We start from the raw sequence: 54,669 nt of genomic DNA, 5'->3' as shown, positions 1-54,669 counted from the left end.
CTCGGCGAGCTGCTCGCGGTACTGGCCCCGGACGTCGTCCGCCGCGCCGACGCGGCCGCGTTGCCGGTCGGCGCGCCGCTCGAAGTCCGCGGCGCCCGCGCGGTGGCGGAGGAGACGCAGGTGTTCGGCAAGCGGGCGTACTTCGCGGAACCGGCGCTGATCGACGGCTTCGTCGGCGTGGTCGTGGCCCCACGCGGCCGGCTGACGCTCGCGTTGCTGGTGACGATCGAGGGAGAGCGGGTGGCCGGCTACGACGTGGTCGCCGACCCGGCGCGGCTGGCGGCGCTGCGGATCACCTTGGTCACCGCAGCACGACTTCGACCGGAACCGGCCCCGGCGGGATGACCGAACGGATCACCGGCGGCACGCGGACGTCGTCGGCTTCGAAGACCACCCGCAGCTGCTCGACGTCCGGGTCGGCCGGCAGCTCGGCCGCGCGGGCCGGCTCGGCCGGGCCGGGCCGGGCCGGGTCGACGTCGCCGGCGCGGGCGGCGGTCCACGCGGCCGCGCCGACCAGGAAGCGGTCGCGGGGGACGTCGAGGAGGTCGAACGCCACGTCGTCGTGGCGGGCCGGCGTTCCGTCGAGCCGGCCCGCATGCGGGCCCGGGTCGGTGAACCGGCTGTGGCTGACGTAGCACTCGCCGGCCACGCCGGCGGGATTCAGCCGGCCTGCGCGGCCAGTTCGCCGCGGAACGTGCCGCGGTAAGCGCTCGGTGACACGCCGAGTGCGGCCTGGAAGTGCTGGCGCAGGGACGCCGCCGTGCCGAAACCGGCTTCGGCCGCGACGCGGTCGACCGGCAGGTCCGACTCCTCCAGGAGCTGGCGGGCGCGCTCGACCCGTTGCTGCGTAAGCCATTGCAGCGCCGAGATGCCGACCTCCTCGCGGAAGCGGCGGGTGAACGTGCGGGTGCTCATGGCCTCGCGGGCGGCGAGCTCGCGCAGCGTCAGCGGCCGGTGCAGGTTCTCCAGCGCCCACGCGCGGGCGGCCTTGGTCGACGACGTCCGCGGCTCGGGCACCGGCCGCCGGACGAACTGGGCCTGGCCGCCTTCGCGGTGCGGGGACACGACCGTGCCGCGGGCGACCTCGTTGGCGACGGCCGCGCCGTGGTCGCGGCGGATCATGTGCAGCACCAGGTCGATCCCGGAGGCGACCCCGGCGGACGTCAGCACGTTGCCGTCTTCGGTGTAGAGCACGCACGGGTCGACCCGGACCTCGGGGAACCGCTCCTGGAGCTCCTCGGCGGAGCGCCAGTGCGTGGTGGCCGGGCGGCCGTCGAGCAGGCCGGCCGCGGCGAGCACGAACGCGCCCGTGCAGATCGACGCGATCCGCGCGCCCGCCGGGATCAGCTCCAGCGCGGCCTCGAGGGCCGGCGTCAGCACCCGCGCCATGGGCTCGTACTCGGCGCGGGACGCCGGGACGATCACCGTGTCGGCCTCGGCGATGACCTCCGGGCCGCGGTCGACCGGGATGGTGAAGTCGGAGTCGGTGCGGACCAGTCCCGGCTCGAGTGCGCAGGTCACGACCTCGTACAGCGGCTCGCCCGCCGCCGAGCGGGCCTGCCCGAACAGGCGGTGGACGATGCCGAGCTCCATCACGAGCATGCCGTGCCGGACCAGCACGGCGACGTGGTGACGCTCGGGGTGCGTGAATTCGGCCATGGCTCGATTCTTGCACAGGTTGGCCATCGGGCCACTCGATCGCGCCCGCGGGCGGCGTGATGATCGAGGTCATGAACGTCTTGTGGGTATTCGCGCATCCCGAGCCGCGCTCGCTGAGCGGGGCCCTCCGCGACGACGGGCTCCGGACGCTCAAACAGCTAGGTCACGACGTCCGGGAGTCGGACCTGTACGCGATGAAGTGGAACCCGGTCGTGGACGCGGACGACTTCGGCGCGGCAGCCGGGGACGAGCGGCTGGTCGTCGGGGCGACGTCCGCCCGCGCGTACGCCGGTGGTGAGCTGAGCGCGGACATCGTGGCCGAGCACGAAAAGCTGGCCTGGGCGGACGCCGTCGTCGTGCAGTTCCCGTTGTGGTGGTACGGCATGCCGGCGATCCTCAAGGGCTGGTTCGACCGGGTGTTCGTGAAGGGTTTCGGCTACGGCGTCCGCGCCGGGGACGGCCGCACGCTCCGCTACGGCGAAGGCAGGCTCGCGGGCAAACGCGCGATGGTGGTCCTGAGCGCGGGCGCCCGCGAACCCGCCCTCGGCCCGCGCGGGATCAACGGTCCGCTGAACGACATCCTCTTCCCGCTGCACCACGGGACGCTGTTCTACGCGGGGATGGCGGTCCTGCCCCCGGTCGCGGTGTACGGCGCGGACCGCGTGTCGCCGGCGGAGTTCGCCGAGTCCCAAGACCGGCTGCGCACGCGACTGTCCACCTTGGACACCGCGGAGCCACTGGGGTTCCGCACCCAGAACGGCGGCGACTACGACGACGACCTCGTCCTCCGCCCCGCCCACGCGCCCGGCGGCACCGGCCTCGCCATCCACCTCGGCTGACGTGCCGTGAGGGGCACCCTCAGGGCTTTGAAGTCCCTGAGGGTGCCCTTCACGGCGGTTAGGCGGGCAGGGTCAGACGCTGACCGAGGCCGCCGTCCACCGGGAGGTCCGCGCCCGTGGTGAACGTCGCGTCGAAGGCCAGGAACAGCACCGCCGTCGCCACCTCCTCCGCGGTCGCGTGGCGCTTCAACGGCGTCACCTCGTCGCCTGTGGCCTTGAACGCGGCCAGGACGGACGCGGGGACACCGGTCACACCCATCGTCGGCGTATCCGTGTAACCCGGGCTGACCACGTTCACCCGGATCCCGCGCGGGGCCAGCTCGGCCGCGTACGTCCGGGCGAACGACCGGACCGCCGCCTTCGCCGCCGAGTACGGGCCCATGCCGGCGATCCCCGCCTCCGCCGCGACCGACGTCGTGAACACGAACGAACCCCCGGGCCGCACCAGGCCCGCCAAGCGCTGCGCCGTGAAGTACGCGCCCTTGGTGTTGACGTCGAACGTGCGGTCGTAGACCTCGGGCGTCGCCGTTTCGTACGGCGTCAAGGTCGCGAAACCGACGTTGACGAACACCAGGTCCAGCTCGCCGAGCGTCTCCGCGGCGACCGTGCCCAGCGTGTCGATGTCGGCCAGGCTGGCCGCGTCCGAGGACAGCAGGTGAGCTTTGCCCGGCAGCTTTCCGCGCGACGACGAGACGTCGCGGCCGGTCAGCAGCACCTCCGCGCCGCCGTCGAGCAGCGCGCGGACCACCGCCAGGCCCATCCCGTGCGTGCCGCCGGTGACGACGGCCTTCTTTCCCAGGTACTTCACCGGATCTCCTCGATGACACTCGCGATCGCGTGCGCGCCGTGGCCCGCGTCGACCGCGCGGGTGAACAACTCCGCCAGCGTCGCGGGCACGACCGTGCTGATGCCCTGCGCCCGGCTCGTCTCGACCAGCAGCTCCAGCCCGGCCGCGTTGATGTCCAGGGCCGAGACGTCCGTCGTGTAGTCGCCGCTCGCCACCTGGGCGCTCATGCCGGTGAGGAACCCGCCGACCGCCGAGAGCCACGGCAACGCCATCGGCGTGAACCGCTCCGGCGTGATCCCCTCGGTGCCGACCAGCGCGAGCGCGTGCAGGTAGCCGCTCATCGTCGACCACATGATGCCCAGCAGCGCCAGGTCGTACAGCGCTGCGAGCCCGGCGTCCTCGCCGAGGAACACCGGCTCCCCCAGCACTTCCAGCACCTCGCGGTGTGCCTCGAACGCCGTGGCCGAGCCGCCGTAGAGGATCCGCGAGGCCGGCGTGCCGATGCCTTGCGGGACGGCCATGATCACGCCGTCCACGTAGTCGATTCCCCGCGAGGCCGCCCACTTCGCGACGTCGCGGGCCTGCTCCGGTGTGCCGGAGGTGAGGTTCACCAGCACCGCCGGCGTCAGCTCCTCCAGCACCGGCTGTTGAGTGTCGTGTGTGGACAGACAGCTGAGCACGACGTCGGCCGTGGCGACCTCCGCGGGCGTCGCCGCGAGCCGGGCGCCGCGGTCCAGCAGCGGGCCGGCCTTGAGCGGCGACCGGTTCCACACCACGACGTCGTGGCCCGCCCCCAAGAGCGCGCCGGCGAGGGCGGCGCCCATCCGCCCCAGGCCGAGCACGCCCACTTGTTTCTTGCTTTCTCCCATGCCCATCATGCTGCTGAAGCGCTTTACACTGGACAAGTACCGACTAATTGGTCGGGTACTCACCAAAACGTAAGGATCCTGCATGCTGACCCGAAGCTACCGGTGCGGGCTGGACGCCGCGATCGACGTCGTCGGCGGCCGCTGGAAGGCCCTGATCCTGTGGGCGCTGCACGCCGGGCCGCTGCGGTTCGGTGAGCTGCGGCGCAAGGTGACGGGGATCAGCGAGAAGATGCTGATCCAGGCGCTGCGGGAGCTGGAGGCGGACGAGCTCGTGCACCGCGAGGTGTTCCGCGAGGTCCCGCCGAAGGTCGAGTACTCGCTGACCGGCCTCGGTCAGCGGCTGAACACCGCGCTGCTGCCGCTGGGCGACTGGGGCGAGGAGAACATGGCCGGCATCGCTCGGCGCCGGGGCGTCACGCCGGCACCTTCGCATACTCCTTGAGCGTGATCGCGTTGCCCGCCTTGAGCGGCAGCTGCTCGATCACCTTGCGCCACGGCAGGTGCGGCAGCAGCCGCAGGTTGAGGTTACGCAGCCGGATCCACGCGCGGGTCGGCGGCACGAACCACTTCCCGTTGCCCTCACCCAGTTTCTGGCACACGGCGACGAACTCGCGCATCTCTTCGTGGTAGGCGGTGAACGCCGTCGCGTGGTCGCCGCCGGCCGCCGCGAGCTCGCCCGCCAGCACGTACGCGCCGACGACCGCCAGGCTCGTCCCCATGCCCGAGAGCGGCGCGGCGCAGTACGCGGCGTCGCCGACCAGCGCGACCCGGCCGGTCGAGTACGTGTCGAGCTTGATCTGGCTCGCCGAGTCGAAGTAGAAGTCCGGCGCCCGCCGCATCCCGTCGAGCAGGGCCGGCGCCTCCCAGCCCGCGTCCGCGAAGGTCTCCTCGACGATCCGGCGCTGACCTTCGACGTCGCGGTGGTCGTACGCGAGCGGCTCGGAACCGAACCAGAACAAGGCTTTCGCTTCCGCGTGGTCGCGGGCGCTGTAGACGCCGATCGTGCGGTTCGGCTCGTTGTAGAACCGGCCGACGTGGTCGAGACCGAGGTGGTTCGGCACGGTGAAGATCGAGACGTAGTAGCCGAGGTCATGGCGGTACCGGGACTCGTCGCCGAAGACGAGCGAGCGCACGTTCGAGTGCAGCCCGTCGGCGCCCACGACCAGGTCGAACTCGCGCGGCGCGCCGTGTTCGAAGGTGACCGTGACGCCGTCGCCGTGCTCGGTGACGCCGGTGATCGAGTCGCCGAAGACGTATTCGACGTCGCCGCTCGTGGCGTCGTACAGGATGCGCGAGAGGTCGCCGCGCAGGATCTCCAGCTCACCGCTCTGGAACGTCGGCGGCGTGACGACCAGCGGCCGGTTCCCTTCGTCCACATAGGTCACTTCACCCATGTTCGTCGCCGCCGCTTCGACCTGGCCGAGCAGGCCCATCCGGTCGAGGACGCGCAGTGAAGCGCCGCGGAAGTCGACGGCGTAGCCGCCTTCACGGAGCCGAGGGGCGCGCTCGACCACGGTCGGCGTGAAGCCGTAGCGGCGGAGCCAGAAGGCCAGGGCGGGGCCGGCGACGCTCGCGCCGGAGATGAGGACTCGTCTGTTCTGCATGCCGGCAACGGTAACCCGGATTTGGGCGATCGCGCAAGGCGATCGCCTAAGACGTTCGTGCTAGTCTCGGGACATGGGCAACAAGGACGCACTGCTGGCGGGCGCGAAGCGCTGTCTCAACGAGAAGGGCTACGCCCGCACGAGCGTGCGGGACCTGGCCTCGGCGGCGAACGTCAGCATGGCCGCGATCGGCTACCACTTCGGCTCCCGCGAGGCGCTGCTCAACACCGCGCTGATCGAGGCGAACGCGGAGTGGGGCGACACGCTGGCGAAGACCCTGCAGGTCGAGACGCCGCCGGACGCGTCGCCGGCCGAGCGCTTCGAGCTGATCTGGCAGCGGGTGATCGAGTCGCTCCCCGCGCACCGGCGGATGTGGGCGATGACGTTCGAGGCCTACACGCAGCCGGATCTCGACCCGGCCGTCCGCGCGCAGCTGGCGAAGGCGCTCGAACTGGCCCGCTTCGGGCTGGCGAACCTCTTCCAGGGCCTCGACGACGGCAGCCCCGAGGCCCGGGCCGTCGGCACCGTGCACCAGGCCCTGCTTTCGGGCGTGGTGCTGCAGTGGCTCGCCGACCCGGACCACGCCCCCTCGGGCGCCGACCTGATCCACGGCCTGCGCCTGCTCACGAAGGACGTCCTGGCTTAGGCGGTGACCAGGTCCGCGCCGGTGAAGAAGGTCGACGCGGCCGTCATGGCCGCGTCGTCCAGCAGGACGTCGCCCGGGCGGCTGCCGTTGCCCAGCAGGACACCGCCCCAGTTCATGCCCAGGTACTCCGCGCACAGCTCGAGGGTGCCGATCAGCGGCTGGGCCTCGCGCGCCGTCTCGCTCAGGGCGCTCACGCCCCACAACGACTTCCCGCGCATCCGCGGTTTGAACTCGACCGGCAGGCGCATCCAGCCGGACCAGTAGTCGAGGTACAGCTTCACGCTCGCCGCGACCGAGTACCAGTACACCGGCGACACGATCACGATGTCCGTCGCGGCGAAGGTCGCGTCCATCAGCAGCTGCTCGTTCGCACCGGGCTCCGGGTGTTCGCCGGCGCCGTGACGGCGATCCTCGAACGGCGCCAGCGGCACCTCGGGCAGCCGGATCCAGCGCTGGTCCGCGTCCTGCGGCAGCTCCTTCGCGGCCCGCCGGGCCAGCATCTCCGTGTTGCCCCCGGCTCGCGCGGCGCCGACCAGGAACAGGAAGCTGCGGTCGCTCATGATCAGGTCCCTCCAGTTACTTGCATGTACATATAAAGAGTGTCCCTACAGGTATCCTGAAGTCAAGAGGAGGTCGCGAGATGACCGTCGACGAACAGGCCTGGAGCCGGGTTCTGGTGCTGCACGCCCGCATCGAGCAGGAGCTGGGCAAGGCGCTGCACCGCCGCCACGGGCTCGGCCTGTCCGAGTACCGCGCGCTCGGCAAGCTGGCCACGAGCCCGAAGGGCGAGCTGCGGATGCAGGAGCTCGCCGAGGCGATCGGGCTCAACCAGAGCTCGGTCAGCCGGATGTGCGCGCGCCTCGAAGACGCCGGACTGACCGTCCGAGACCTGTGCGAAGACGACCGCCGCGGCGTCTACTCGGTGATCACCGACGCCGGCCGCAAGCGCCACGCTGAGACCGAGCCGACCTACGGCGACGTCCTGCGCACCGCGCTCGACAAGGCCGCGAGCGACCCGGAGCTGGCCACGGCGGTCTCTGCCGTCCGCGGCGCTTGACCCTCATATTCCGCAGTGGTTATATACCGGCACAGGCAACCTACCAGGAGGACGCCGTGCCCGCGAAGCTGCAGACCGTCGACGACCGCCCCGCGCTCCGGCTGGAACGCCGCCTGGAGCACGCGCCGGAAAAGGTCTGGCACGCCATCACCGACCCGGCCGAGCTGGCGCACTGGTTCCCGGTCGCCGTCGACGTCGACCTGCGCGACGGCGGCGCGATCCGGTTCACCTTCCCGAGCGCGGACGACGTCACCACGGGCCAGGTCCGCACCGTCGACCCGCCGCGCGAGTTCACCTTCACCTGGAACGACGACACCCTGCGCTGGCTGATCTCCCCGGACGGCGACGGCAGCCTCCTGGAGTTCACGCACACCTTCGGCCGCGGCGACCCGGCGATCGCGAAGCTCGCCGCGGGCCGCACGGCCGCGGGCTGGGACGTCTGCCTCGACACCCTCGAAGCCCGCCTCGCCGGTGAGAAGCACGAGCCGCCGGCGGACTGGCACGCCCCGATGGCGTCCTATGTGGACGACTTCGGCCTCGGCGACGGCGAGGTCCTCGAAGACGGCACGATCCGCTTCCGCCGCGACCTCGTCTGGAAGCCCGTCGACGAGGTCCGCGCGCTGCTGCCCGGCGAGCCCGGCTGGCACGTCGTCCACGACCCGCTCGAAGGCACCCGCGTCGAGTTCACGGAGGCCCCCGAAACCGACGTCGCCGCGCAGCTGGCCCGGCGGCACGAGCAGCTCGACAAGCTGTTCGCCGCCACCCACGGCGTCGAGCTGCCGGACTGGCCGGCCGAGCGCGTCGAGGCCGTGCGCAAGCACTACGCGGAGCGTCCGACTCAGGGTTGACGCGCGGCACGGGCGGCCGCATTACCGTCGGTTCATGCGATTTCGGACGGTCTTGGACGTCCTGGCGGCGGTCCTGCTGGGGCTCGGCGCCGGCGGCAACCTCGCCGCCGGGGCGTGGGCGCTGCCGGCTTGGCTGCCCGCCTGGCTCGGCTGGACGATCCTCGTCTCCAGCGTGGTCCCGATCGTCACGCGCCGGTGGTGGCCGCGGGTCACCTACGGCGGCTCCCTGGTGCTGACGGCGGCGGCCGTCCCGATCGGCGGGCCGGTGCTCGGGATCGCCGTCGTGGGTGCGGCGTGCGCGCTCTACATCGTCGTGATCCGGCTGGACAACCGGATCGTCCGCATCGGATTCGTGGCCGGGCTGGCCGTGGTCGGCGGGCTCCCGTTCGCGCTGCCGACGCCGAGCGTGTCGCAGGCGGTGAACATCGGCGCGGGGGCGCTGATCGCCGGGTACGCGTTCGGCCTCACCGTGCGCGCCCGCCGGGAACACGCCGTCAGCGAACGGGAGCAGGCGGTTTCGGCGGAACGGCTGCGGATCGCGCGCGAGATGCACGACGTCGTCGCGCACAGCATGAGCCTGATCGCGGTGAAGGCGGCCGTCGGCAACCACGTCGCCCTCGACCAGCCCGGCGAAGCGCGGGAAGCCTTGCGCGTCATCGAAGAGACCAGCCGCGAGAGTCTCGCCGAGCTGCGGCGGATGCTCGGTGTGCTGCGCGACGGCACCGGCGTCCCGGCGCTGGCCCCCGCCCCGACGCTCGCCGACCTGCGCGCGCTCGCCGGCCGCGCCGAGCAGGCGGGCCCGGCCGTCGACCTGGTCGTCGAGGGCCTCGACGAGCTGCCGAACGGCGTCGGGCAGTCGGTGTACCGGATCGTGCAGGAGGCGCTGACCAACGTCGTCAAGCACGCGGGCGCGACGACGTGCCGGATCCGCGTCACCGGTGAGGACGGCGAGGTACGCATCGAAGTCCGCGACGACGGCCGCGGCGGCACCGCGGAACCCGGCCACGGCCTGATCGGGATGCGCGAGCGCGTGGCCGTCTACGGCGGCGAGTTCAGCGCCGGTCCCGGCGAGCGCGGCTTCCGCGTTTTCGCGCGCCTGCCCTACGAACCGGCCGTGGCCCGGTGACCCGCGTCCTCATCGCCGACGACCAGGCGTTGCTGCGCGGCAGTTTCCGCGTTCTCGTCGACAGCGCGCCCGGGCTGACGGTGGTCGGCGAGGCGTCCGACGGCGTCGAGGCGGTGGCCCTGGCCCGGTACGAAAAGCCGGACGTCGTGCTGATGGACGTCCGGATGCCGGAGATGGACGGCATCGAGGCGACCCGCCGCATCTGCGCGGAAACCGAGGTGCGGGTGCTGATGCTGACGACGTTCGACCTCGACGAGTACGTCTACGCGGCCCTGCGCGCGGGCGCCAGCGGCTTCCTGCTCAAGGACACGCGCCCGGCGGACCTGCTGGCGGCGATCGGGATCATCGCCGGCGGCGACGCGCTGCTGGCGCCGTCGGTGACCCGCCGGCTGGTGGCGGAGTTCGCGCGGCTGCCGTCGGGTCCGGTGACGCGGCTGGACGGCGTGACGGCCCGCGAGCAGGAGGTCCTGACGCTGATCGCGCGCGGCCTGTCGAACGACGAGATCGCCGCGCGGCTGCACCTGGGCATCGCGACGGTGAAGACCCACATCGGCCGGCTGCTGCACAAGCTCGCGGCGCGGGACCGGGCCCAGCTGGTGATCGCGGCCTACGAGTCGGGGCTCGTCCGCACCGCCTGACGGCTACGGTGGGTCGAGGGAGGTACACCTTGAGTCGCAGCATCCTGATTTCCGGGGCCAGTATCGCCGGGCCCACCCTCGCCCACTGGCTCGCGAAGGCGGGCTGGGCGGTGACCGTCGTCGAGCGCTTCGACCACGTGCGCGAGCAGGGCCAGAACATCGACGTCCGCGGGGTCGGGCGCCAGGTCATCCGCCGGATGGGCCTGGAGGACGCCGTCCGCGCCGCCCACACCGGGGAGACCGGCACGGACTTCGTCGACGAGCACGGCCGCGCGATCGCCGCCTTCGCGGGCGGCACCGACGACACCTCCGGCGGCACGGCCGAGCTGGAGATCCTGCGCGGCCAGTTCGCCAAGATCCTCTACACCCACTCCAAGGACGACGCCGAGTACGTCTTCGGCGACCAGATCACCGCCCTGCACGACGACGGCGCCGGCGTCGACGTCGAGTTCCAGCGGGGTTCGCGCCGCCGGTTCGACGCCGTCGTCCTCGCCGAAGGCCTCCGCTCGCGCAGCCGGGCGCTGGTCATGCCCGACGCGCGGATCCACGAACTGGGCCTCTACAACGCTTTCCTCGCGATCCCGCGCACCGGCGACGACACCGACCGGTGGCGCGTGCTGCCCTGCGGGCACGGGCGAATGCTGTCGCTGCGCCCGGACAACCTCGGCACCACCCAGGCGTCGCTGAGCTTCACCTCCGACGTCCGCGGCCTGGACCCGCTCGGCCACGACGACGTCGCCGCGGTCCTGCGGGCGACCTTCGCCGACGTCGGCTGGGCGGCCCCGCGGGTACTCGCCGAACTGGACAACGGCTCGCTGTACTTCGAGGACATCGGCCAGGCGAAGCTGGCCAAGTGGAGCCGCGGCCGGATCGCGCTGCTCGGCGACGCCGCCTACTGCGCGTCTCCGGTCAGCGGCATGGGCACCACCCTGGCGCTGGCCGGCGCGTACGTCCTGGCCGGGGAGCTCGCCGGCCACGACGATCCGCGCGACGCCTTCACCCGCTACGAACAGGTGCTGCGGCCGCTGGTGGCGAAGGCGCAGCAGCTCCCGCCGGGGGCGCCGCAGATCGCCCACCCGCGCAGCCGCCTGCAGCTCGCCGCGTTCCGGACCGCCGTGCGCGTGGCGTCGTCGCCGCTGCTCGGCCGGGTCTCGGGCGTGGCGGGCAAGTTCATGACGCCGCCGGCCGAGGCGATCACGCTGCCGGAGTACCCGATCCCGGCCACCGCGTAGGTCAGCCCACCGCCCGGGTGAACGGGGCGAACCTCATCGCGGGGTCGCCGGGGAGCGGCCGGCCGTCGAGGACCAGCCGGGGTGCCGGGTGATCGCCCGGCCCAGGCCGCGCCGCTCGGACCGGGGCGCGACCAGCACCGTCGAGATCGACGCCACACGATCGAACGACTCCAGGACGACGGCCGCGGCCAGGTCGGCGCAGGCAGGCAGGTCGGCGGGGCCCAGGAGCCGGATCAGCGGGAAGGTCATGGACGTTGCCTACGCCACACGCGAAGTGACCGGCAAGTAGCTAAGCTCCCGTGGCATGAGCAGTGCGACGGAGCCGCTCGGGACGCCGCCCGAGGATGAACCGGACATCCACACCACGGCCGGGAAGCTGGCCGACCTGTACCGCCGGTACGACGAGGCGGTGCACGCGGGCTCGGCCCGCGCGGTGGAGAAGCAGCACGCCAAGGGCAAGAAAACCGCCCGCGAGCGGATCGAGCTGCTACTGGACGAGAACTCGTTCGTGGAGCTCGACGAGCTGGCCCGGCACCGCTCGACCAACTTCGGCCAGGAGAAGAACCGGCCGTACGGCGACGGCGTCGTCACCGGTTACGGGACCGTCGACGGCCGTCCGGTGTGCGTGTTCAGCCAGGACGTGACGATCTTCGGCGGCAGTCTCGGCGAGGTGTACGGCGAGAAGATCGTCAAGGTGATGGACCTGGCGATCAAGACCGGCCGCCCGATCGTCGGCATCAACGAGGGCGGCGGCGCGCGCATCCAGGAGGGCGTCGTCTCGCTCGGCCTCTACGGCGAGATCTTCCGCCGCAACGTGCAGGCCTCCGGCGTCATCCCGCAGATCTCGCTGATCATGGGCGCGAACGCGGGCGGGCACGTCTACTCCCCCGCGCTGACCGACTTCGTCGTGATGGTCGACGAGACGTCGCAGATGTTCATCACCGGCCCGGACGTCGTCAAGACGGTCACCGGCGAGGACGTCACCTTCGAGGAGCTCGGCGGCGGCCGCACCCACAACACGAAGTCGGGCGTCGCGCACTACCTCGGTTCCGACGACGAGGACGCCATCGCCTACGTCAAGGAACTGCTCTCCTACCTGCCGCAGAACAACCTCTCGGACGCGCCCGTCTTCGAGCCGTCGGATGCGCCGGCAGGGTTCTTCGAAGACGTCACGGACGCCGATCGCGAGCTCGACACGCTCATCCCGGACTCGCCGAACACGCCGTACGACATGCACGAGGTGATCAACCGCGTCGTCGACGACGGCGAGTTCCTCGAGGTCCACGAGCTGTTCGCGCCGAACATCATCGTCGGCTTCGGCCGCGTCGACGGCCAGAGCATCGGCGTCGTGGCGAACCAGCCGACGCAGTTCGCCGGCTGCCTCGACATCGACGCGTCCGAGAAGGCCGCGCGGTTCGTCCGCACCTGCGACGCGTTCAACATCCCGGTGCTCACCTTCGTCGACGTCCCGGGTTTCCTGCCGGGCACCGAGCAGGAGTGGAACGGCATCATCCGCCGCGGCGCGAAGCTGATCTACGCCTACGCGGAGGCCACGGTCCCGCTGGTCACGATCATCACGCGCAAGGCGTTCGGCGGCGCGTACGACGTCATGGGCTCCAAGCACCTCGGCGCCGACATCAACCTCGCCTGGCCGACCGCGCAGGTCGCGGTGATGGGCGGGCAGGGCGCGGTGAACATCGTGCACCGCAAGACGCTGGCCAACGCGGCGAACGAGGGCAAGGACGTCGACGAGCTGCGCGCCGAGCTGCTCCAGGAGTACGAGGACACGCTGCTCAACCCGTACGCGGCGGCCGAGCGGGGTTACGTCGACTCGGTGATCGTGCCGGCGCACACGCGCGGGCACGTCGCGCGGGCGTTGTCGTTGCTGCGCAACAAACGCGAGTCGCTGCCGCCCAAGAAGCACGGGAACATCCCGCTGTGAGCGACTCGGTGAACGACTCCGTGAACGACGAGGTGCGGCCCCTGCTGCGCGTGGTCCGGGGCAACCCGAGCGACGCCGAGCTGGCGGCGCTGACGGCGGTCGTCGCCGCGGCGTCGGCCGCCCGGGGTCCCGGGAAGCCGACGCCGCGGACGTCGTGGTGGGGCGACCACGCGACTTCGCTGCGTCGGCCGCACCACCCCGGCGAAGGCGCTTGGCGCGCCTCGGGTCTGCCTAACTGACGTTGAGCGCGGTGTCGTCCACGATGAACGACGTCTGCAGCTGCGAGCCCTCGACGCCGCTGAAGGCGAGCGTCACGGACTGACCCGCGAACGCGGACAGCGAGAAGGTCCGCTGCTGGTACCCACTGGCCGCGTTGAGGTTGCTGTACGTCGCCAGCGTTGTGCTGCCCGCCTTGACGGTCAGCTTGTCGTACGCCGTCGTGCCCGTTTCGGCGGTATTGATGCTGAGCCAGAACGAGAACGTGTACGACGAGCAGCCGGTCGGCAGCGTGACGGTCTGGCTCAGGGTGTCCGTGTGGGCGGTGCCGTAGCCGTCGAGCCAGGCGTTCCACGAGCCGCTGCGCGCGGGCGCGTTGGAGGCGTGCTGGCCGATGACGCTCGCCGACGCCGTCCAGCCGGTGTTGCCCGACTCGAAGCCCGGGTTGACCAGCAGCTGGCCGGCGGTGCAGCCGGTCGGCGGCGGCGTGGTCGTGCCGCTGCCCGCCAGCCACGCCGTCGCGTTGAGGCCGAGCGCGTCGTTGTCGGCCGTGGTGTCGCTCCAGCCGTTGTAGAGCGTGTTGCCGGACTGGCCGGTGCCGTCGTCGATGGTCGAGCTGTCACCCCAGATCGCGACGCGGCCCGAGCCGAAGGTGCTCGTCACGAAGAAAGCGTTGCTGTTGCCCGGAGACGACGTGCTCAGGAACGTGAGACCTTTGACGTTCGGGTTGTCGGCGGGCTTGAGGGTGAACGTCGTGCCGTTGGCGATCAGGCTCTTCTTGACCGCGCCGAACGAGCCGTTCAGCACGGGGTTCGAGGAATCGGTGATGGCCACCGGGTGATCGCTGGCGACGTTCTTGAGGTCGACCGAAAAGCCGAACGGATCGGTGTTGTCGACGCCGTTGTTCGTCAGCAGGTCGTTGATGATCTTCGGCGAGTCCCAGCCGTCGTTGTTGCGGTCGCTGCCGGTGTGGTCGGAGATCAGGAACAGGCCGCCGCCGTTCTGCACGAACTTCATGATCGCCGTCTTTTCGGCGGTGCTCAGGACGACGTTCGGTTCCGGCAGCACGAATTCGTCGAAGTTCTTGAGGTCCAGCGCGTTCGACGTGCCGTAGGTGATCGTGTTGCCCGCGGGCAGCGTCTTCAGGCTGTACTGCCCGGTCTTCTGCAGTGCGACGCCCCACGCCGAGAGCGCGCCGGTCCAGTCGCTTTCCTTCTGTGGCGAGGAGTTCTGCCCGGCCGGGTCGGGCTGCGAGGTGCCGACGATCCAGTCGGCGTTGCCGGCGGTCTCGGCTTTGGTGTTGTCGAAGAGGATCCGGTGGGTGACGGCGGCGTGCGCGGGAACGGCGGTCAGCAGACCCGCGGCGAGCGTGGCGACAGCGAGCGGAATGAGGCGCTTCATGGTGCTCCTCGGCGATGGGGACCTGGACGGCATCGGTGACATCACGGTGACGAGCGGAGAAGAGGTCCTCCCGGCGGCAGGCGGACCGGCCGGTGAACTTCCGGCAACGTACCCCCGCCACGGCCCGACGAAAGTCGGGATCAGCGCACGTCGAGGAACACCGTCGGGACCTCGTTGTCCTGGACCACGCGCCCCAGCAACGTCGCCAGCAGATCGCGTTCGGCGGGCGGCAGACCGCTCGCGAGCTCCTCGACCCGGCGGCACGTCGACGCGTAGAAGTCCGCCGCCAGTTCGCGGCCTTCGCCGGTCAGGACCACCTGCACCGCGCGGCGGTCGTCCGGGACGGGCTCGCGGCGCACGAGCCCGCGCCGGACCGCGCGGTCGACGAGGCCGGTGAGGCTGGACTTCTCGAGGCCGAGCGTCGCGCCGAGGTCGCCCATGCCGTAGGGCTGCGCCATCAGCACGCACAACAACTGCCCCTGCTGCACGGTGAGCCCGTACTCGCGCGCCGACTCGGCGTAGACGGCGTTCACCAGGAACGACGACCGCACGAGTCCGGCCACCACACCGAGAGCCTCCATCTGGCCACCCTACTTCGCGACCGCCTCGCGCACGGCGGGCGCGATCTCCCCGGCCCAGCGCGCGACGTCGTCGTCGGCAGGCGGCCGACCACCCGGGCCGAAGAGCACGAAGCCTTTCGCGTCGTGGTCCAGCACCGCACCGGTCAGCTCCTCGACCCACTGCGCCGGCGAACCGCCGATCCAGCGGCCGTCGTCGTCACGGGTCTTCGTGAGCGGCTCGGCCGTGATGCGCCCGGGGAAGTTGTAAACGGTGACGACGTCCGCGGGCTCGCGGCCCGCTTCCTTCGCGGCCTGATCGATCACCGGCCGCGACGTCCGGTAGCGCTCGCTGAGCCAGTCCGCGGCGTGGCCGGGCATCCACCCGTCGGCGACCCGCCCGGTGACGGCGAGGGACTTCGGCCCGACCGAGCCGGTCCACACCGGCGGGATCGCTTCCTCCGCCGGCGTCAGGTTGGTGACCTGGTAGAACTCACCGTCGAAGGTCACCGGTGCCCCGCCACCGCCGAGCGCTTTGACGAGCCGGATCCCCTCTTCGAAGGCGCGCACGGCTTGTCCCGGGCTGAGCTTGGTCACGCCGAGCCGCGCGATGTCGTCCCAGAGCCCGCCGACGCCCATGCCGAGCACGAGCCGCCCACCGCTCAGCGCGGACAGCGAGGTGACGGCCCTGGCGAGCATCGGCGCGGGCCGCGTCGGCAGGTTGGTCACGCTGACCAGCCCGGAGATCCGTTCGGTGCGCCCGAGAACGACGCCGATCTCGGCGTAGGCGTCGAGGCGGTCGGCGTTGTAGGGGTGATCGGAGACGCTGAACAGGTCGAGCCCACCCCGATCCGCCAGGACGGCCTGCCGCAGGGTGCTTCGCGCCGACGTCACCGCCGTCGAGCCGCCGATGCCGAAGAGCACCATGATTCCTCCCAGTTGTTAGTTCGTGCTACGAACTGACTATACATAGTTCTTACCACGAACTTCCACTAAACGGATTGCCCCAGCCGCTAACGTGGGGCGCATGACCGACCCCCACCTGGACCTGGCGGCGCGCGCGGGTGTCGCCGACGAGCGCGCCCTGCTCTCGGCGTTCGCCGACAACTACCGGGCGATCTTCCGCGCGAAGGTCGCGGGCCTGTCCGAGGCGGACGCCCGCCGCAGCCCGGTGCCGACCGGAACGTCGATCGGCGGGTTGCTCAAGCACCTGCGCTGGATGGAGCAGGCGTGGTTCCAGCGCGTCCTGGCGGGCGAACCGAACCTCCCGGACCGCCCGGCGGGCGAGTTCTTCCCCACGAACGAAGACACGGTCGAGTCACTCCTCGCGGAGTACGACGCACAGTGCGAGATCTCACGACGCATAGCGGCCGCGCACGAGCTGTCCGACACGGGCGTGCACCACAACCTGGGCGAGGTGACGCTGCGCTGGATCTACGTGCACGTCATCGAGGAGACGGCCCGCCACGCCGGCCAGGCGGACATCATCCGCGAGCAGCTGGACGGCGTCACCGGCCCGGAGATCTAGCCCCGCTTACGGGCACGCAGCACAAGGGCTTCAGCGTTCCGACCGGCCCGCTTGAACTCCTCCACCGTGGCCGAGGTGTGGCTGTAGCCCGCCTTCGTCTTCAGCGCCAAGAGCGCCCGCAACGCCCGGCCGGCATCCTTGTCCACCCCGGCCAGGAGTTCCACCGCGTCATTGTGGCTCTCCCCCTGGGCGTGTTCGCCCAACCCGGCGCAGCAGAGCGCCGAGGATCTCCGGGGTGCATCTCTTCGTGCGCACGTCAGCTCTTTCCCTTGCGCACCTGCCCGGCCAGCCACGAGTGACGACCGGCGACGGTGAGCCCCTCGCGCAGCACGTCGGCGAGCACCGGCTCGTCGCGGCCGCGGGTGGCGACCTCGGTCACGGTGAATTCGAGGATCCGGGCGTCATTACCCGTCCAGCGGGAAACATCGGCAGCCAGACCGCCGACCTGAAGGGCCCAGCGATCTTCGTCGACGTCGTCCGGTCGGATCAGCACGAGGTCGATGTCGCTCTCGACGGTCATCGAACCACGCGCGGCCGAACCGAACAGCGCGCCGTACTTCGGTTGCGGCCGCCAGGAGTCCAGCGCGGCCTCGATGCGCTGGAGCAGTTTCCCGCGCAGCCCCGCCAACGCGATGACGTGCTCCGCGGCGAGGTGCTCGCGGTTGAACCGGTAGGCGAACGCGTTGCCGACGCGGTCCGCGCTCACGATTCCCTGCAGCACCAATCGTCGCAGGACTTTCCGGATCCCCTCCTCCGAATGCGCGCCCAGCACCCGGTGCAGCTGACCGGTCGTGAACGTGCCCTCGTAGCCGGCCAGGGCGGCGAGCACGTCGCCGTCCAACGTCGGGGTCACCGTGGCCAGTGGCCTGCTCAGCTCCATCGGCACCCTCTCCAGTACCCGTACTATAATACGTCTATCCGTACCATAGTACAGGCAGAAGCTTCTCGGACCGTGTACGCACGGTCACAGAAATCGGCGTGGACTGCCGGATAGTCTGCGCCGTATAGTCCACGTGGAATAACCGACCAGGAGTCACCCGGAGGGACCAACGATCATGGCTTCGGCCAAGCTGACCCCCCTCGGCCTCGCCGTGCTGGAACTGCTGCACGAGAAGCCCATGCACCCGTACGAGATGGCCCAGCTCATGCGTGAGCGGTACGTGAGCACCCGCGTCAACGTGAAGGCGGGCTCGCTCTACCACACCGTGGAGCGCCTCCAGCGGGACAACTACATCCAGGTCGTCGACACGCAGCGCGACGGCCGGCGGCCCGAACGGACCGTCTACGGCATGACGCCGACCGGGCTCGACGTGTTCAACCAGCGTGGCCGCGAACTGCTGGGCGATCTCGCCCAGGAGTTCCCCGCGTACCTCTCCGGGCTCGCCGTGATCGACGAACTGGGGCGCGAGACGTCGCTCATCGAGCTCGAGAACCGGCTGGTGCACCTGCGCGCCGCGGTCGCCGCGGACGACGCCGTCGTGCGGAGCCTCGTGGAGGACCAGACGCCGGAGATCTACTGGCTGGATTGGCGCTACAGCTGCGACCACCGCAAGTTCGAGCTCGAGTGGACCGAACGGCTCCGCGACGACCTGCGCTCCGGGCGGATCCCGTTCCAGGAGTGCGACGCACCCCACCTCACGCTCATCACCAGGGAAGACGACGATGAACGCAAGACAAGCTAACCCCTGGGCCGCGCTCAGCGCGCTGTGCCTCGGTTTCTTCATGATCCTGCTCGACACGACCATCGTGTCGATCGCGATCCCGACCATGCTGCGCGAGCTGAACGCCGGGCTGAACGCCGTCGTCTGGGTGATCAGCGTCTACCTGCTCACCTACGCCGTGCCGATGCTGTTCACCAGCCGCCTCGGCGACCGCTTCGGCCCGAAACGCGTGTTCCTCGCGGGCCTGGTCGTGTTCACCGGCGCGTCGCTGTGGTGCGGCCTGTCCGGCAACGTCGAGATGCTGATCGCCGCGCGCGCCGTGCAGGGTCTTGGCGCCGCGCTGATGACGCCGCAGACGCTGGCGTTCATCACGCACCTGTTCCCGCCGGCCAAGCGCGGCCCGGCGATGGGCATGTGGGGCGGCGTCGCCGGGCTGGCGACGATCGCGGGCCCGCTGCTCGGCGGCGTGCTGGTGGACCACCTCGGCTGGGAGTGGATCTTCTTCGTCAACGTGCCGATCGGCGTGATCGCCATCGTCCTGACGGTGCTGCTGGTGCCGGACTGGCAGCCGAAGCACTCGCACGCGTTCGACGTCGTCGGCATCGTGCTCTCGAGCCTGGCGCTGCTCCTGATCGTGTTCGGGGTCCAGAACGGCCAGCAGTACGACTGGGGCACGGTCTGGGGCGGGATCACCGTGTTCGAGATCATCGGCGCGGGTGTGCTGCTGCTGGTGGCTTTCGTGGTGTGGCAACGGTTCAACAAGCGCGAGCCGCTCCTGCCGCTGCAGGTGTTCTCGAACCGGAACTTCTCGGCCGGGACGCTCACCGCGACGACCGTCGGCTTCGCGATGACCGGCATGTTCCTGCCGCTGGTCATCTACATCCAGTCGGTGCTCGGGCTGACCCCGACCATGGCCGGCCTGCTGACCGCGCCGATGTCGCTGCTGTCGGGGATCGCGGCGCCGTTCGTCGGGCGCGCGTCGGACAAGGTCAACGGCAAGTACCTGGTGATGTTCGGGCTCGCCGCGCTCGCGGCCGGGCTGGGGATCATCGCGCTGCAGGCGTCGCCGGACAGCAGCCCGTGGAGCTTCGTCCCGGCGCTGCTGGTGTGCGGCCTGGGCATCGGCTGCATCTTCTCGCCGATGAGCAACATGACGATGGGCTCGGTCGAGCCGCGGCTGGCCGGCACGGCGTCGGGCATCTTCAACACGTCGCGCCAGGTGGGCGGCGTGCTCGGCAGCGCCGCGATCGGCGTGATGCTGCAGGCGCAGGTGAGCTCGTCCATCGCGGACGAAGCCACGAAGGCGGCTTCGCAGCTGCCGGAGCAGTACCGGGCACCGTTCGCGGAGGGCATCGCCAAGGCCGCGGCGAACACGGGCGAGTTCGGTTCGTCGGGCGGCCCGTCGCCGATGCCGGGACTGCCGGCGGAGATCGCCGCACAGGCCGGCCGGCTGGCCACCGAAGCGGTCCACAGTGGACTGACAGACGCGGCCCGCGCGACGATGCTGCTGCCGATGGGCGTGCTGCTGCTGGGCGTCATCTCGGCGTCGATGCTGCGAAAGGTCAAGCCGCGCTGGGAAACCCCGGCCCCGGCGACCGCCGAGGCCGAGACAGCCGCGACCGCCTGAGGCTCGGAACGTCCGTCCGGAGGCCGGCATCCCGCGGGGTGCCGGCCTCCGGACGTTTCCGGGTTGCGAACGGGCCGTTCGCGACACGAGCAGCGGGACACGAACGGGCCGTTCGCGACGCAGGTGTTACGAACGGTCCCTTCGCGACAAAGTCAGCAGCACCGAACGGGGCCGCGACCTGCTCACAGCAGCTGCCCTGGCGGACCACTCGCGGCGCACCAGTGGAGCACGAACGGGCCATTCGCACCGCCGGTGGCGCGAATGGCCCTTTCGCAACGCAGCCTGGCGAGCGCGAACGGCCCGTTCGCGACGCGAACAGCGGGACACGAGCGGGCCGTTCGCGACGCAGGTGGCGCGAGTGGCCCCTTCTCGACGCAGCCGGGCGGCACGAACGGGCCACTCGCGACCGAGACACCGGCACCACCACAAGAAACCCCGGCCCCGGCGACCGCCGAGGCCGCGACCGCCGCGACCGCCTGAGGCTCGGAACGTCCGGAGGCCGGCATCCCGCGGGGGAAGGTGCCGGCCTCCGGTCGGTTCCGGGGGAGAAACCGTGTGGGCCTCCGTTCCGGAGGTCGGGTTCCGGAGCGGAGGCCCACACGGACCGCGGGAGCGGTGGTCTGTCGGTCAGGTCGTCGCGGGTGGCGACGCCGCGGGCACCGAGCCCGGCGACGAGCGAGCCGTCCGGGACTTCGAGGTCCGGCGTTTCGCCCACCACGGCGCTCGCGACGTCGCGGGCGAGTCCGTCACGCGCACGGTCATCAGCCACCTCCGCGCATATGTTGCGAGCCACAACAAAATAACTCGTCCCGAGGTGTGGCGCCGGTCACAATTCGGTCACGACGGGCGCCCCGGTACGTTCCGGGGGTGCATTCGGTCATCCTCGCCTCGCAGTCCCCCGCCCGGCTCGCCCTCCTGCGCTCCGCCGGTCTCGACCCGGCCGTGTTCGTCTCCGGCGTCGACGAGGACGCCGTCGCCGCGGCCTTGCCCGATCCGACGCCCGCCGAGCTGGTCATGGCGCTCGCCGCGGCCAAGGCCGAAGCGGTGCTGGACCAGGTCGCCGCGGCGCACCCGGACGCCGTCGTGATCGCCTGCGACTCGATGCTGAACATCCACGGCACCATGGTCGGCAAGCCGGGCGATCCGGACATCGCGCGGCAGCGCTGGGCCGCGATGGCGGGGACAACCGGTGAACTCTTCACCGGGCACACCGTCATCCGGCTCGACGGCGGCGTGCGCGCGAAAGAGGCGTCCGGCTCGATGTCGACGACCGTCCGGTTCGGCACGCCGAGCGAAGCGGAGATCGACGCCTACGTCGGCACCGGGGAGCCGCTGCGGGTGGCCGGCGGGTTCACGATCGACGGCCTGGGCGGGTGGTTCATCGAAGGCCTCGACGGCGACCACACCAGCGTCATCGGCCTCAGCCTCCCGCTGACGCGCCGCCTGCTGGCCGAGGTCGGCGTGAGTGTCGTGGATCTCTGGCGGCCTCCCGCATCCTGAGAAACACGCCACACGATGGGGTGATTTGGAAGAGTTCGGTTCGGCCTGACGTCGTCCTCACCAGGCAGGACCGAAACTTTCGAGCACCGGAGTCGCCCCGTGTCTTTCGTACGGACATACACCAAACCGCGGGTGTTCGCGGCCGCGGTTCTCGGCTCGCTCGTCGTCGGCGCCCTCCTGGGCGTCGTCGCACGGCAGACCGAGGCCGGCTGGCTGACCGATCTCCTCGACCAGATCGGCACCATCTTCACCACGCTGCTGCAGGTCGCGGTGATCCCGCTGGTCTTCACGGCGATCGTGGTCGGCATCACCAGCCTGCGCGGGCTGGGCGGCGGCCGAACGGCCGCGCGCCTGGGCGGCAAGACGGTGCTGTGGTTCGCGATCACGTCGTTCATCGCGTCGCTGATCGGCATCGCCGTCGGCCGGCTCTTCGACCCCGGCGCGGGTGGCCTCGGCGGTGTCGAGGCGACGGCGAAGAACGCCGACCGGGCCGCGAAGAGCGTCGACAGCTGGGGCTCGTGGAGCGCGTTCGTCAAGGGCCTGCTGCCGGAGAACTTCTTCTCGGCGTTCTCGGACGGTGAGACGCTGCAGGTGCTGTTCCTCGCGCTGGTGATCGGCGCCGCCGCGTACAGCCTCGGCGACCGCGCGAAGCCGTTCGTGGACTTCACGACGAGCGTCTTCGAGATCATCCAGCGCTACCTCGGCTGGATCGTCCGGCTCGCCCCGCTCGGCATCATCGGCCTGATCGGCGCGGCCGTGTCCAACTACGGCGACGCCCTGTTCCGCCCGCTGTTCTCGACGACGCTCGCGGTGTACGTCGGCTGCCTGCTCGTGCTGTTCGTCGTCTACCCGATCCTGCTGCGGTTCGTGGCGAAGGTCAGCCCGCTGAAGTTCTTCGCCAAGGCGGGCACGGCGATCCAGTTCGCGTTCGCTTCGCAGTCCTCGGCCGCGACGCTGCCGCTGACCCGCCAGTCCGCGGTGAACCTCGGCGTCCAGCCGGCGTACGCGGCCTTCGCGACGCCGCTCGGCAGCGCCACCAAGATGGACGGCTGCGCGGCGGTCTTCCCGGCGATCGCGGCGATCTTCGTCGCGAACCTGGCCGGGGTGTCGCTCAACTTCTGGCAGTACGCCGGCATCGTGGTGGTCGCGGTGGTCGGCGCGCTGGCGACGGCCGGCACCACCGGCTGGCTGACGGCGTTCACGCTGACGACGTCGTTCATCGGCCTCGACGCCAAGCAGGTGGCCGTCGGCCTGGCGCTGATCTACTCGGTCAACCCGATCATGGACATGATGCGCACCGCCACGAACGTCGCCGGCCAGATCGCGGTGCCGGTGATCGTGGCGCGCGGCGAAGGACTCCTCGACGACGAGGTCCTCAACGCCCCGACCGACAACCCGGAGCACAGCGACGACGGCACCACCGCCCGTCAGACCGAGCCCGCCAACGCTTAACCCCGCAAAGCCGTGAAGGCCTCCTTACCGGCCATAAGAGCCGGGAAGGGGGCCTTCACGGCGTTTCAGGGGCAGGCGCGCAGGTCGGCGCGGGTGAGGCGGACGGCCGGCCAGCCGCGCAGGTCCGACGGCGCGGTCACCTTCCGGGTGCAGCCGAGCGACTTGCCCGTCACGTCGTACACCTCGCCCAGCACCGGCGACGCCTGGCACTCGGGTGTGCCCGACGCCGCGTCCGGGCAGTCGTGGCGGACCACGATCACGTCCGGGCGGCCGTCGGCCGTGACGTCGTAGAGCGTGAGCGTCCCGGCGTCGGCGAAGTACGGCTTGCCCGGGTCGCGCCACACTCCGCCGCCGCGGACGAGCAGTTCGCCGTACGCGCCGGTGCCGTCGTCCCCGACGTCGCCGCGGATCAGGCACGTCGGCGCCACGCCGTCGATGCAGGTCAGCGAGTTCGCGTCGAGCCGGGCGCCCAGCTGCGCGAGCGACAGGTCGAACACGGTGCCCGGCTCCGGGCCGACGCGCACCTGCGCCGAACCGCCGGCCGCGTCGGTCAGCAGCACCACCGGCGTCCCGCCGACGGTCATCGCCGCGAGCTGGCGGCACGGGCCGCCGCCGCAGGTCACGGCGGGCGGCTCGGTGCCGGTCGCGGGCTCGGAGACGGTGTCCGCCGGCGCGTCCGGGCGCGGGCGCAGCAGGAACACGGCGCCGATCGCGCCGAGCGTGATCACCGCGGCCAGCACGGCGGTGAGCAGCGCCGACCGAGGCGTCCGCACTGCCGAAGTCCGCATAAGACAGAGCGTAAGCCGCTTCGCCACCGTGCGTGGGCAGCGCCCCGGCGGGTGTGGCTGAAATCCCCCGGGGGTGCACCACCTCACCGCGACCCCACGAAAGGGGGACGCCCCGAAGGGGGCATGAACAGCGGAGAGTGTCCGGTTATGTTGTCCGGGTGACGAACCCCAGCCTTCCCCCCGCGCTGTACCTCCCCACCGGCCCCGCCAGCCGCGAAGCCCAGGGCGCGTCGATCGAGCTGCGCCGCACGCCGGACGGCCGGACGGCGCTGGTCGCCTTCACCGCGCTGGACCGGCTGATCGACTGCTGCGGCGAGCACCAGCCGTGGGTGCTGGTCAGCACCGAGCACCTGCCGAAGGTGCACGCCGCGAACCCGTACGACGTGATCGTGCTCGACTCGCCGTTGCCGGACGACCTGCGCCACAGCCCGACGCTCGTCTGAGCGTGGTTCAGCTCTCACTCCGGAGACTCGTGCCGTCCTGTCCGTAGACTCCCCCGTACCGCGTGAGCGGTCAGCAATGCAGCTGTCGGGACGCAGGAGGTGCGGGGTGGCCGAGCAGGTCGGCGAATCCACCGGTGGTCCGGTGACCAAGATCCTGGTCGCCAACCGGGGCGAGATCGCGGTACGCGTGATCAGAGCCGCCAAGGACGCTGGCCTCGCCAGTGTCGCGGTGTACGCCGATCCGGACCGCGACGCACCGCACGTGCGCCTGGCCGACGAGGCCTTCGCGCTGGGCGGCACCACGGCCGCCGAGAGCTACCTGTCCGTCGACAAGCTGCTCGACGCGGCGAAGCACTCCGGCGCCGACTCCGTGCACCCGGGCTACGGCTTCCTCTCCGAGAACGCGGACTTCGCCCAGGCGGTCATCGACGCCGGGCTGACCTGGATCGGGCCGAGCCCGCAGGCCATCCGCGACCTCGGCGACAAGGTCACCGCGCGGCACATCGCGACGCGCGCGGGCGCGCCGCTGGTGCCGGGCACCAAGGAGCCGGCGAAGGACGCGAGCGAGATCGTCGCGTTCGCCGACGAGCACGGCCTGCCGGTGGCCATCAAGGCCGCGTTCGGCGGCGGTGGCCGCGGCCTCAAGGTCGCGCGCACCCGCGAAGAGATCCCGGAGCTGTTCGAGTCGGCCACGCGCGAGGCCGTCGCGGCGTTCGGCCGCGGCGAGTGCTTCGTCGAGCGCTACCTGGACAAGCCGCGTCACGTCGAGGCGCAGGTGCTGGCCGATCAGCACGGCAACGCGATCGTCGTCGGCACCCGCGACTGCTCGCTGCAGCGGCGGCACCAGAAGCTCGTCGAAGAGGCGCCCGCGCCCTTCCTGTCCGACGACCAGCGCGCCCGGATCCACGAGTCGGCGAAGGCGATCTGCAAGGAAGCCGGCTACTACGGCGCCGGCACGGTCGAGTACCTCGTCGCCACCGACGGCACCATCTCCTTCCTCGAGGTCAACACGCGGCTGCAGGTCGAGCACCCGGTCTCCGAGGAGACCACCGGCCTCGACCTGGTCCGCGAGATGTTCCGCATCGCGCGCGGCGAGAAGCTCCGGATCACCGAGGACCCCGAGCCGCGCGGTCACTCGATCGAGTTCCGCATCAACGGCGAGGACGCCGGCCGCGGCTTCCTGCCCGCGCCGGGCACGGTCACGAAGTTCCTCGCGCCGAGCGGCCCCGGCGTCCGCGTCGACTCCGGTGTCGAGTCCGGCAGCGTGATCGGCGGCCAGTTCGACTCGATGCTGGCGAAGCTGATCGTCACCGGCTCGGACCGCAACAACGCCCTCGAACGCAGCCGCCGCGCCCTGGCCGAGATGGTCGTCGAGGGCATGGCCACGGTGCTGCCGTTCGACCGCGTGATCGTCGACGACCCGGCGTTCATCGGTGACGAAAACGGCTTCAGCGTGCACACCCGCTGGATCGAGACGGAGTTCGACAACCGGATTGAGCCGTTCGTGGCGCCGGACGTCGATGCGCCCGAAGAGGAGCCCCGGCACAACGTCGTCGTCGAGGTCGGCGGGCGCCGCCTCGAGGTGTCGCTGCCCGGCGGGTTCGCGCTCGAAGGCGGCGGTGGCGGCGGCACGGCCGTCAAGGCGAAGCCGCGCAAGCGCGCCGGTGGTGGCAAGGCGGCGGTGAGTGGTGACGCCGTCACCGCGCCGATGCAGGGCACCATCGTCAAGGTCGCCGTCGAAGAGGGTCAGTCGGTCGAGGCCGGCGAGCTGATCGTCGTCCTCGAGGCGATGAAGATGGAGAACCCGGTCACCGCGCACAAAGCGGGCACCGTCACCGGTCTTTCGGTCGAAGTCGGCGCCGCCGTGACGCAGGGCACGCAGCTTCTCGAGATCAAGTAGGACAGTTCGTTACGGATGTCGTGGTGGGCCGCCCCCGAGGCGGCCTACCATCGGCAAGGTGACCGAAGTCCCGTCTCCGCAGCTGCGGATCAGCGACCAGAACCGCGAGTCCGCGTTGACCGCGCTCGGTGAGCACATGACCGCGGGGCGGATCGACATCGACGAGTACGGCGAGCGCTCGGCCCGCATCACCGCGGCCAAGACGCGCGGCGAGCTCACCGAGCTCTTCGCGGATCTGCCCTCGCCCCACCCCCACTACGACGAAACGCCGCAGGCCGCCGTGGCCGCGCCCGAGCCGGACAAGCAGGCCGTGCCCGCGCAGCAGCGGTCCGGCTCGCCCGAGCACTGGGCGCCGGCGCAGCGGTTCCTCGCCGCGATCGTGCCGCTGGCCTTCATCGCGGCGATCGCGCTGATCGCCACCGGCACGCTGGCCTGGCCGATCATCTTCGTCCCGATCGGGCTGACCGTGGTCGGCAAGTCGATGTGGGGCCACGGCTGGAACCACGACCAGAACCACCACGACCACCACGACCACCACGAGCGGCACCTGCACGGCCGGGAACGCCGGCGCGAGGTGCGCGACTCCTACCGCGACCGCCGGCGCGAACTGGGCCGCTGACGCCGTCGTGAGCGACATCCGCCTGAGCGACGCCGAGCGTCAGGACGCCCTCGACGTCCTCGAAGAACACGTCCGCACCGGACGCCTCGACATCGACGAGTACGGCACCCGCTCCGCGCAGGTCGCCGCGGCCAAGCGGGTCAGCGAGCTCATCCCGCTGTTCGACGACCTGCCCTCACCCCGGCCCAGTGCCCTGGTGGGCGGCGCCGCCGCGCCCGGCGTCCCGGTGGTGACCGGGGAAAGCACCGTGACGCGGTTCCTGAACGCGAGCGCGGTGCCGATCGCCATCGTCGTCGCGATCGCGGTGCTCATCCTCAGCCGCGGGCGGTTGCTGATCATCTCGATCGCGCTGCCACTGGTGATCGCGATGCTCGCGGGGCTCCGCCGCCGGCGCTGAACCTGCGAGAATCGGCCCCGTGATGGGCGTGGTTCCGGGCGCGCTGGACGCCCGGGGTGAGCGGCTGGCCGGGCCGATCTTCACCTTCGTCGGCCTGGCCGGCCTCGTCGCGTGCTCGTTCTGGGCGGCCGGCCGGGACGCGGACTGGGGCGCCACGCTGGTCGTCGTCGTGGTCACCGCGCTGTGGCTGCCGCTGCTGATCCCGCTGTTCCCGCGCCGGAAGGCGCACCCGTGGCTGGCCGCCGGCTACTACGCCGGTGTCCTCGCGGGCGCGCTCGTGCTGGTGGCGCGCAACGACCTGTTCACCGGGTTCGCGTCGTTCGGCTACCCGCTCGCGTTCGTGCTGTTCCCGGCCCGCTGGGGGTTCTTCGCGGTGGCGGCGACCGCCGTGCTGCCGATGCTCGTCAACGGCTCGGACCCGCGGAGCCCGACCTGGGTGCTGGTCGCCTCGGTCGTCGGGCCGCTGCTGTACGCGGCCTGGTTCGTCGGCGCGGAGAGCGAGAAGCGGCGCAAGACGAACACGCGGCTGGAAGCGGCGCTGGCGGAGAACGCGGGCCTGCACGCGCAGCTGCTGAGCCGGGCGCGCGAGGCCGGTGTGCTCGACGAGCGGCAGCGGATGGCCCGCGAAATCCACGACACGCTGGCCCAGGGCCTGACCGGGATCGTCACGCAGCTGCAGGCCGCCGACCGCGAGGACGGCCCCGGCCGCGACCGCCGGCTGGCCCAGGTGCGCACCTTGGCGCGCGACAGCCTCAGCGAAGCGCGTCGCGCGGTGCAGGCGCTGCGCCCCGAACCACTGGCCGAGTCCCGGCTGCCGGAAGCGCTTTCCGACCTGGCGGGCCGCGTCGCCGAGACGTCCGGGGTGGCCGTGCGCACCGAAACCACCGGCGACGTCCGGCCGCTGCTGCCCGAAGTGGAGGTCACGCTCTACCGCGTCGCGCAGGAAGCGCTGGCCAACGCGGAGAAGCACGCGAAGGCATCCCGGATCGGGCTGACACTGTCCTATTCGGACGACGTCGTGCTGCTGGACGTCGTCGACGACGGCGTCGGGTTCAGCCCTGGTGACCGCGGCGACGGCACCGGCTTCGGGCTGGCGGCGATGCGCCACCGCGTCCAGCGGGTGGCGGGGACGCTGTCGGTCGAGAGCACCCCGGGCGGCGGCACGGCGGTCAACGCCCAGGTCCCGGCGCTGCCGGCGGCGTCGTGATCCGGGTCGTCGTCACCGACGACCACCCGGTCGTCCGCGACGGCCTCCGCGGCGCGTTCACCGGCGAGGCCGACATCGAGGTCGTCGGCGAAGCGGCGTCCGGGGTGGAGGCGCTGGCCCTCGTGGCCCGGCACCACCCCGACGTCGTGCTGATGGACCTGCGCATGCCGGAGCTGGACGGCGTCGGCGCGATCCGCCGGCTCGCCGTCTCCCATCCCGCGGTGCGCGTCCTGGTGCTGACGACGTACGACGCGGAGACGGACGTCCTCCCGGCGATCGAGGCCGGCGCGACGGGTTACCTGCTGAAGGACGCCCCGGTCGCGGACCTGCTGAACGCCGTCCGCGCGGCGGCCCGCGGGGAGCCGGTGCTGGCGCCGAGCGTCGCGAGCCGGGTGCTGGGCGGTTTTCGCGAGGCCGGGCCGCTGACCCGCCGTGAGCTGGAGGTCCTGCGCCTGGTGGCGGCCGGGGCGACGAACCGCGCGGCGGCGCGGCAGCTGTTCGTCAGCGAGGCGAGCGTGAAGACCCATCTGCTGAACGCGTACGCGAAGCTCGGGGTGAACGACCGCGCGGCGGCGGTCGGCGAGGCCTACCGCCGCGGCCTGCTCTGAACCCCGCCCTAAACCCGTCGCGGTGCCGGCGCGTGTCGGTCACATCGAACCCGGGGAGGGAATCGGATGACTTTCGGATTCGCGAGACGTGTCGCCGTGCTGGCGGCCGCGGCCTTGCTCACCACCACGCTCACCCAGTCCGCGGAGGCCTCGCCCGGCACCTGGCGGGTGGAGCTGCTGCCGTCGCCGGCCGGGTACCCGGGCGCGACGGGCTGGGTGCGCGGCACCGACAGCCACGGCGGCTTCGCCGGGAACCTGGTGCTGGACGGGGCATCGCAGGTCGTGACGTGGTCGGGCACGCAGGCGACGGTCCACCCGCTGCCGGCCGGGCTCCGGTCGCCCGCGGTCGCGGACGAGAACTCCGCGGGGACCGTCCTCGGCGACGTCGCCGACGCCTCGTTCCAGCGGCAGGTGTTCCTGCTGGAGGCCGGGAAGTTCCGGCTGCTGCCGCGGCCCGCCGACCGGCCGTACGTGTCGGCGGCGGCCATCAACGAACGGGGTGACGTCGTCGCCACCGCGTCCGGGTGGTCCGCCGAAGACCCGGAGGTGCTGCTCTGGCGCGCGGAAGACCGGGAGCACCCGGTGGTGATCACCGGGGACCCGTACCTGCTGGCGACCGACGTCGACGACGACGGGAGCGTGCTGGCCGACTCGTTCCCGGGCGCCGTGCTGTGGAAGGACGGCACGTTCACCAGGCTGACGGCCCCGCCGGGCGCCGGCTCCGTGCACGCGGCCGCCGTCCGGACCGGCCAGGTGGTCGGCAACTTCGCCACCGCGGACCAGACCCCGGGCGGCGTCCAGTGGCGCACCCCGGCCGACCCGGTAGTGCTGCCCGGTTCGGGCGCGGCGTTCGGCGTCAACCGGACCGGCCTGGTCGTCGGCTACGGCGACGTCTCGACGGGCCGGTTCAGCCCGCTGCGGGTCTGGCTGGGCACGCAGCCGTACGGCACGCTGCCGCCGGCCCCGGGCTTCGCGGCGGCGTGGGCGGAGGTGGTCGGCGACGACGGCGTCGTCGCGGGCACCGTGGCCGACAGCGAGCCGACGACGAACACCGGCCGGCCGGCGGTGTGGCGGTACTCCTCGCGCTGACCCGTTTCGGCGGATTGCTCCTTTCGCCGGGCAACCGGACCCCGGCCTGCGACGTGGTGATCTTGCAGGTCGGGGGAAAGGGAGAAAGCCGATGAAGAGCAAGTTCTGGGTGCGGGCCGTGGCGCCCGTCGTCGCCACGCTCACCGTGGCGGCGCTGGCGCAGCCCGCCGAAGCCGTGACGAGCCGCCTCCCGTGGCAGCCGACGGTCCTGCCGCTGCCGCCGGGCAGCAGCGGCGGGTTCCTGACCGGTTCGGACGGGAAGGGCGAGTACACCGGGACGTTCCGGGTGAACGACGTGACGCAGGTCGTCAGCTGGCGCGGCGGGCAGCCCGTGGTGCGCGGCCTGCCGAGCGGGTACGAGCGGGCCGACGCCAACGACGAAAACCCGTCCGGGCAGGTGGCGGGCACCGCGCACGACTACCAGACGATGGTCAGCCGGGCGTTCGTGCTGGACGCGACCGGGTTCCACCTCAAGGACGTCCCGGCGGGCTACGACTACGTGTTCGGCCTCGCGATCAACACGAACGGCGACCTGCTGGGCCAGGCCTACCGGGCCGACAACGGGCCCGGCGCCGTCGTCCTGTGGCGGGCCGGCGGGAGCGCGCCGGTGGTCATCCCGCAGTCGGCGGACGTCTCGTCCGCGCGCGACCTGGACGACGACGGCACGATCCTGGTGAACTCGGGCACCGGCTCGGGCCTGTGGAAGGACGGCGTCTTCCGGCGGCTGTCGCCGAGCCCGTCCTCCCAGGCGACCGCCCTGGCGATCCGCAAGGGCGTGGTCGTCGGCATCCGGAACTGGGGCGGCGAGCAAGCGGCCCGCTGGACCACGCCGGACACGACCGTCGGGCTCGAGGGCGGCGGGCGGGCCTTGAGCGTCAACTCCGGGGGCTTGACGGCGGGGCTCGTGCCCAACCCGTCGGGCCCGGTGATCGTCGGGAACGGCGCGGTGTGGCGCGGCACGACCCCGGGCGTCGTCCGGGGCCCGAGCGGCTACGCCGTGTTCGAAACCCGCGTCGCGGCCGACGACGGCTCGCTGGCCGGGTTCGCCACGAACGGATCGCGGGACGCGGGCGGGGTGCCGGTGATCTGGCGCCTGCTGCCTGCGTAACCGGGCAGTCTTCTTGCCTTGACCGCGCCGTGATCGCCAGGCCGGGGGCGGTGTGCCACCGGCCTGGCTAGGCTGGGCGGAGTGGAACCGGTGGAGATCAACGCGGGCACCTACTACCTGCGCCAGCTGCGCGCCGACCGGCACATCGACGACCGCGCGGTGCTGATGGAGGCGTTCGCCGACCCGACGCACCGCAAGTACGTCCTGAACTACCGCCTGCGCACCCTGGACGAGGCGACGGAGTACGTGGCCCTGCGAGCGGCCCAGTGGGCGGGCGACGAGCGCTGCTCGTGGGCGATCGCCGAGCCGACGTCAGGACGGCTACTGGGCGAGGTGGGCCTGCGCGAGCTGAGCCTGGACGCGGAGTACGCGGAGGCGACGATCTGGATCCACCCCGCCGAGCGCGGCAAGGGCATAGCGACAACGGCGTTGAACGCGGCCCTGCGCTTCGGTTTCGGCGGCTTGGGGCTGACGGAGGTCAGCTACCGCTACGAGGAGAGCAACACGGCGTCGGCAATAGTCGCGGAGCGCTGCGGATTCACGTTGCTGGGCCCCGAAGACCACCCGGCCCCGACAGGCGAGCGCCTGATCCGCTGGCACCGCACGTCCTAGCCACACCGGCCATCCAACTCGCCTGCCATCACCGCCGCCGGCCGAAACTCCCCCCACCCTTCCCTGGGGGGCGGCCCCTAGGCCAGTCTATCGGCGCCCTCGGACGAAACCCGCCCAGAAGGACGCCAGCGCCCGAGTTGCCCACAAGGCGGGGACCCTGTGGACAACGCCATGGCCAGCCGCCTGACGGCCTGCCGTGGCGAACCGCCTGACAGCCAGGCCGCAGGCGGTTCGACCACGGGAAGCCGTGGTCAGCTGACCGGCGCCACGATGCCCGAACGAGCCTCCGGGGCCGCGATCCGCAACGCGTCCGCCGCTTCGTCGCTCGGCTGGGACTGGGACTCGCGTTCCGCCTCGACCCGTCCCCGGTAGACCTCCACCTCGTGCTTCACCGTTTCGGGTGACCAGCCGAGGACTTCGCCCACCAGGTCCGCGACCTGTTCCGCGCAGTCGACGCCGCGGTGGGCGTACTCGATCGAGATGCGCGTGCGGCGGGCCAGGACGTCCTCGAGGTGCAGCGCGCCCTCGTGCGCGGCCGCGTACACCACCTCGACGCCCAGGTAGTCCGGCGCGTGCTCGATCGGCTTGAGCAGCTCCGGGCGGCCCTCCGCGAGCGCCAGCACCTCGTGCACCAGCGAGCCGTAGCGATCCAGCAGGTGCCTCACCCGATAGGGGTGCAGGCCGTGCTCCGCGGCCAGGTGGTCGGCCTGGTTGACCAGCGCGTGGTAGCCGTCCGCGCCGATCAGCGGGACCTTGTCCGTGATCGACGGCTGCGAGCGGCCCGGCAGGTCGACCGCCGCCGCGTCGACGGCGTCCGCCGCCATCACCCGGTAGGTCGTGTACTTGCCGCCCGCGATCGCGACCAGGCCCGGCGCCACCCGCGCCACCGCGTGCTCGCGCGAAAGCTTCGACGTCTCTTCGCTCTCCCCCGCCAGCAGCGGGCGAAGGCCGGCGTACACACCTTCGATGTCGTCGTGCGTCAACGGCGTCGCCAGGACGCTGTTGACGTGCTCCAGCAGGTAGTCGATGTCGTGCTTGGTCGCCGCCGGGTGCGCGAGGTCGAGGTTCCAGTCCGTGTCCGTGGTGCCCACGATCCAGTGATTGCGCCACGGAATGACGAACAGCACCGACTTCTCGGTGCGCAGGATCATCCCCGACTCCGACACGATCCGGTCGCGCGGGACGACGATGTGCACGCCCTTGCTCGCCCGCACCCGGAACCGCCCGCGGCCGCCCGAAAGGCGCTGCAGTTCGTCGGTCCAGACGCCGGTGCAGTTGATCACGACGGCCGCCGAGATCTCCGTCTCGCGCCCGTCTTCGACGTCGCGCACGCGCACGCCGGACACCCGGTCGGCTTCGCGCAGGAACCCGACCACCTGGGTCGACGTCCGCACGATCGCGCCGTAGTGCGCCGCGGTCCGCGCCACCGTCATGGTGTGGCGGGCGTCGTCGGACTGCGCGTCGTAGTAGCGGATCCCGCCGATCAGCGCGGACCGCTTGAGCGCCGGCACCATCCGCAGCGCGCCCGCGCGGGTCAGGTGCTTCTGCCCCGGGACGCTCTTGGAGCCGCCCATCGTGTCGTACATCAGCAGGCCGGCGGCGGTGTACGGCCGCTCCCACACGCGGTGCGTCAGCGGGTAGAGGAAACTCACCGGCTTCACCAGATGGGGTGCAATCGTCGTCAGCATCAGCTCACGCTCGCGAAGCGCTTCCCGTACGAGCCCGAATTCGAGCTGTTCCAGGTAACGCAGGCCGCCGTGGAAGAGCTTGCTCGACCGGCTCGACGTGCCCGACGCGAGATCCCGCGCCTCGACGAGCGCGACCCGCAGCCCGCGGGTGGCGGCGTCCAGCGCCGTGCCCGCGCCGACCACGCCGCCGCCGATCACGACGACGTCGAAGGTCTCCTTGCCCAGCCGCTGCCAGGTCTCCTCCCGCTTGCGCGGGCCCAGTCGAGCCGGGTTCGTCTCCGCTGCGTGCTGCGCGCTTGCCACGTGACAGTCCTCCTCGAGCCGGCGAGGCTTCCAGCATCGCACGACCTGGTGATACTCCGCCCGTTCGCGGAGGACACATGTGGCGTAACCCTCCGCGATCTTGAAAAGATTGCGCTAGCCGGTCCTTGGACCGGGCTTATACGCCCGGGTAACGTCGCCCGGACGTGGGTCGGCAACGGTGCCGTGGCACGCCGTGATCGACCTTGCGCAGAGTGTCCAGTGTGGCCAGTGTGGAGGTACAGCGGTGAGTGCTGGAGCAATAATCGTCTGGGAACTACTGGGAACAGCGGCGCTGATCCTGCTCGGCAACGGTGTGGTCGCGAACCACGTGCTGCGCAAGACCAACGGCAACAACGGCGGAATCCTGTTCATCAACTTCGGCTGGGCGTTCGCCGTCTTCACCGGTGCCAGCATCGCCGCGCCGAGTGGCGCGCACCTGAACCCCGCGGTGACCCTCGGGCTCGCCATCGCGGACAAGACCAAGTGGGCCGACGTGCCCTTCTACTTCATCGGGCAGATGGCCGGCGCCATCATCGGCGCCCTCCTGTGCTGGGCGACCTACAAGCTCCAGTTCGACGACCACCCCGAGCCGGAGAACACGCTCGGCATCTTCTCCACGGCACCGCAGATCCCGAACCGGGTCTGGAACCTCGTCACCGAGATCATCGGCACCTTCGTCCTGGTGGCCTGGATCCTGCTCAGCCCGACCTTCGCCACCACCGGGGACGGCGGCACGCCGAACTTCGGCAACTCGGCGCTCGGCTACGCGGGCGTCTCGTTCGTGGTCCTCGTGATCGGTACCTCCCTCGGCGGGCCGACGGGCTACGCCATCAACCCGGCTCGTGACCTCGGCCCGCGCATCGCGTACGCGTTCCTGATGCCGATCCGGAACAAGGCGAACGCCAACTGGGGCTACTCGTGGATCCCGGTCGTCGGCCCGCTCATCGGTGGCGCTCTCGCCGCGCTCGTCTACCTCCTCGTGCACAACCTGACCTGATCGCCTCCCCCCACGGAATTCCTGGAGCACAGATGACTTCGTACGTAGCCGCGATCGACCAGGGCACCACCTCGACGCGGTGCATGATCTTCAACCACGAAGGCCGGGTCGTCGCCGTCGACCAGAAGGAACACGAGCAGATCTTCCCGAAGGCGGGCTGGGTCGAGCACAACGCCGAGGAGATCTGGGAGAACACCCGCGCGGTCGCCGCGGGCGCGCTCGCCAAGGCCGACCTCCACACCAGCGACATCGTCGCCGTCGGCATCACCAACCAGCGCGAGACCGCGCTGGTCTGGGACAAGTCCACCGGCAAGCCGGTGTACAACGCGATCGTCTGGCAGGACACCCGCACCGACCGGATCGTCACCGAGCTCGGCAACCTCGGCGGCGGCCAGGAGCGCTACCGCGAGAAGGTCGGCCTCCCCCTCGCGACGTACTTCTCCGGGCCGAAGGTCAAGTGGATCCTCGACAACGTCGAAGGCGCGCGCGAGAAGGCCGAGGCCGGCGACCTGGTGTTCGGCAACATGGACACCTGGGTGCTGTGGAACATGACCGGCGGACCGGACGGCGGCGTGCACGTCACCGACCCGACCAACGCCTCCCGCACCATGCTGATGGACCTCGACACGCTGCAGTGGGACCCCGAGATCGCCGCCGAGATGACGATTCCGCTGTCCATGCTGCCGGAGATCCGCTCCTCGTCCGAGGAGTACGGCAAGGTCCGCGAGAAGGGCGCGCTGGCCGGCGTGCCGATCGCGGGCATCCTGGGCGACCAGCAGGCCGCGACGTTCGGCCAGGCCTGCCTCTCGCCCGGCGAAGCCAAGAACACCTACGGCACCGGCAACTTCATGCTGCTCAACACCGGTACCGAAAAGGTGATGTCGCAGAACGGGCTGCTCACCACGGTCTGCTACAAGATCGGCTCGAACGACACCATCTACGCGCTGGAAGGCTCCATCGCCGTCACCGGTTCGCTGGTGCAGTGGCTGCGCGACAACCTCGGCATGATCGGGACCGCGGCCGAGATCGAAGAGCACGCGCGCAGCGTCGAGGACAACGGCGGCGCGTACTTCGTCCCGGCGTTCTCGGGTCTGTTCGCTCCTTACTGGCGATCCGACGCTCGCGGTGCGATCGTCGGGCTCACCCGGTTCGTCAACAAGGGACACCTGGCCCGCGCGGTGCTGGAGGCGACCGCCTTCCAGTCGCGTGAGGTGATCGACGCGATGAACGCCGACTCCGGTGTCCCGCTGAAGTCGCTCAAGGTGGACGGCGGCATGGTCGTCAACGAGCTGCTCATGCAGTTCCAGGCCGACATCCTCGGCGTGCCGGTGATCCGCCCGGTGGTCAACGAGACCACCGCGCTGGGTGCCGCCTACGCCGCCGGGCTGGCGGTCGGGTTCTGGAAGTCCGAAGACGACATCCGCACCAACTGGGCCCAGGACAAGCAGTGGGACCCGTCGATGGACGACGCCCGCCGCGAATCCGAGTACCGCAACTGGAAGAAGGCCGTCACCAAGACCTTCGACTGGGTCGACGACGAGGACTGACCGTCAGGGCCGGGGGCGCTGCGCACAGCGCCCTCGGTCAGTCGTCCCAGCCCCGCGGTTTGCCGGATTGCTCCGTCGGCGCGATGACGAAGAACGGCACGCCCTGGTCGTCGGCGAGCAGCACGTGCCTGCCCTCCGGCGAGTCGACCGGCTCGCCCAGGACCCGGCCCCCGAGTTCGACCGCCTTCGCCGCGCTCGCGTCCGCGTCCGCCACCCAGAAGTACACCCGCCAGTTCGACGGCACCTCCACGGCCGACACGCCGATTCCCCCGACGGGCCGCCCGCTCGCCAGCAGTGCCTTGTACGTCGAGCCGCCACTGGTCTCGTCTTCGAAGGCGTAGCCGAACACCTGCGCGTAGAACGCTTCGGCCGCCGGGTAGTCCTGGCTCATGCACTCGTTCCAGGCCAGTGCGCCCGGCCCCGCCATGACCTGCGTGCCCTGGTGCTCACCGGGCTCCCAGAGGCCGAACGCCGCACCGCCCGGATCGACCGCGACGGCCATCCGGCCCTCTTTCGCGACCTCCATCACCGGCACCACGAGCTGCCCGCCCGCCTCGGTGATCGCCGCCGCCGTCTTGTCCACATCGGACACCGAGAGGTACGTCGTCCAGACCGCCGGCATCTCCTGGTCCGGCGGCGTCTGCCCGATCCCGGCAACGGGACGCCCGCCCAGCGTCGCCATGCCGTAGAAGCCGGTCTCCTCACTGCCCGCCCGCACGTCCCAGCCGAGCAGGCCGCTGTAGAAGGCGATCGCCTTCGCCTGGTCGGGCACCATCAGGTCCACCCAGCTGGGTGTCCCGTCCGGCCACGGCTCGTCGCGGAACAACATGTCGGCTCCCTACCCTCGTCAGCGCCGCCTTGGTGACGGCCGACACAGTGAAGCACCGGGGTCCGACAAAAACGGAAAATCAGCTCTGGACCAGGCGTGCGTAGACGACGATGTTGTCCACGTAGTTGTGCGCGCTCCGGTCGAAGACGCCGCCGCAGGTGATCAACCGCAGCTCGGGGCCGGCCGTGTCGTCGTACACGCCTTCGGCTTCGAAGTCCTTTTTGGGCACCTGGTGGACTTTCGTCACCTCGAAGAGCGCCGTCGTGCCGTCCTTGCGGGCGACCGAAACCCGGTCGCCGGCGGCCAGCTCCTTGAGACGGAAGAAGATCCCCTTCTGGTGGTTGCCGTCGACGTGCCCGAGGACGACGGCCGGGCCGACCTCGCCGGGCGTCGGCGCGTAGGTGTACCAACCGGCCTGCAACGGCGTCGTCACCGGCGGGACCTGGATGGTGTCGTCCGGGTTGAGGCCGAGCGGGACCAGCGACGAGTGCGCGCCGATCTTCGGGATGTCGATCGAGACGGGCTCGGACTTGGGCAGCGCCGCGACGGCGTCCTGCGCGGCACTCGTCGGCTGTGGCTGGATCGCGACCGGGTGGGGGTCCGGTGGCTGCGCCGTCGACGGCGACGGCCCACCACCCAGCGTCAGCGCCAGCACCGCCAGTGCGGCCAGCAGCGCGACGACGAGCGCGATCAGGTAGCCCCGTCTGTTCTTGATCCTCGTGGTCATGTCTCCCCCGTGACTGGCGCCTGCGGTTCACACGTCCGGGTGGCCCGTTCGGTTGGGTCCCGACGGTACCTCCGCGGGCGGGCCGCCCCGGAACCCCCGTTCCGGAGCGGCCCTGGAGCATCAGCGGCGTCGTGCCCGTCGGGCCACCACGAGACCGCTGCCTCCGACCGCGAGCACTCCCATGGCGGCCGCGGCCGCGAGGGGTGCGCCGGAACCGTCCGCCGGACCGTCCGTGCCGCCGGTCTGCGGGGCGCCCGCGGGCACCTTGGCGACCTGCTTCGGAGCCGGACCCTTGGCCGGGAGCACCTGGAAGTACGCCGTCGAGGCCTCGATGCCGCAGTGCAGCGTGACGGCGTACCTGCCCGGCTTGACGTTCGCGACGGTGCCGGACTCGAGACCGGGGGTGTCGGCGACGACCGCGGCCGAGCGGATGCTGACCTTCTCGCCCGGCCAGGCCGAGCAGCCGAAGTCGAAGTTCACCCGCGCCCCGGGCAGCCCCTTGCCCGGCGACAGGGACAGCTGCTTCTTGACCCGGGTCATCGGGCCGTCCGGGTACTCCGGCACGGTCGGCCGCGCCGAGGGCGACGGCGAAGCCGAGGTGGCCGGCGCGGACGGCGCGGCGGTCGGTGCGGCCGCGAGCGCGGCGGTCGGCGCGAGAACCAGGAAAGCCGCGGCGACGCCCGCCACGGCAATGGTGTTCTTCATTCTTTCTCCCCTGTGGATTACACTCGGAAACAATGGGAAACGGATGCCGTTCGCAGTTCCCCCTGCATCGGCCTCATCCGTTCACCTACGCACCAAAAGACGTCTCCACCTGCGATCGGTTGCGCCCAAAGGTCACAAAAAGGTCGCGAAACCGACGGCGGGAAACTCATGAAAAACCACCCCGGAGCGCGGCTCCGAGGTGGTGCTTTCGAGCTTGGAAATCAGCCGGCCATGCTGCCGTCGCCCGCTTTCGCCGCACCGGACGGCACCTTCGCGACCTGAGCCGCGGGAACCGAGAACTGCGTGCTGTAGGACTTGTCGCCGCACGTCACGGTCAGCGGGTACGTCCCGGCCGCGGTGCCCGGCTTCAAGGTGGCGTCGGCGCTGATGTTCGCGTCGGCGCCCATGAACGGGCCCGGGGTGTAGTTGGCGAACGTCAACGCGGGCGAGGAGAACGCCGGCGCCGCGCCTTCGCACTTGGCCAGCGCGACGTTCGGCGCGTCCCGGACGTACTTGTCCACGAGCGACTGGTTGATCGCGGTGTTGACGTTGAGCTGGACGCTGCCGGCGCTCGGCGCCGGCGCGGGGGCCGGACCGGTGCTCTGCGCTGTCGCCGGCGCCGCCAGCGTCGTCGCCCCGATCACCGCTGCCGCAACAAAAACCAACGTCTTGCGCACCTTCGCACCCTTCGCGTCCTTCAGCCTTACAACCGACAAGACGCGACGGGCGCGAAGGGGTTGCGTCGTGGATCAGTCGAGATCGTCGTGGCGCATCAACTGGCGCCCGGCCTCGGTGATCGAGCCCGACAGCGACGGGTACACCGAAAATGTCAGTGCCAGGTGGTCCACTGTGAGCTGGTTCTGGACGGCGAGCGCGATGGGAAGGATGAGCTCGCTCGCCTGCGGCGCCACGACGACACCACCGACGACCACGCCGGTGGCGGGGCGGCAGAACAGCTTCACGAAGCCTCGGCGGAGGCCCTCCATCTTCGCGCGCGCGTTGGTGGCCAGGGGCAGCATGATGGTGCGCGCGGGCACCTCGCCGGAGTCGATCGCGTGCTGGCTGATGCCGACGGTCGCGATCTCCGGGTGGGTGAAGACGTTGGCGGCGACGGTCTTGAGCTTGATCGGCGCGACGCCCTCGCCCAGCGCGTGCCACATCGCGATGCGGCCCTGCATGCTCGCCACCGAGGCGAGCATGAGCACGCCGGTGCAGTCGCCGGCGGCGTAGATCCCGGGAACGGAGGTGCGCGAAACGCGGTCGACGGTGATGAACCCGCCGGGGCCGGGTGAGATGCCGACCTTGTCGAGGCCGAGGTCGGCGGTGTTCGGGACCGAGCCGACGGTCATCAGCGCGTGGCTGGCTTCGATCACGCGGCCGTCGGCGAGGTGGATCTCGACGCCCTTGTCGGTGCGCTCGACGCGGTCGGCGCGCGCCTGCTTCGCGACGGTCGTCCCGCGCTGCGAGAAGACCTCCTCGAGCACGGCGGCGGCGTCGGCGTCCTCGTGCGGCAGCACGCGGTCGCGGCTGGAGACGACGGTGACCTTGACGCCCATCTCGGTGTAGGCGGACGCGAACTCGGCGCCGGTGACGCCGGAGCCGATCACGGCGAGGTGCTCCGGCAGCTCCTGGAGCTCGTAGAGCTGGCGCCAGTCGAGGATGCGCTCGCCGTCCGGCACCGCGCCGGGCAGCACGCGCGGGGTGGCGCCGGTGGCGATCAGGACGACGTCGGCCGGGAGCTTCTCGGTCTCGCCGTCCTGCTTGGTGACGGAGACCTTGTGCGTGGCGAGGCCGGGCTCTTCGTCGCAGAAGCGGGCTTCGCCGATGATCACGCGGACGCCCTCGCGCTGGACGCGCGCGCGGATGTCGGCGGACTGCGCCAGCGCGAGGCCCTTGACGCGGCCGTGGACGGTCGGCAGGTCGATGCTCGTGTCGGCCATGTCGGTGTTGATGCCGAGCTCGCCGAGGTCGTGCATCTTCGCCAGCGCGCCCGAGCTCGCGATGAACGTCTTCGAGGGGACGCAGTCGTAGAGGACACAGGCGCCGCCCAGGCCGTCGCGCTCGACGATCGTGACGTCGGCGCCGTGCTGGGCTGCGACCAGCGCGGCTTCGTAGCCGGCCGGGCCCCCGCCCATGATCACGATCCTGGTCACCTGGGTCCTCCTCGAAGTGCGTGATAACGGTGGTCTCACCGTACGCGGCGAAGGTGGCCGGACACTGAAGTGGGCGAACACGCCGAGTGCGTCCACTCGGGTGAGCTGTGGGTCGCTACGCTGTCGGCGTGCCGTTGTATGCCGCTTACGGATCCAACATGGAGCCCGCCCAGATGCTGGAGCGCGCGCCGCACTCACCGATGGCCGGCTCCGGCTGGCTGGAGGGGTGGCGCCTGACCTTCGGCGGCGAGGACCTCGGCTGGGAAGGGGCCCTGGCCACGATCGTCGAAGACGCGGGTTCCCGCGTCTTCGTCGTCCTCTACGACGTCACGTCCCTGGACGAGACGGGCCTCGACCGCTGGGAAGGCGGCGAGCTGGGGATGCACAGCAAAATCCGCCTGAGAGTCCAGACGATGGACGGCTCGGTCCTGGCCTGGCTCTACGTCCTGGACGCCTACGAAGGCGGCCTGCCCTCGGCCCGCTACCTGGGCGTCCTGGCGGACGCCGCGGAAGCGGCCGGAGCCCCCGCCGACTACGTCGACGACCTCCGAACCCGCCCCTGCTCCGGCATCACCGGCTAACGGCTCCAATCACGCGAGTCACGTCCCCAGTCACGCGAGTCACGGCTCCAATCACGCGAGTCACGTCCCCAGTCACGCGGGTCACGGCCTCGATCACGCGAGTCGCGGGCTTGGATCACGCGGGTCGCGCGGCTCGTCGGGTGAACTGCGCCCGCAGTTCGGCGAGCACCCGGCTCGGATCGCGCAGATCGGCCGCCGTGGCCCGGATCGTGACCCACCCTCGACCGGCCAGCCTGCCGTCTCGCTCGGCGTCGCGTTCCTGCCGCTCCTCGTGTGCGGCGAACCCGTCGTACTCGAGCGCGATCCGCACTTCGGGCCAGGCGATGTCGAGGACGTAGAACGTGCGCCCGTCGATGGTCGCGACCTCGTACTGGGCCTCCGGGGCCGGGAACCCGGCCTCGACCACGATCAGTCGCAGGATGCTCTCCGGCGGCGATTCGGCCTTCCCCGTGGCGAGGGCCAGCAGCATCTGCGCCCTGTGGATACCTCGCCTGCTCCGACGGTCCAGAACACGGTCACGGACGTTCTCGCGCAGCCGTCGGCAGTGGTCCGGGGCGAGCCCGTGCATCGCCTCGTCCAGGGCGGCGAAGGCCGTTCGCTTGTCCCCGTCGCAGAGGAAATCCGCCAAGGCGAGATCGACTGAAAACATCGCCAGCCCGTCGAGTTCGATCACGTCGGACGGCAGAAATTCGGCCCGATGGATGACCAGGCCGGCCCTGGACTCCACCCGTCGGGAGTAAGGCACCGTGAGGTGTACGGCAGGGTCGTGCGCGGCCGAAATCCCATGCAGGGCAAGGGATGTGGCTCCCGACAGAGCGGCAGGTGGACCTACGGCGATCAGCGCGGCCTGCGCCCGTGTCGCCAGATTGAGCGCATCGGCCGCGTGAATGACCACGCCTCGCCAGGGTTGCGCGAGCACGCCGGTCGCGAGCCCTTCGAGTACCGCTCTTCGCCCCAGAACTTCGTCAGCCTCGCGACGCGAGACTGCGCCGTGGCGTCCTCCCCAAGTGATCACAGAATCGAGAATGAGGCCCTTCGATGATCAAGGGAAGGGCCTCATTCTCGACCTGTGGACAACTCGCACAGCCTGTGGATAACTCTGGGTACAGCGTTAGCCCGATCTCGCGTGACTGAAGACGTGACCCACGTGATTGGAGACGGAACTCGCGTGATTGGAGACGGAACTCGTCAGGCGAGGGTGGCTAGGGCTGTGTGGACCAGGGTTCGGACTCCGCAGGCCAGGGCCCGCTCGTCGAGGATGAAGGTCGGGCGGTGGATGTCCGATTGCGGGGCCGGGTCGCCTGGCCAGACGCCCAGGCGGGCGAAGGCTCCCTGGACGTGCTCCAGGTACCAGCCGAAGTCTTCGCCGCCGGAGGACTGCTCGGTGCCGGCCACCGCTTCTTCGCCCAGGGCCGCCTCGACGCCCGCGCGCATCAGGGCCGTGGAGTCCGCGTCGGAGACGACCGGGGGGACGCCTCGGCGGTAGTCCAACTGGAAGCCGACGCCCGTGGGGGCCAGCAGGGACTCCACCGACGACGCCACCAGGGGCTCCAGCGCCGTCCAGACCTCGTGGTCGGCCGTGCGCAGGGTGCCGCGCAGGACGCCGTCCTGGGGGACGGCGTTGGCCGCCTGGCCCGCGTGGACCGCACCCCAGACCAGCACCGTGCCGGACCGGGGGTCGACGCGGCGGGACAGCACCGACGGCAGTGACGTGATCACCGTGCCGAGCGCGTGCACCAGGTCGGCCGTCAGGTGTGGGCGGGACGTGTGCCCGCCCGGCGACGTCAGGCGCAGCTCGATCAGGTCCGCGGCCGACGTCAGGGCGCCGACGCGCATGCCGACCTTGCCGACCTCGAGCCGCGGGTCGACGTGCAGTCCGTAGATCCGGTCGACGCCCTCCAGCGCGCCCGCCGCGATCATGTCCAGCGCGCCGCCGGGCATGACCTCCTCGGCGGCCTGGAAGATCAGCCGCACCTTGCCGGGCAGCTCCGGCGCGCCGGCCAGGGCCCGGGCCGCGCCGAGCAGGATCGACGTGTGGGCGTCGTGGCCGCACATGTGCGCCGCACCCTCCACAGTCGACGCGTAGGGCAGCCCCGTCGCCTCCGTGAGCGGCAGCGCGTCCATGTCCGCACGCAGCGCGACGCACCGCTCGCCGCGGCCGATGTCGCAGACGACACCGGTGCCGCCGGGGAGCACCCACGGCTTGAGGCCGACGGCACGCAGCAGCGTGACGACCAGCTCCGTGGTCGCGAACTCGTGCCGCGACAGCTCCGGGTGCGCGTGGATGTGCCTGCGCCACGCGAGCACGTCGGTCGCGTTGGCGCGAAGCCAGTCGTCAAGCCAGAACGGGCCACGGCCCGCACCAAGGTCCTCCACGGGAGCCATGGTTACGCCGGCTTCGGAAATGAGCGCCTCCGGCCCCTCGATAGGGGTGATGATGCGCCCGTGGGGGTCGCCTGGAACGTCCGGTCGTGAGTCGAGCACCGTCACGCCGCACCTCCTCCCGCAACACGGGTAACCCGCGCAGCGGCTGGGGTCACGCAACGTGCCGATCGTTCTTTCGTACGCATTTGCAGACGATCGTGCACCATGCAGGAGGCAAGCCGCGCCTCGAAACGAGGCGTCCTAGACGGCCGGTAGCTGATCTGCGTTGAACGGTGTGCAGTAGTTCGGCCAAGGCGAACGCCGACGGCTGCTCGCCCGTCCGGACGCAGGGTTACGACCCTTTGGCCTTCTTCGACCGGATCCGCCGGCCCCAGACGACGATGCCGAGCAGGACCACCGCGACCAGGCCGGCGATCAGCTTGGTCTTGGTCTTCTCGGCGTTCGCCTTGTCGGTCTGGGCCGGGTCGAGCACCGGTCCGGGCGCCTGGGTCTGCGTGAGCACGGGCGCCGCGCCGGCGTGCGCCACGGTCACCGTGACACCCACCGGCCGCACCGGTGCGGCCTGGGCGGGCGACGCGGTGAACAGCACCGCCCCCAGCAGGCCGGCAACGACCAGAGCACGCAGTATCGCCATGTCATCCCTTCGCCACGACCGGCGGTCAACCGGCATTCTGCCCGCGCGGGACCCGCGGGTCAGCCACCACGTGGTGGACCGAACGCGTCGAGGATCCGCTGTGCACCGAGGGTAGCGGTCAGTTCACCGTCGCGCACCGCCCGTTCGACGTCGGGAACGACCGTTCGCACGTCCGGATGCGCCGCCAGCCGACTCAGCAGATTTTCGCGCACCATCGACCACGTCCAGTCGACCTGCTGCTGCCGGCGCCGGGCGGCCAGCTCGCCGGACGCCGAGAGCGCGGCGCGGTGCTCCTCGATCGCGCCCCAGACCTCGTCGAGCCGCAGGTTGTGCAGGCCGCTGCAGGTCAGCACGGGTGGCGTCCACGCCGCGTCGGGCCCGTAGATCATCCGCAACGCGCCGGCCAGCTCCCGCGCGGCGCGGCGCGCGTCCTTCTCGTGGTCGCCGTCGGCCTTGTTGACGGCGATGACGTCGGCGAGCTCCAGGACGCCCTTCTTGATGCCCTGCAGCTGGTCGCCGGTGCGCGCGAGCGTCAAGAACATGAAGCAGTCGACCATGTTCGCGACGGCCACTTCGGACTGTCCCACCCCGACGGTCTCGACCAGGACGGTGTCGTAGCCGGCCGCTTCCATCAGCACGATCGTCTCGCGGGTGGCGCGGGCGACGCCGCCCAGCGTCCCCGACGTCGGCGACGGGCGGATGAACGCCCGCTCGTCGACGGCCAGGCGCGCCATTCGGGTCTTGTCGCCGAGGATCGACCCGCCGGTGCGCGTCGACGACGGGTCGACGGCCAGTACGGCCACGCGATGCCCGGCCGCGGTCAGATCCGTGCCCAGCTGGTCGATGAATGTCGACTTGCCGACACCGGGGACGCCGGTGATGCCGACGCGCCGGGCGCCACCCGCCGAAGGCAGCAGCTCGACGAGCAGCTCCTGCGCCTGCGCGCGGTGGTCCTCGCGCTGGGACTCGACCAGCGTGATCGCCTTCGACAGCGTGCCGCGGTCACCCGCCAGCACGCCCTTCGCGTACGCGGGGACGTCGATCTTGCGCGGCAACGCTCAGGACTCCTGCGCCGCGAGCTGGCCTAGCAGGTCGATGGCCGCGTCCGCGAGCACCGTGCCCGGCCCGAAGATCGCCGCCGCCCCGGCTTCGCGCAGCGCCGGGTAGTCCTGCGGCGGGATCACGCCGCCGACCACGACCATGATGTCCGCGCGGCCCAGCTCGGCGAGCTCGTGGCGCAGCGCGGGCACCAGCGAGAGGTGCCCGGCGGCCAGCGAGGACACGCCGACGACGTGGACGTCCGCCTCGATCGCCTGACGGGCGACCTCGGCCGGGGTGGAGAACAGCGGGCCGACGTCGACGTCGAAGCCGATGTCGGCGAAGCCGGTGGCGATCACCTTCTGGCCGCGGTCGTGGCCGTCCTGGCCCATCTTCGCGACGAGGATCCGCGGCCGGCGGCCCTCCTCCTCGGCGAACTCCTCGACCAGCGAGCGGGCCTTCTCGACGTTCTGCGACTTCCCCACCTCCTCGCGGTACACCCCCGAGATCGTGCGGATCTGGCCGGAGTGCCGGCCCCACAGCTTCTCCAGCGCGTCCGAGATCTCGCCGACGGTCGCCTTCGCCCGGGCCGCGTTGATGCCCAGTTCCAGCAGGTTGCCGCCGTTTCCGGCGCCTTCGGTGAGGCGCCGCAACGCGTCCTCGGTGGCCTGGCCGTCCCGTTCTTCACGCAGCCGCCGCAGCTTCTCCAGCTGCTGCGTCCGGACGCCGGCGTTGTCGACCTTCAGGACTTCGATGTCTTCATCGCTGGTGACCTGGTACTTGTTGACGCCGATCACCGGCTGCCGGCCCGAGTCGATCCGGGCCTGGGTACGAGCCGCGGCCTCCTCGATGCGCAGCTTCGGGATGCCCGCGTCGATCGCCTTGGCCATGCCGCCGGCCTGCTCGACCTCGCTGATGTGACCCCACGCCTTGCGCGCGAGGTCGTAGGTCAGCTTCTCGACGAAGGCGCTGCCGCCCCACGGGTCGATCACCCGCGTGGTGCCGGATTCCTGCTGCAGCAGCAGCTGCGTGTTGCGGGCGATGCGCGCGGAGAAGTCGGTCGGCAGCGCGAGCGCCTCGTCCAACGCGTTGGTGTGCAACGACTGCGTGTGCCCCTGGGTCGCGGCCATCGCCTCGACGCAGGTGCGCACGACGTTGTTGTAGACGTCCTGCGCGGTCAGCGACCAGCCCGACGTCTGCGAGTGCGTCCGCAGCGAGAGCGACTTCTGCGACTTGGGGTCGAAGCCCTTCACCAGCTTCGCCCAGATCAGCCGGGCCGCGCGCAGTTTCGCGACCTCCATGAAGAAGTTCATCCCGATCGCCCAGAAGAACGACAGGCGCGGCGCGAACTTGTCGACGTCCAGCCCGGCTTCGGTGCCCGCGCGGATGTACTCGACGCCGTCCGCGAGGGTGTAGGCCAGCTCGAGGTCGGCGGTCGCGCCGGCTTCCTGCATGTGGTAGCCGGAGATGGAGATCGAGTTGTACTTCGGCATGTGCTGCGAGGTGTAGGAGAAGATGTCGGAGATGACCCGCATCGACGGCTGCGGCGGGTAGATGTAGGTGTTGCGGACCATGAACTCCTTGAGGATGTCGTTCTGGATGGTCCCCGCGAGCTGCTCCGGCTTCACCCCCTGCTCCTCGGCCGCGACGACGTAGAGCGCGAGCACCGGCAGCACCGCGCCGTTCATCGTCATCGACACGGACATCTTGTCGAGCGGGATGCCGTCGAAGAGCTGGCGCATGTCGTAGATGGAGTCGATCGCGACGCCCGCCATGCCGACGTCGCCGGAGACGCGCGGGTGGTCGGAGTCGTAGCCGCGGTGGGTGGCCAGGTCGAAGGCGACCGACAGGCCCTTCTGCCCGGCCGCGAGGTTGCGGCGGTAGAAGGCGTTCGACTCCTCGGCGGTGGAGAACCCGGCGTACTGGCGGATGGTCCAGGGCTGGTTGACGTACATCGTCGGGTACGGCCCGCGCAGGTAGGGCGCGATGCCGGGGTACGTGCCGAGGAAGTCCACATCGGACAGGTCGGCCGCGGTGTAGACCGGTTTGACGCCGATGCCCTCGGGCGTCTCCCAGGCCAGCGCGTCCGGGCCCTTGCCGGTGGCGTCCTGCACGGCCTTGGCCCAGGCCTCGCGGTCGCCCGGCTCGGGCGTGCCGAGGTCGACGTCGGCGAAGTTCGGGATCGTCATCGCGCAACTCCCAGCTGAGTGTGCAGACCGGTGAGGACTTCCAGGGCGTCACAGCCGGCGAAGACGTTGCCGTCAACACCGTCGTAAGAACCCTTGCCCGCCAGTAGTACGTGTTCGGCGCCCAACGATGCCGCGACTTCGGCGGCCTGGGCCGTGTAGGCGTCGTCGGTGCCGCAGACGCAGGCGATCTTGGCGCCGGACGCGCGGAACGCGCCGGGCAGGTCGTCGGTCGCGCCCGGGTTGACCACCTCGAGCCCGCCCGCCTGGAACAGGTTGGCGGCGAACCCGGCCCGCGTGGTGTGCGCGGCGACCGGGCCGAGCGTGGCCAGGAAGACCTTCGGCCGCTCGCCGTGCTCGGCGAGGTACGCGTCGGACGCGTCGCGCAGCGCCTCGAAGCCCTCGGCGTACCGGTGCCGCGGCAACCCACCGTCCACAGGGGACTCCAGCGACTCCCGCTTCACGGGCTTTTCGGTCAGGTTCGGGAACTCGCTGACGCCGGTGAGCGGGTCGCGCCGGGTGGCGAGCCGCTTCGCGCGCTTGTCCCACGTCTCGGCGAGGCGGCCGGCGAGCGCGCCGGACGCCAGCTCCGCGACCAGGCCTCCCGCGGCTTCGATCGCGGTGAACTCGGCCCACGCGACGCGGGCGAGGTCTTCGGTGAGCTTCTCGACGTACCAGGAGCCGCCCGCCGGGTCGACCACGCCGGCCAGCTTGGACTCCTCCAGCAGCACCGCGTGCGTGTTGCGGGCGATCCGCGCGGAGAACGCGTCGGGCCGGCCGATCGCGGCGTCGAACGGCAGGACGGTGACCGCGGCCGCGCCGCCGACGCCCGCGCCGAAGCAGGCGACGGTCGTGCGCAGCATGTTCACCCACGGATCACGCTGGGTCAGCATCGCCGGCGACGTCACGGCGTGCTGGCGCATCGGCGACGAGAAGCCGCACACCTCGGCGACGCGCGCCCAGAGGCGGCGGGCCGCGCGCAGCTTGGCGATGGTCGAGAACTGGTCGGCGGTCGCGGCGATCCGGAACTCCAGCTGCCCGGCCGCGGCTTCGACGTCGAGACCCGCGTCCGTCAACGAACGCAGGTAGGTGACGCCGGCGGCGACCAGCGCGCCCAGCTCCTGCACGTCCGACCCGCCCGCCTCGTGGAACGGCAGGCCGTCGGCGACGATCGTGCGCACCTTCGGGTACTTCCCGGCGACACGCGCGGCCAGCGCGGCGGCCGGTTCCAGCGCGACGTCGGCGCCGGTCCGGGCCGCGAGCCCGATCGGGTCGGCGCCCAGCACCGCGGTGGCTTCGCTCGCCGGGATCTCACGCTCGTCGAAGATCTCGAACAACGCGGCCGCGGCGGCTTCGTACCCGGCGCCCGCGTCGAGGACCACCGGCGCCAGGTCGACGTAGACGTCGTTCAGCGCGTCGGCCATGGCCGCGGGCGGCACGGTCAGCCAGATCGACGTGACGCCGCCTTCGAGGTCCGCGAGGATCGCCTTGTTGACGGCCTTGGGATCGGTGCCGGCGAACCGGGCCCGGACGTCCCAGCCCGTGCTGACCTGCCCTTCCGGGCTCGCCCCGCGCACGAACGGCGACAGGCCGGGGAAGCCGGCGTCGCCCGGCACGTCGGCCGCGGTGTAGAGCGGCTGGATCTCGATGCCGTCGTAGGTCCGGGTGACGAGCTTGCTCTCCGGGGCGCCTGTGAAGTCCTCCGGCAGCCTGCCGCTCTTGCGCAGCACGCCCGCCACGAGCTCCTGCCACTGCTCGCGCGTCGCCTGCGGAAACTCGGCCGCCAAGTCGAGTTCGGAGATCGGCGCTGACTCCGGACCGGCCAGTTCAGTCATACCCAGTGATGGTAGAGGCACTCGACACGGAGAGCCTGTGAGTCTGGTCGCCCCGTGGGGGTGGTAGGGGTCGGAGCGGGGTACGACACAATTGGCCCGTGCCCCCCTCCAGCGAAGAGACACGACTGGTCGCCGGTCGCTACCGGCTGCGCTCGGTGCTGGGCTCGGGGTCCATGGGCACCGTGTGGTCGGCCTACGACGAGTTCCTGCACCGCCAGGTCGCCGTCAAGGAGATGAAGGTGCCGCCGGGCATCCCGTCGTCGCAGGCGGACGAGCTGCGGGAACGCACGCTGCGCGAGGCCCGCGCGATCGCCGTGCTGTCCCACCCGAACGTGATCATCCTGCACGACGTCGCCCGCGAGAACGATCAGCCGTTCGTGGTGATGGAGCTGCTGCCCTCGCGCAGCCTGGCGCACATCCTGCGCGACCACGGGCCGCTGACCTTCGAGCAGGCCGCCGCGATGGGCATCGCGGTCGCCTCCGCGCTGGAGGCCGCGCACGCCGCCGGCATCACCCACCGCGACGTCAAGCCGGGCAACGTCCTGGTGGCCAGCGACGGCCGGATCAAGCTGACCGACTTCGGCATCGCCCGCAACGTCTCCGAAGCGACCATGACGCGCACCGGGATCATGCTCGGCTCCCCCGCCTACATCGCGCCGGAGGTCGCCTCCGGCGGCGCCGTCACCCCCGCCGCGGACCTGTGGGGCCTGGGCGCGACGCTGTTCGCCGCGGTCGAGGGCGCGCCGCCGTACGACGCCGACGGCGACCCGCTGGAGACCGTCGGCAAGGTCGTCAACGGGAAGGTGCCCAAGCCGAAGGCCGGGCCGCTGGCCGACGTCATCTCGGCGCTGATGAAGAAGGAGCCGAACAAGCGGATCACGCTGCGCGACGTCCGGCACCGGCTGTACCCGCTGCAGACGAAGACCGCGCTCGACCTGTTCGGGCCCGAGCTGTTCCGCACGCCGGACGGCAAGAAGACGTCCGCCCAGCCGGACGCCACCGACACGCAGGTGATCAAGACCGTCCTGCCGGAGAAGGTGGAGAAGCAGGCCGAGAAGAGCGCCGAGCTGGCGTCGGACCCGGGCCCGCTGCCGTTCCTGAAGCCGCCACCCGCCGCGCCGGCCCCAGCACCGCCGGCCGCCACGGTGTTCGTCCCGCCGCCGCCCCTGCCGCGCTCGGGACGGCGGACCGGCAAGGCCACCGCCGTGCTCATCGGCGTGGCGATCCTGCTCTTCCTGGTCGCCGCCGGCGGCGGGTTCGCACTGGCCAGGACGGTCGGCGGCGAGTCGCTGCTGCCGCCGGCCGCCGAGCCGCGGCCGCCGGCCAACGGGCCCACCGAGGTGCCGCCGCCCGAGCTGGTGCGCCAGTCCGGCGACGCGAACGTGGCGACCGGGGTGAAGGGCGGCGAGTTCGGTCTCGGCGTGCCGAAGGGCTGGCAGAAGTTCGTCGCCCCGCACGACACCCGGTTCGGGCTGAGCACGGTCGTCCAGTACGTCTCGGACGACGGCCGCCGCGCGATCCGGCTCGAACGGCTGACGAACTACTTCGGCGACTACCCCGGCGACCAGCCCTACATCGACCAGCTGAAGCAGCTCTACCCGTCCGACGGGTTCCAGCTCTTCCCGCCGCAGCCCCTGGCCAACGGGACCACGCTGACCTTCCGCACGACCGACAGCGGCGCCTCGAGCAGCGTCACCCGCGTGACGTTCATGAACCTGCTCAAGGCGGGTTCGAGCCTCTGGATCTTCTCGGTCACCGCCCCGACCGAGCAGGAGGACGCGACCCGCAAGGACGTCTTCGAGCCCGTCGCCCAGTCGCTGACCATCTCCGACTGATGACCCGGTACGTCCTCGTCGGCGCCGGCGCGATCGGCAGCGCGCTCGGCGGTCTCCTCGCCCAGCGCGGTAGCTCGGTCCTGCTGGTCGCCCGCGGCGCGCACGCGGCGGCGATGACGACCGGCGGGCTGACGCTGCGGTGCCCGGACGGCACGTCGACGCTCCACGTGCCGGTGGCGACCGGGCCCGACGGCGTGCGGCTGACGGTCGACGACGTCCTGGTGCTGACGACCAAGACGCACCAGGCCGAAGCCGCCGTCGAGCAGTGGGCGGACGTGCCGGTGCACGACCACGCCGGAGCCGTCGCCGGCAGCGCCGCCGAGCTGCTGCCGATCTTCACCGCGCTGAACGGGGTCGCCGGCGAAGAGATCGCGTTGCGCGCCTTCGAGCGGGTCTTCGGCGTGTGCGTGTGGTTCCCGACGGTGCTGACCGAACCCGGCGAGGTCATCGTCCGCACCCGCGCGCCCCGCGGCGTCTTCCACATCGGCCGGTACGGCGCCGGCGACGACGACCTCGGTGCGCTCCCCGCGGACTGGGCCGCGGCCGGCTTCGGCGTCATCCCGGCGGCCGACGTCATGCGGTGGAAGTACCGGAAGCTGCTGTCCAACCTGAGCAACGCGCTGCAGGCGCTGCTCGGCGACACCACGGGCGCGGACGACCTGCGGCGAGCGGCCGAGGACGAGGGCAAAGCCGTCCTCGCGAGCGCCGGGATCGCCTACGCCGGCGACGACGAGGTCGACGCCGACTGGGGTGGCCTGTCGTTCGAGCCGGTGCCCGGTGAGCCCGCTCAGCTGGGCGGGTCGAGCTGGCAGTCGCTGGTCCGCGGCACCGGCACGATCGAAACCGGCTACCTCAACGGCGAGATCGCCCTGCTCGGGCGCCGCACCGGGCAGCCGGCGCCGGTCAACGCCAAGCTCACGGCCCTGGCCCGCCACGCGGCTCGCGCGGGACTGCGGCCGGGCTCGCTGAGCGTCGAAGAGCTTCGGCGGCTCCTGGGCCTCGGTTAGCCGGGAAGGTCGCCGAGGACCTCGCGGGACACCAGTTCCTGGCCGAGGTGGCGCAGGCCCGCGAAGATCCGGTCGCCCAGCACCGTCACCACCAGCCCGGCCTCGATGATCTTGTCGTACGACGTCAGGCCCGTCACCGTGTCGACGTCCAGCTCCGCGACGCGGATCGCCAGGTGCGCGTACTCCTCGAGGTGCTCCGCCAGCTTGTCGTGGCCCAGCTCCTTGGCCGTGGCCAGCGCCGCGACGAGGTTCTCGACCGCGACGTGCTCGCGCTTCAGCTCGCCCCAGCCGTTGCGGCGGACGATCCCGTCGAGCAGCTCCCACGCCCAGTCGGCGGCCTCGTCGGACACCTGCGGCGCCGGGCCGGCCAGCTCCTCCTGGACGACGCCCATCGTGCGGTGCGGGGTCTTGTCGCCGTCGATCGCTTCGAGCACGGTGCCGACCGAAGCCAGCGACAGCCCGCCGACCTCGGTGAGGGCCTTGATCAGCCGCAACCGCTGGACGTGCGTCGCCGAGTACCGCGCCTGGTTGGGGCTGGTGCGCTCGCCCGGCGGCAGCAGGCCTTCGCGCAGGTAGTACTTGACGGTCGCGACCGGCACCCCCGACCCGGCGCTCAGTTCGGCCATCCGCATGCGTTTCCGCTCCGATCCCAGGGTGGGTCTCCGGGGCAACCCTGAAGACTTCTCAGCATGGATACCTTAACTTCCCATAACGGAGAGCTTAACTATCCATCCTGGGAGGAACCATGACCATCCTTGCCGATCTCCGGACGAGAACCCGCGGCTGGCACCCACCTTCGCTGTACGCCGCCGCGGCGCTGGCCGGCGTCACCGTGCTGTGCGTCGCCGCGCTGCTGCTCGACCAGCGCACCCTCGAAGGTGCGCCGATCTGGGCGAAGCCGCTCAAGTTCGCGGTGTCCGGCACGCTGTACTTCTTCACCTGGAGCTGGCTCGTCTCGCTGCTGCCGCGCTTCCGCCGCACGGCGAACTGGCTGACCAACGGCCTCGTCGTCCTCTTCGCCGCCGAGTACGTCCTGATGGTGTTCCAGGCGGCCCGGGACCGGGCGAGCCACTTCAACACCGCTACCCCGCTGGACGCGACCATCTGGGACGCCATGGGCAAGCTGATCGTGACGCTCTGGGTGCTCAACCTGGTCCTGACCGTGCTGGTCATGCTCACCAAGCTCGCCGACCGCGGCACCTACTGGGCGGTGCGAGCCGGGACGGTCCTGTCGCTCGCCGGGCTCGCGCTCGGCATGCTGATGACGAGCCCGACCGCGCGTCAGCTCGCGCAGTGGAAAGCCGGCGGCGCGCAGGACGTGGTCGGCGCGCACACCGTCGGCCTCGCCGACGGCGGCCCCGGCCTGCCGATCCTCGGCTGGAGCACGGCCGGCGGCGACCTGCGGATCCCGCACTTCGTCGGGATGCACGCGCTGCAGGCGCTGCCGCTGCTCGCGATCGCACTGCTCGCGCTGACCTCGCGGTTCCCGCGGCTGCGCGACGACGTCGTCCGCGCGCGGCTGGTCCTGATCGGCGCCGCCGGCTACACGGGCCTGATCGGGCTGGTCACCTGGCAGGCGCTGCGGGCGCAGTCGATCGTGCACCCGGACGCCGTGACGCTGGGCGCGGCCGCGACGCTCGCGGCCGCCGTCGGGCTGAGCGCGTGGGCCGTCGTGCGGACCCCTGACCGGGTGGCCGTGTGATGGCCCTGTTCTCCTGGGCGTTCCCGCTCGCGACGCCGTTCTGGGCGCTCATGGTCCTGCTGCCGAAGTGGCGCCGGACGGCCCGGATCATGCGGTCGCCGTGGGTGCCGCTGCTGCCGCTGGTCTGCTACTTCGGGCTCGCGCTGCCGCACTTCGCGGAGTGGGGGCGGGCGATGCTGCGGCCCGACCTCGGCGTGCTGCAGACGCTGCTGGCGACGCCGTGGGGCGCCGGGCTCGTCTGGGCGCACCTCATCGCGTTCGACCTGTTCATCGCGCGGTGGATGTACTTCGAGGCGCGCTCGCTGGACGTCTCGCCGTGGATCGTGAGCCCGATCCTGCTGCTCACGATCTTCCTGTCACCGTTCGGGCTGGTGGCTTTCCTGGTCGTGCGGAGCGTCCGGATACGCTCGCGGGCATGAGCGCACAGGAAGCCGCGGCCGTCATCGCCGACCGCACTGGGGTGGACAAGCACGACATCGCCGTCGTGCTCGGTTCGGGCTGGCGCCCGGCCGCGGACGTCATCGGGGAGGCCGACGCGGAGATCCCGCTGGGCGAGC

General features: G+C 71.3%; 60 protein-coding genes (2 of these 60 running past the window's edge). 33 read left to right on the top strand and 27 right to left on the bottom strand.

Annotated features, from left to right (window positions below; all coding sequences use genetic code 11):
• Nucleotides 1-345, top strand: partial view of a sigma-70 family RNA polymerase sigma factor gene (locus MUY22_RS17255; RefSeq protein WP_247060894.1) — the 3' end only. The gene continues 543 nt to the left of window position 1, outside the view; 345 of the gene's 888 nt are visible here — the last part of the coding sequence; its start codon lies beyond the left edge, outside the window; its stop codon occupies nt 343-345.
• On the opposite strand, the gene MUY22_RS17250 is transcribed toward MUY22_RS17255, so the two are convergent.
• Both MUY22_RS17250 and MUY22_RS17245 read right to left on the bottom strand, forming a co-directional pair.
• On the bottom strand, nt 302-649 hold the full coding sequence (locus MUY22_RS17250) for a hypothetical protein (protein WP_247060893.1): 348 nt from the start codon (nt 647-649) through the stop codon (nt 302-304). The two genes, MUY22_RS17255 and MUY22_RS17250, sit on opposite strands and share 44 nt — an antisense overlap.
• An 11-nt stretch (nt 650-660) precedes the next feature.
• On the bottom strand, nt 661-1,659 hold the full coding sequence (locus tag MUY22_RS17245) for a GlxA family transcriptional regulator (RefSeq protein ID WP_247060892.1): 999 nt from the start codon (nt 1,657-1,659) through the stop codon (nt 661-663).
• Nucleotides 1,660-1,730: 71 nt separating this feature from the next.
• Between MUY22_RS17245 and MUY22_RS17240 the strand changes: the two genes are divergently transcribed.
• Nucleotides 1,731-2,498, top strand: a complete 768-nt coding sequence (locus MUY22_RS17240) for an NAD(P)H-dependent oxidoreductase (protein ID WP_247060891.1) — start codon at nt 1,731-1,733, stop codon at nt 2,496-2,498.
• A 58-nt stretch (nt 2,499-2,556) separates the two neighbouring features.
• Here the strand turns inward: MUY22_RS17240 and MUY22_RS17235 are convergent, their stop codons facing one another.
• On the bottom strand, nt 2,557-3,306 hold the full coding sequence (locus MUY22_RS17235) for an SDR family oxidoreductase (RefSeq protein WP_247060890.1): 750 nt from the start codon (nt 3,304-3,306) through the stop codon (nt 2,557-2,559).
• Nucleotides 3,303-4,154, bottom strand: coding sequence for an NAD(P)-dependent oxidoreductase (locus tag MUY22_RS17230; RefSeq protein ID WP_247060889.1), 852 nt, complete (start codon nt 4,152-4,154; stop codon nt 3,303-3,305). The genes MUY22_RS17235 and MUY22_RS17230 overlap by 4 nt, the downstream gene beginning before the upstream one ends.
• 82 nt (nt 4,155-4,236) lie before the next feature.
• Between MUY22_RS17230 and MUY22_RS17225 the strand changes: the two genes are divergently transcribed.
• A complete protein-coding gene (locus MUY22_RS17225) occupies nt 4,237-4,596 on the top strand; it encodes a helix-turn-helix domain-containing protein (RefSeq protein ID WP_247060887.1) in 360 nt (119 codons plus the stop codon).
• Here the strand turns inward: MUY22_RS17225 and MUY22_RS17220 are convergent.
• Nucleotides 4,568-5,758 carry an FAD-dependent monooxygenase gene (locus tag MUY22_RS17220; protein ID WP_247060885.1) on the bottom strand — a complete coding sequence of 397 codons (1,191 nt, stop codon included), beginning with the start codon at nt 5,756-5,758 and terminating at the stop codon, nt 4,568-4,570. The two genes, MUY22_RS17225 and MUY22_RS17220, sit on opposite strands and share 29 nt — an antisense overlap.
• Nucleotides 5,759-5,831: 73 nt before the next feature.
• On the opposite strand from MUY22_RS17220, the gene MUY22_RS17215 reads away from it, so the two are divergent.
• Nucleotides 5,832-6,404, top strand: coding sequence for a TetR/AcrR family transcriptional regulator (locus MUY22_RS17215; RefSeq protein WP_247060884.1), 573 nt, complete (start codon nt 5,832-5,834; stop codon nt 6,402-6,404).
• Here the strand turns inward: MUY22_RS17215 and MUY22_RS17210 are convergent.
• A complete protein-coding gene (locus MUY22_RS17210) occupies nt 6,401-6,964 on the bottom strand; it encodes a flavodoxin family protein (protein WP_247060882.1) in 564 nt (187 codons plus the stop codon). The genes MUY22_RS17215 and MUY22_RS17210 overlap by 4 nt on opposite strands.
• 80 nt (nt 6,965-7,044) lie before the next feature.
• Here MUY22_RS17210 and MUY22_RS17205 point away from each other — a divergent pair, with 80 nt between their 5' ends.
• The 5 genes from MUY22_RS17205 to MUY22_RS17185 are packed head-to-tail and all read left to right on the top strand — an operon-like array spanning nt 7,045 to nt 11,305.
• A complete protein-coding gene (locus tag MUY22_RS17205) occupies nt 7,045-7,461 on the top strand; it encodes a MarR family winged helix-turn-helix transcriptional regulator (protein ID WP_247060880.1) in 417 nt (138 codons plus the stop codon).
• A 56-nt stretch (nt 7,462-7,517) separates the two neighbouring features.
• Nucleotides 7,518-8,309 carry an SRPBCC family protein gene (locus MUY22_RS17200; protein ID WP_247060878.1) on the top strand — a complete coding sequence of 264 codons (792 nt, stop codon included), beginning with the start codon at nt 7,518-7,520 and terminating at the stop codon, nt 8,307-8,309.
• 34 nt (nt 8,310-8,343) lie between these two features.
• Nucleotides 8,344-9,435 (top strand): sensor histidine kinase, encoded by a 1,092-nt coding sequence (locus MUY22_RS17195; RefSeq protein ID WP_247060876.1) that lies wholly within the window; start codon nt 8,344-8,346, stop codon nt 9,433-9,435.
• Nucleotides 9,432-10,073, top strand: coding sequence for a response regulator transcription factor (locus MUY22_RS17190; RefSeq protein ID WP_247060874.1), 642 nt, complete (start codon nt 9,432-9,434; stop codon nt 10,071-10,073). Before MUY22_RS17195 ends, MUY22_RS17190 begins: the two co-directional genes overlap by 4 nt.
• 29 nt (nt 10,074-10,102) lie before the next feature.
• Complete coding sequence (locus MUY22_RS17185) at nt 10,103-11,305, top strand: FAD-dependent monooxygenase (RefSeq protein ID WP_247060872.1); 1,203 nt, start codon at nt 10,103-10,105, stop codon at nt 11,303-11,305.
• Nucleotides 11,306-11,338: 33 nt separating this feature from the next.
• Here the strand turns inward: MUY22_RS17185 and MUY22_RS17180 are convergent, their stop codons facing one another.
• Nucleotides 11,339-11,554: a hypothetical protein gene (locus MUY22_RS17180; protein ID WP_247060870.1), complete on the bottom strand. Its 216-nt coding sequence runs from the start codon at nt 11,552-11,554 to the stop codon at nt 11,339-11,341.
• Nucleotides 11,555-11,609: 55 nt separating this feature from the next.
• Here MUY22_RS17180 and MUY22_RS17175 point away from each other — a divergent pair, with 55 nt between their 5' ends.
• Together MUY22_RS17175 and MUY22_RS17170 are read left to right on the top strand one after the other, a co-directional pair.
• Nucleotides 11,610-13,247, top strand: a complete 1,638-nt coding sequence (locus MUY22_RS17175; RefSeq protein WP_247060868.1) for an acyl-CoA carboxylase subunit beta — start codon at nt 11,610-11,612, stop codon at nt 13,245-13,247.
• Entirely contained in the window at nt 13,244-13,486 is a 243-nt protein-coding gene (locus tag MUY22_RS17170) for an acyl-CoA carboxylase subunit epsilon (RefSeq protein WP_247060866.1), read from the top strand. Before MUY22_RS17175 ends, MUY22_RS17170 begins: the two co-directional genes overlap by 4 nt.
• Here the strand turns inward: MUY22_RS17170 and MUY22_RS17165 are convergent.
• From MUY22_RS17165 to MUY22_RS17155, 3 genes are all read right to left on the bottom strand, one after another.
• Nucleotides 13,479-14,864 (bottom strand): hypothetical protein, encoded by a 1,386-nt coding sequence (locus MUY22_RS17165; protein ID WP_247060864.1) that lies wholly within the window; start codon nt 14,862-14,864, stop codon nt 13,479-13,481. The genes MUY22_RS17170 and MUY22_RS17165 overlap by 8 nt on opposite strands.
• Nucleotides 14,865-15,004: 140 nt before the next feature.
• The gene (locus MUY22_RS17160; RefSeq protein WP_247060863.1) at nt 15,005-15,445 is read right to left on the bottom strand and encodes a MarR family winged helix-turn-helix transcriptional regulator; all 441 of its coding nucleotides are present in this window, start codon (nt 15,443-15,445) and stop codon (nt 15,005-15,007) included.
• Nucleotides 15,446-15,454: 9 nt separating this feature from the next.
• Nucleotides 15,455-16,348: an LLM class flavin-dependent oxidoreductase gene (locus MUY22_RS17155; RefSeq protein WP_247060862.1), complete on the bottom strand. Its 894-nt coding sequence runs from the start codon at nt 16,346-16,348 to the stop codon at nt 15,455-15,457.
• Between the two features lie 100 nt (nt 16,349-16,448).
• Here MUY22_RS17155 and MUY22_RS17150 point away from each other — a divergent pair, with 100 nt between their 5' ends.
• Nucleotides 16,449-16,949, top strand: coding sequence for a DinB family protein (locus MUY22_RS17150; RefSeq protein WP_247060861.1), 501 nt, complete (start codon nt 16,449-16,451; stop codon nt 16,947-16,949).
• On the opposite strand, the gene MUY22_RS17145 is transcribed toward MUY22_RS17150, so the two are convergent.
• Together MUY22_RS17145 and MUY22_RS17140 are read right to left on the bottom strand one after the other, a co-directional pair.
• On the bottom strand, nt 16,946-17,113 hold the full coding sequence (locus MUY22_RS17145) for a hypothetical protein (protein WP_247060860.1): 168 nt from the start codon (nt 17,111-17,113) through the stop codon (nt 16,946-16,948). The two genes, MUY22_RS17150 and MUY22_RS17145, sit on opposite strands and share 4 nt — an antisense overlap.
• A gap of 92 nt (nt 17,114-17,205) precedes the next feature.
• Nucleotides 17,206-17,829: a nucleotidyltransferase domain-containing protein gene (locus tag MUY22_RS17140; protein ID WP_247063945.1), complete on the bottom strand. Its 624-nt coding sequence runs from the start codon at nt 17,827-17,829 to the stop codon at nt 17,206-17,208.
• Between the two features lie 175 nt (nt 17,830-18,004).
• Here MUY22_RS17140 and MUY22_RS17135 point away from each other — a divergent pair, with 175 nt between their 5' ends.
• Together MUY22_RS17135 and MUY22_RS17130 are read left to right on the top strand one after the other, a co-directional pair.
• Entirely contained in the window at nt 18,005-18,631 is a 627-nt protein-coding gene (locus MUY22_RS17135; RefSeq protein ID WP_247060859.1) for a PadR family transcriptional regulator, read from the top strand.
• Nucleotides 18,612-20,237, top strand: coding sequence for a DHA2 family efflux MFS transporter permease subunit (locus MUY22_RS17130; RefSeq protein ID WP_247060858.1), 1,626 nt, complete (start codon nt 18,612-18,614; stop codon nt 20,235-20,237). The genes MUY22_RS17135 and MUY22_RS17130 overlap by 20 nt, the downstream gene beginning before the upstream one ends.
• 627 nt (nt 20,238-20,864) lie before the next feature.
• Here the strand turns inward: MUY22_RS17130 and MUY22_RS49470 are convergent.
• Nucleotides 20,865-20,999: a hypothetical protein gene (locus MUY22_RS49470; protein WP_256475964.1), complete on the bottom strand. Its 135-nt coding sequence runs from the start codon at nt 20,997-20,999 to the stop codon at nt 20,865-20,867.
• Between the two features lie 105 nt (nt 21,000-21,104).
• On the opposite strand from MUY22_RS49470, the gene MUY22_RS17125 reads away from it, so the two are divergent.
• Both MUY22_RS17125 and MUY22_RS17120 read left to right on the top strand, forming a co-directional pair.
• A complete protein-coding gene (locus MUY22_RS17125) occupies nt 21,105-21,737 on the top strand; it encodes a nucleoside triphosphate pyrophosphatase (protein ID WP_247060857.1) in 633 nt (210 codons plus the stop codon).
• Between the two features lie 99 nt (nt 21,738-21,836).
• Nucleotides 21,837-23,189, top strand: coding sequence for a dicarboxylate/amino acid:cation symporter (locus MUY22_RS17120; RefSeq protein ID WP_247060855.1), 1,353 nt, complete (start codon nt 21,837-21,839; stop codon nt 23,187-23,189).
• Nucleotides 23,190-23,254: 65 nt separating this feature from the next.
• On the opposite strand, the gene MUY22_RS17115 is transcribed toward MUY22_RS17120, so the two are convergent.
• Complete coding sequence (locus MUY22_RS17115; RefSeq protein ID WP_247060853.1) at nt 23,255-23,977, bottom strand: hypothetical protein; 723 nt, start codon at nt 23,975-23,977, stop codon at nt 23,255-23,257.
• Between the two features lie 158 nt (nt 23,978-24,135).
• On the opposite strand from MUY22_RS17115, the gene MUY22_RS17110 reads away from it, so the two are divergent.
• From MUY22_RS17110 to MUY22_RS17070, 9 genes are all read left to right on the top strand, one after another.
• Nucleotides 24,136-24,420, top strand: a complete 285-nt coding sequence (locus tag MUY22_RS17110) for an SAV_915 family protein (protein ID WP_247060851.1) — start codon at nt 24,136-24,138, stop codon at nt 24,418-24,420.
• 106 nt (nt 24,421-24,526) lie between these two features.
• Nucleotides 24,527-26,320 (top strand): acetyl/propionyl/methylcrotonyl-CoA carboxylase subunit alpha, encoded by a 1,794-nt coding sequence (locus tag MUY22_RS17105; RefSeq protein ID WP_247060849.1) that lies wholly within the window; start codon nt 24,527-24,529, stop codon nt 26,318-26,320.
• Nucleotides 26,321-26,378: 58 nt separating this feature from the next.
• Nucleotides 26,379-26,939 carry a DUF1707 domain-containing protein gene (locus tag MUY22_RS17100; RefSeq protein ID WP_247060847.1) on the top strand — a complete coding sequence of 187 codons (561 nt, stop codon included), beginning with the start codon at nt 26,379-26,381 and terminating at the stop codon, nt 26,937-26,939.
• Nucleotides 26,940-26,946: 7 nt separating this feature from the next.
• Nucleotides 26,947-27,336 carry a DUF1707 domain-containing protein gene (locus tag MUY22_RS17095; protein ID WP_247060845.1) on the top strand — a complete coding sequence of 130 codons (390 nt, stop codon included), beginning with the start codon at nt 26,947-26,949 and terminating at the stop codon, nt 27,334-27,336.
• A gap of 22 nt (nt 27,337-27,358) precedes the next feature.
• On the top strand, nt 27,359-28,543 hold the full coding sequence (locus tag MUY22_RS17090) for a sensor histidine kinase (RefSeq protein ID WP_371827674.1): 1,185 nt from the start codon (nt 27,359-27,361) through the stop codon (nt 28,541-28,543).
• Complete coding sequence (locus MUY22_RS17085; protein WP_247060841.1) at nt 28,540-29,151, top strand: response regulator transcription factor; 612 nt, start codon at nt 28,540-28,542, stop codon at nt 29,149-29,151. Before MUY22_RS17090 ends, MUY22_RS17085 begins: the two co-directional genes overlap by 4 nt.
• A 66-nt stretch (nt 29,152-29,217) precedes the next feature.
• Nucleotides 29,218-30,240, top strand: a complete 1,023-nt coding sequence (locus MUY22_RS17080) for a hypothetical protein (RefSeq protein WP_247060839.1) — start codon at nt 29,218-29,220, stop codon at nt 30,238-30,240.
• A gap of 91 nt (nt 30,241-30,331) precedes the next feature.
• A complete protein-coding gene (locus MUY22_RS17075; RefSeq protein ID WP_247060838.1) occupies nt 30,332-31,348 on the top strand; it encodes a hypothetical protein in 1,017 nt (338 codons plus the stop codon).
• Nucleotides 31,349-31,429: 81 nt separating this feature from the next.
• The gene (locus MUY22_RS17070; RefSeq protein WP_247060837.1) at nt 31,430-31,960 is read left to right on the top strand and encodes a GNAT family N-acetyltransferase; all 531 of its coding nucleotides are present in this window, start codon (nt 31,430-31,432) and stop codon (nt 31,958-31,960) included.
• Nucleotides 31,961-32,211: 251 nt separating this feature from the next.
• On the opposite strand, the gene MUY22_RS17065 is transcribed toward MUY22_RS17070, so the two are convergent.
• Entirely contained in the window at nt 32,212-33,951 is a 1,740-nt protein-coding gene (locus tag MUY22_RS17065) for a glycerol-3-phosphate dehydrogenase/oxidase (protein ID WP_247060836.1), read from the bottom strand.
• Between the two features lie 244 nt (nt 33,952-34,195).
• On the opposite strand from MUY22_RS17065, the gene MUY22_RS17060 reads away from it, so the two are divergent.
• Nucleotides 34,196-34,948, top strand: coding sequence for an MIP/aquaporin family protein (locus MUY22_RS17060; protein ID WP_247060835.1), 753 nt, complete (start codon nt 34,196-34,198; stop codon nt 34,946-34,948).
• A 32-nt stretch (nt 34,949-34,980) separates the two neighbouring features.
• Nucleotides 34,981-36,495: a glycerol kinase GlpK gene (gene glpK, locus MUY22_RS17055; RefSeq protein WP_247060834.1), complete on the top strand. Its 1,515-nt coding sequence runs from the start codon at nt 34,981-34,983 to the stop codon at nt 36,493-36,495.
• 37 nt (nt 36,496-36,532) lie between these two features.
• On the opposite strand, the gene MUY22_RS17050 is transcribed toward glpK, so the two are convergent.
• The 5 genes from MUY22_RS17050 to MUY22_RS17030 all read right to left on the bottom strand — a co-directional run bounded on the left by MUY22_RS17050 (nt 36,533) and on the right by MUY22_RS17030 (nt 40,909).
• Nucleotides 36,533-37,324: a VOC family protein gene (locus MUY22_RS17050; protein ID WP_247060833.1), complete on the bottom strand. Its 792-nt coding sequence runs from the start codon at nt 37,322-37,324 to the stop codon at nt 36,533-36,535.
• 79 nt (nt 37,325-37,403) lie between these two features.
• Complete coding sequence (locus MUY22_RS17045; RefSeq protein WP_247060832.1) at nt 37,404-38,051, bottom strand: class F sortase; 648 nt, start codon at nt 38,049-38,051, stop codon at nt 37,404-37,406.
• A 120-nt stretch (nt 38,052-38,171) separates the two neighbouring features.
• A complete protein-coding gene (locus MUY22_RS17040; RefSeq protein WP_247060830.1) occupies nt 38,172-38,756 on the bottom strand; it encodes a hypothetical protein in 585 nt (194 codons plus the stop codon).
• Nucleotides 38,757-38,977: 221 nt separating this feature from the next.
• A complete protein-coding gene (locus MUY22_RS17035; RefSeq protein ID WP_247060828.1) occupies nt 38,978-39,433 on the bottom strand; it encodes a hypothetical protein in 456 nt (151 codons plus the stop codon).
• A 72-nt stretch (nt 39,434-39,505) separates the two neighbouring features.
• The gene (locus tag MUY22_RS17030; protein ID WP_247060827.1) at nt 39,506-40,909 is read right to left on the bottom strand and encodes an NAD(P)H-quinone dehydrogenase; all 1,404 of its coding nucleotides are present in this window, start codon (nt 40,907-40,909) and stop codon (nt 39,506-39,508) included.
• Between the two features lie 128 nt (nt 40,910-41,037).
• On the opposite strand from MUY22_RS17030, the gene MUY22_RS17025 reads away from it, so the two are divergent.
• The gene (locus MUY22_RS17025) at nt 41,038-41,490 is read left to right on the top strand and encodes a gamma-glutamylcyclotransferase (protein WP_247060826.1); all 453 of its coding nucleotides are present in this window, start codon (nt 41,038-41,040) and stop codon (nt 41,488-41,490) included.
• Between the two features lie 115 nt (nt 41,491-41,605).
• On the opposite strand, the gene MUY22_RS17020 is transcribed toward MUY22_RS17025, so the two are convergent.
• The 6 genes from MUY22_RS17020 to MUY22_RS16995 form a co-directional block, all read right to left on the bottom strand.
• Nucleotides 41,606-42,448, bottom strand: coding sequence for an endonuclease domain-containing protein (locus MUY22_RS17020; protein ID WP_247063943.1), 843 nt, complete (start codon nt 42,446-42,448; stop codon nt 41,606-41,608).
• Between the two features lie 230 nt (nt 42,449-42,678).
• Nucleotides 42,679-43,980 (bottom strand): amidohydrolase, encoded by a 1,302-nt coding sequence (locus MUY22_RS17015; RefSeq protein ID WP_247060825.1) that lies wholly within the window; start codon nt 43,978-43,980, stop codon nt 42,679-42,681.
• 226 nt (nt 43,981-44,206) lie between these two features.
• Nucleotides 44,207-44,509 carry a hypothetical protein gene (locus tag MUY22_RS17010; RefSeq protein ID WP_247060824.1) on the bottom strand — a complete coding sequence of 101 codons (303 nt, stop codon included), beginning with the start codon at nt 44,507-44,509 and terminating at the stop codon, nt 44,207-44,209.
• Nucleotides 44,510-44,568: 59 nt separating this feature from the next.
• Nucleotides 44,569-45,564: a methylmalonyl Co-A mutase-associated GTPase MeaB gene (gene meaB, locus MUY22_RS17005; protein ID WP_247060823.1), complete on the bottom strand. Its 996-nt coding sequence runs from the start codon at nt 45,562-45,564 to the stop codon at nt 44,569-44,571.
• A gap of 3 nt (nt 45,565-45,567) precedes the next feature.
• The gene (scpA, locus tag MUY22_RS17000) at nt 45,568-47,736 is read right to left on the bottom strand and encodes a methylmalonyl-CoA mutase (protein WP_247060822.1); all 2,169 of its coding nucleotides are present in this window, start codon (nt 47,734-47,736) and stop codon (nt 45,568-45,570) included.
• Nucleotides 47,733-49,568 carry a methylmalonyl-CoA mutase family protein gene (locus MUY22_RS16995; protein ID WP_247060821.1) on the bottom strand — a complete coding sequence of 612 codons (1,836 nt, stop codon included), beginning with the start codon at nt 49,566-49,568 and terminating at the stop codon, nt 47,733-47,735. Before MUY22_RS16995 ends, scpA begins: the two co-directional genes overlap by 4 nt.
• A 98-nt stretch (nt 49,569-49,666) precedes the next feature.
• Here MUY22_RS16995 and MUY22_RS16990 point away from each other — a divergent pair, with 98 nt between their 5' ends.
• Nucleotides 49,667-51,403 carry a serine/threonine-protein kinase gene (locus MUY22_RS16990; protein WP_256475963.1) on the top strand — a complete coding sequence of 579 codons (1,737 nt, stop codon included), beginning with the start codon at nt 49,667-49,669 and terminating at the stop codon, nt 51,401-51,403.
• Nucleotides 51,403-52,410 carry a ketopantoate reductase family protein gene (locus MUY22_RS16985; protein WP_247060820.1) on the top strand — a complete coding sequence of 336 codons (1,008 nt, stop codon included), beginning with the start codon at nt 51,403-51,405 and terminating at the stop codon, nt 52,408-52,410. Before MUY22_RS16990 ends, MUY22_RS16985 begins: the two co-directional genes overlap by 1 nt.
• Here MUY22_RS16985 and MUY22_RS16980 read toward each other — a convergent pair.
• Nucleotides 52,407-53,036: a MerR family transcriptional regulator gene (locus MUY22_RS16980; protein ID WP_247060818.1), complete on the bottom strand. Its 630-nt coding sequence runs from the start codon at nt 53,034-53,036 to the stop codon at nt 52,407-52,409. The genes MUY22_RS16985 and MUY22_RS16980 overlap by 4 nt on opposite strands.
• A 119-nt stretch (nt 53,037-53,155) precedes the next feature.
• Here MUY22_RS16980 and MUY22_RS16975 point away from each other — a divergent pair, with 119 nt between their 5' ends.
• The 3 genes in view from MUY22_RS16975 to MUY22_RS16965 are tightly spaced (each overlapping or abutting the next) and all read left to right on the top strand, a layout consistent with a single transcriptional unit that may run on beyond the window.
• Nucleotides 53,156-54,112 (top strand): hypothetical protein, encoded by a 957-nt coding sequence (locus MUY22_RS16975; RefSeq protein WP_247060817.1) that lies wholly within the window; start codon nt 53,156-53,158, stop codon nt 54,110-54,112.
• Nucleotides 54,112-54,531, top strand: coding sequence for an ABA4-like family protein (locus tag MUY22_RS16970; RefSeq protein WP_247060816.1), 420 nt, complete (start codon nt 54,112-54,114; stop codon nt 54,529-54,531). Before MUY22_RS16975 ends, MUY22_RS16970 begins: the two co-directional genes overlap by 1 nt.
• Nucleotides 54,528-54,669: the 5' end (the start) of a purine-nucleoside phosphorylase gene (locus tag MUY22_RS16965; protein ID WP_247060815.1), read on the top strand. It continues 638 nt past the right edge of the window; the window shows 142 of its 780 coding nt (coding positions 1-142); its start codon is at nt 54,528-54,530; the stop codon falls past the right edge of the window. Before MUY22_RS16970 ends, MUY22_RS16965 begins: the two co-directional genes overlap by 4 nt.

Source organism: Amycolatopsis sp. WQ 127309 (genome assembly GCF_023023025.1).
GTDB lineage: Bacteria > Actinomycetota > Actinomycetes > Mycobacteriales > Pseudonocardiaceae > Amycolatopsis.
This window is presented reverse-complemented; position numbering and strand designations above follow the sequence as displayed.

What these genes read in the sequence shown, in the direction of transcription:
- MUY22_RS17245 (WP_247060892.1), bottom strand. Translation starts at nt 1,659, where the DNA reads ATGGCCGAATTCACGCACCCCGAGCGTCACCACGTCGCCGTGCTGGTC.
- MUY22_RS17240 (WP_247060891.1), top strand. Translation starts at nt 1,731, where the DNA reads ATGAACGTCTTGTGGGTATTCGCGCATCCCGAGCCGCGCTCGCTGAGC.
- MUY22_RS17230 (WP_247060889.1), bottom strand. Translation starts at nt 4,154, where the DNA reads ATGGGAGAAAGCAAGAAACAAGTGGGCGTGCTCGGCCTGGGGCGGATG.
- MUY22_RS17225 (WP_247060887.1), top strand. Translation starts at nt 4,237, where the DNA reads ATGCTGACCCGAAGCTACCGGTGCGGGCTGGACGCCGCGATCGACGTC.
- MUY22_RS17220 (WP_247060885.1), bottom strand. Translation starts at nt 5,758, where the DNA reads ATGCAGAACAGACGAGTCCTCATCTCCGGCGCGAGCGTCGCCGGCCCC.
- MUY22_RS17215 (WP_247060884.1), top strand. Translation starts at nt 5,832, where the DNA reads ATGGGCAACAAGGACGCACTGCTGGCGGGCGCGAAGCGCTGTCTCAAC.
- MUY22_RS17210 (WP_247060882.1), bottom strand. Translation starts at nt 6,964, where the DNA reads ATGAGCGACCGCAGCTTCCTGTTCCTGGTCGGCGCCGCGCGAGCCGGG.
- MUY22_RS17205 (WP_247060880.1), top strand. Translation starts at nt 7,045, where the DNA reads ATGACCGTCGACGAACAGGCCTGGAGCCGGGTTCTGGTGCTGCACGCC.
- MUY22_RS17195 (WP_247060876.1), top strand. Translation starts at nt 8,344, where the DNA reads ATGCGATTTCGGACGGTCTTGGACGTCCTGGCGGCGGTCCTGCTGGGG.
- MUY22_RS17180 (WP_247060870.1), bottom strand. Translation starts at nt 11,554, where the DNA reads ATGACCTTCCCGCTGATCCGGCTCCTGGGCCCCGCCGACCTGCCTGCC.
- MUY22_RS17175 (WP_247060868.1), top strand. Translation starts at nt 11,610, where the DNA reads ATGAGCAGTGCGACGGAGCCGCTCGGGACGCCGCCCGAGGATGAACCG.
- MUY22_RS17165 (WP_247060864.1), bottom strand. Translation starts at nt 14,864, where the DNA reads ATGAAGCGCCTCATTCCGCTCGCTGTCGCCACGCTCGCCGCGGGTCTG.
- MUY22_RS17160 (WP_247060863.1), bottom strand. Translation starts at nt 15,445, where the DNA reads ATGGAGGCTCTCGGTGTGGTGGCCGGACTCGTGCGGTCGTCGTTCCTG.
- MUY22_RS17155 (WP_247060862.1), bottom strand. Translation starts at nt 16,348, where the DNA reads ATGGTGCTCTTCGGCATCGGCGGCTCGACGGCGGTGACGTCGGCGCGA.
- MUY22_RS17150 (WP_247060861.1), top strand. Translation starts at nt 16,449, where the DNA reads ATGACCGACCCCCACCTGGACCTGGCGGCGCGCGCGGGTGTCGCCGAC.
- MUY22_RS17140 (WP_247063945.1), bottom strand. Translation starts at nt 17,829, where the DNA reads ATGGAGCTGAGCAGGCCACTGGCCACGGTGACCCCGACGTTGGACGGC.
- MUY22_RS17135 (WP_247060859.1), top strand. Translation starts at nt 18,005, where the DNA reads ATGGCTTCGGCCAAGCTGACCCCCCTCGGCCTCGCCGTGCTGGAACTG.
- MUY22_RS17130 (WP_247060858.1), top strand. Translation starts at nt 18,612, where the DNA reads ATGAACGCAAGACAAGCTAACCCCTGGGCCGCGCTCAGCGCGCTGTGC.
- MUY22_RS49470 (WP_256475964.1), bottom strand. Translation starts at nt 20,999, where the DNA reads ATGACCGTGCGCGTGACGGACTCGCCCGCGACGTCGCGAGCGCCGTGG.
- MUY22_RS17115 (WP_247060853.1), bottom strand. Translation starts at nt 23,977, where the DNA reads ATGCGGACTTCGGCAGTGCGGACGCCTCGGTCGGCGCTGCTCACCGCC.
- MUY22_RS17090 (WP_371827674.1), top strand. Translation starts at nt 27,359, where the DNA reads ATGGGCGTGGTTCCGGGCGCGCTGGACGCCCGGGGTGAGCGGCTGGCC.
- MUY22_RS17080 (WP_247060839.1), top strand. Translation starts at nt 29,218, where the DNA reads ATGACTTTCGGATTCGCGAGACGTGTCGCCGTGCTGGCGGCCGCGGCC.
- MUY22_RS17075 (WP_247060838.1), top strand. Translation starts at nt 30,332, where the DNA reads ATGAAGAGCAAGTTCTGGGTGCGGGCCGTGGCGCCCGTCGTCGCCACG.
- glpK (WP_247060834.1), top strand. Translation starts at nt 34,981, where the DNA reads ATGACTTCGTACGTAGCCGCGATCGACCAGGGCACCACCTCGACGCGG.
- MUY22_RS17050 (WP_247060833.1), bottom strand. Translation starts at nt 37,324, where the DNA reads ATGTTGTTCCGCGACGAGCCGTGGCCGGACGGGACACCCAGCTGGGTG.
- MUY22_RS17045 (WP_247060832.1), bottom strand. Translation starts at nt 38,051, where the DNA reads ATGACCACGAGGATCAAGAACAGACGGGGCTACCTGATCGCGCTCGTC.
- MUY22_RS17040 (WP_247060830.1), bottom strand. Translation starts at nt 38,756, where the DNA reads ATGAAGAACACCATTGCCGTGGCGGGCGTCGCCGCGGCTTTCCTGGTT.
- MUY22_RS17010 (WP_247060824.1), bottom strand. Translation starts at nt 44,509, where the DNA reads ATGGCGATACTGCGTGCTCTGGTCGTTGCCGGCCTGCTGGGGGCGGTG.
- scpA (WP_247060822.1), bottom strand. Translation starts at nt 47,736, where the DNA reads ATGACGATCCCGAACTTCGCCGACGTCGACCTCGGCACGCCCGAGCCG.
- MUY22_RS16995 (WP_247060821.1), bottom strand. Translation starts at nt 49,568, where the DNA reads ATGACTGAACTGGCCGGTCCGGAGTCAGCGCCGATCTCCGAACTCGAC.
- MUY22_RS16985 (WP_247060820.1), top strand. Translation starts at nt 51,403, where the DNA reads ATGACCCGGTACGTCCTCGTCGGCGCCGGCGCGATCGGCAGCGCGCTC.
- MUY22_RS16980 (WP_247060818.1), bottom strand. Translation starts at nt 53,036, where the DNA reads ATGGCCGAACTGAGCGCCGGGTCGGGGGTGCCGGTCGCGACCGTCAAG.
- MUY22_RS16975 (WP_247060817.1), top strand. Translation starts at nt 53,156, where the DNA reads ATGACCATCCTTGCCGATCTCCGGACGAGAACCCGCGGCTGGCACCCA.
- MUY22_RS16970 (WP_247060816.1), top strand. Translation starts at nt 54,112, where the DNA reads ATGGCCCTGTTCTCCTGGGCGTTCCCGCTCGCGACGCCGTTCTGGGCG.